The sequence below is a fragment of the Streptomyces sp. NPDC037083 genome, assembly GCF_055606485.1.
Genome location: NZ_JBVJSQ010000006.1, coordinates 449,330 through 506,433, shown reverse-complemented (window position 1 = coordinate 506,433; position 57,104 = coordinate 449,330). Strand labels below are relative to the sequence as shown.

Here is a 57,104-nt window from a genome sequence, read left to right as displayed (position 1 = left end):
CGTGAACAAGGGCGACACGGTCACGCGCGGGCAGAGCATCGTGCGATGGAACCCGAGCGCGGTGGAAGCCGCCGGCAAGTCTCCGGTGTGCCCGGTCGTCGCGTTGGAGGCCACGGCGGACTCTCTCGCCGACCTCCGGGAAGACGGCGACGTGAAGGCTGGGGACACTCTCTTTTCCTGGCAGTGATGCCTACGCCGTCCTAATCCGGCGGCACACAGGACAACCACCGCGGCGGCGGGACCCGCCGCACTATCGGAGACGGGTGAGATGGAGACAACGCTGCGAGGCGTCGGCGTGAGTCACGGTGTGGCGATCGGCGAGGTGCGGCACATGGGAACGGCGGTGCTCGAACCGCCTGCCAAGCAGATCCCGGCGCAGGACGCGGAGCGCGAACAGGGGCGTGCCCGCAAGGCCGTGGAGGCTGTGGCAGCCGACCTGATGGCGCGCGGCAATCTGGCGGGAGGTGAAGCCCAGGCGGTGCTCGAGGCCCAGGCCATGATGGCTCAGGACCCCGAGCTGATGGTCGACGTGGAACGGCGTATCGCCGTCGGCAGCACGGCCGAGCGTGCCGTGTACGACGCCTTCGCCGCCTACCGCGAGTTGCTGGCCGGAGCCGGCGAGTACCTGGCTGGTCGCGTGGCCGACCTCGACGATGTGCGGAACCGTATAGTCGCCCGGCTGCTGGGCGTCCCGATGCCGGGTGTCCCGGACAGCGACGAGCCGTACGTGCTGGTCGCCCGGGACCTGGCGCCCGCGGACACCGCACTGCTGGACCCGACGCTGGTGCTCGGCTTCGTGACCGAGGAGGGCGGGCCGACGAGTCACAGCGCGATCCTCGCCCGTGCTCTCGGTGTGCCGGCCGTGGTGGCGCTGCCCGGCGCCGGCGAGCTCGCGGAGGGAACGGTGATCGCCGTCGACGGCAGCACCGGCGACATCTTCGTCAACCCGAGCGACGAGAAGAAGGCGCAGCTCGAGGCGGCGGCCGCCGAGCGCAGGGCGGCACTGGCCGCCTCGACCGGGCCCGGCGCCACCGCTGACGGTCACAAGGTCCCGCTGCTGGCGAACGTGGGCGGACCGGCCGACGTGCCGGCCGCGCTCGAAGCCGGGGCGGAAGGTGTCGGGCTCTTCCGCACCGAGTTCCTCTTCCTGGACGACAGCAAGAACGCGCCGTCCGAGGAGAAGCAGGTCGAGGCCTACCGGCAGGTGCTCGAGGCGTTCCCCGAGGGGCGCGTCGTCGTGCGCGTGCTGGATGCGGGGGCGGACAAGCCTCTGGACTTCCTGACTCCGGCCGACGAGCCCAACCCGGCTCTGGGCGTGCGCGGGCTCCGGACGCTTCTGGACCACCCGGACGTCCTGCGGACCCAGTTGACGGCCCTTGCGCAGGCAGCCGAGGGACTGCCGGTCTACCTCGAGGTGATGGCCCCGATGGTGGCGGACCGCACCGACGCCAAGGCGTTCGCGGACGCGTGCCGTGAGGCGGGTCTGCGAGCGAAGTTCGGCGCGATGGTGGAGATTCCGTCGGCCGCTCTGCGGGCTCGTTCGATCCTGCAGGAGGTCGAGTTCCTGTCCCTGGGCACGAACGACCTCGCTCAGTACACGTTCGCCGCCGACCGGCAGGTGGGCGCGGTGTCCCGTCTGCAGGATCCGTGGCAGCCCGCTCTCCTGGACCTCGTCGCCCTGTCCGCCGAGGCGGCCAAGGCCGAGGGCAAGAGCTGCGGTGTGTGCGGCGAGGCCGCTGCCGATCCGCTGCTCGCGTGTGTGCTGGCGGGTCTGGGGGTCACCTCTCTTTCCATGGGGTCGGCATCGATTCCCTACGTGCGCAGCGCGCTGGCGAAGTACACGCTGGCTCAGTGCGAGCGGGCCGCGGCCGCCGCGCGTGCGACGGACAGTGCTGAGGAGGCGCGCAGCGCGGCGCAGGCCGTGCTGTCCGGCGAGTAGGAGGAGCCGGCCTGTGACGGGTCGGTGAGCAGGGGCGCTCCGCCATCGGGTGGAGCGCCCCTGGCGTAGGGGGGCGTCCTTTCGGTCAGTGGGTGTGGCCGGGCGTCCGTCCCTCTGGGCCGAGGTCCGGCGGGAAGCAGTAGTCGACGTTGGATTCGGGTGAGATGAGGTCGCCGGATTCGACGTCCGTGCAGTAGGCGTCGAAGACCTCACCGGCGGTCAGTGGTTCGAGGCCGTCACCGCGCAGGCGCCATCCGTAGATCTGGTCGGAGGCGTCCGGAGCGGTGGTGCGCATGACCAGGCCGCCCGGGGTCTGGGTGGCGAGCCCGAGGGCGAGGACCGTGGTGAACTCGAGTGCCTCGGCCTCGTCGATGTGTGGGGTGCCGTTGGCCTCGTCGTCCGCGTGCAGGACGGCGACGAGCGTTTCGGGTGTGCCCGTGACGCTGCAGACGAGATGCCGGTCGCCTGGTGGGGCCGTGTCGAGGATGCGGGCGACGAGGTCCGAAGCGCGGGCGAAGGCGGCCCGGCCGATGTCCTCGCCGCAGGTGGCGCAGCCGCCGAGGCGGGCGAGCAGCGTGGCCGCGTACTCCCAGGTCGCCTGTCGGACGGCTTCGTCGACGAGGACGGACAGGAGGTCGGCGAGGGGTTGGCCTTCGTAGGGGACGGCCGGGCCGGTGGTCGCGAGTTCCGCGGTGAAGCGGGTGCGGTTGGCGGGGACGTCGGCGTCGAGGCCCTTCGCCGCGCAGAATTCGGCGTATTCCAGCGGGTCGAAGAGGGTGACCGTGGTGTGGCTGCCCTGCAGGGCGCGTGTCCTCAGCAGGCCTTCGACCTGCTGGAGATAGGTGGCGTGGTCGTCGAACGTGAAGGTGCGGTAGCGCCGCATGGCACGGAAGTCGTGTTCGTCGGGGAGCACGCCGATGGTGCCCGCGATTTCGCGGCGCAGGACACGTCGCATCGTCTGGTGGTCGGTGTGTGCCATGTTCTCCCCCTGTGTGCACGGTCGATCAATGCTCACTCACAGTAATCGACGGCACTGACAGTGAGGGTTTCCGAGGTTGGTCGACGAGCCTGGCGGCAACGAAACCTGCAGGTCACGGGCTGAGGAAGCCGGACGGCCCGGTGCCTCGCGGGCGTGCCCGGCAAGGCGCCGGGGCACACCCCGGTGTCGAGGTGTGCCCCGGTACGGGGTGTGCTCAGGCTCGCTTGCGGGCGAGGGCCTCGTAGAAGTGCAGGAGGTCGAGGTTGTCGATGGAGCCGGGGTTGACGGCCTTTTCCAGCGGGGTGCCCTGGAGGAGACGCTTGACCGGGACCTCGATGCGTTTTCCGGTGAGGGTGTGCGGGACTCCGGGGACCTCGATGACCTCGTCGGGGACGTGGCGCGGTGAGAGCTGTTCGCGGATGGCCTGTGTGATGCGGCCGAGAAGTCCTTCGTCGAGGACGGCGCCAGGGGCGAGGTGCACGAAGAGCGGCATCCAGTAGCCGCCGTCGGGCTGCTCGATGCCGATGACCAGGGATTCCTTGATCTCGGGGATCCGCTCGACGACCTCGTAGATGTCGGCGGAGCCCATCCGCACGCCCTGGCGGTTGAGGGTCGAGTCGGAACGGCCGTGGATGACGACGGAGCCGCGTGAGGTGACGGTGGTCCAGTCGCCGTGACGCCATACGCCGGGGTAGGTGTCGAAGTAGCTGTCGTGGTAGCGGCTGCCGTCGGGATCGTTCCAGAAGCGGACCGGCATCGACGGCATCGGGTTGGTGACCACGAGCTCGCCGACCTCGTCGATCACCGAGTGGCCGGCGGGGTCCCAGGACTGCAGATCGGTGCCGAGGCCGGGCGCCTGGAGTTCGCCGGTGTACACCGGGAGGGTCGGGACGGCTCCGGCGAAGCACGAGCACACGTCCGTGCCGCCGCTGACGGAGGCGATCCACAGGTCGTCGCGGACCTCGTCGTGCAGCCAGCGGAAGCCGTCCGGCGGGAGGGGGGACCCCGTGGTGGCGACGCACTGGACCTTGGAGAGGTCGAAGTCGCGGGACGGGTGCACCTCCGCCTTGCGACAGGCCATGACGTACGCGGCCGAGGTGCCGTAGAGGGTGGCGCCGGTGCGTTCGGCGACCCGCCACTGCGCGCCGGTGTCGGGGTAGCCGGGGCTGCCGTCGTAGAGGACGATCGTCGTGCCGGTCAGGAGGCCGGAGACGAGGAAGTTCCACATCATCCAGCCGGTCGAGGTGTACCAGAAGAAGCGGTCCTCGGGGCCCAGGTCGCAGTGCAGGCCCAGCTGCTTGAGGTGTTCGACGAGGATGCCGCCCTGGGACTGGACGATGGCCTTCGGCAGGCCGGTCGTGCCCGAGGAGTAGAGCACCCAGAGCGGGTGGTCGAAGGGGACCTGTTCGAAGACGGGTTCCTCGTCCCCGGCCGTCAGGGCCGACCATTCCAGGGCGCCCTCCGGCGGCTCGGTGCCGAGGAGGGGGATGTGGACCACCGCGCGCAGGGTGGGCAGTGCGGCGCGCAGTTCGGCGACGACCTCGCGGCGATCATGCTCCTTGCCGCCGTAGCGGTAGCCGTCGACGGTGAACAGGACGACGGGTTCGACCTGCTGGAAGCGGTCGAGGACGCTGCGGGCGCCGAAGTCGGGGGCGCAGGAGGTCCAGACGCCGCCCACCGCGGCCGTGGCGAGGAGGGCCACGACGGCCTGCGGGATGTTCGGGAGGTATCCGCTGACCCGGTCGCCCGGGCGGACTCCCAGCGCGCGCAGCTCACCGGCCAGGGAGCCGACCTGACGGCGCAGCTCCGACCAGGTCACCGGGCTCGGTTCGTGGATCTCGTCGACGTACAGCAGGGCCGGTTCGTCCGGTCGGGTGGCGGCCGCGCGCAGGGCGTGCTCGGCGTAGTTCAGCGTCGCCCCGGGGAACCACTCGGCGCCGGGCATGGAGCGGTCGCCCAGCACGCGCGCGTAGGGCGTCGAGAAGCGGACGTCGAACCATTCCGTGACGGCTTTCCAGAACGTCTCCAGCTCGTCGACGGACCAGCGGTGAAGCGCCGGATAACCGCCTCCGGACGGGGCTCCGTGGTGCTCGGCCGCCCAGGTCTGGAATTTCGTGACCTGGGCCTGGGCCATTCGCTGCGGATCCGGCCGCCAGAGCGGCTCGGGGTTCACGGTCGGCATGAATCGGCTCCCGGACTGTGCGCGTCGTGTGCGTCGCCCGCGCACGCGCAGGGGTGGTGCGCGAGACGCGGCTGACACGGACGATGCCATGTGATCGACTTCTGCACCAGGGTGGGTCCCACACAGTCCGTGTCGTGAAGATGTGGTCCCGCCATGGGTGAACGGCAGTTGAACGACCCGCGCGCGGGCCGCGGTCAGTGACAGGGTGAGCAGCATGGACGGTCGTGACCTGGTGCGTTCGATGAAGGCGGTCGGCTCCGCGGGAGCCGCCCAGGGGTTGCGCACCGTCAAGGCCTCGTGGCGCAGGATGCGGGCCGACGCGTCGGGGCTGCCGGTGCGGGGCCCCGAGCGCGCCCGGGTGCCAGGTCTGGTGCAGGACGCGGAACCGGGTCCCGGCGGGGGGACGCTCCGCTTCAGCCGCTCGGAGCTGAGGATCCGGGTCGCCGTGAACGGGGCCGTGTTCTGGGGCTGGGACGGAACGGAGCCCGAGCCGTCGTACGCGCTGGCCGGCCCCTGTCCCGAACCGGACCCGCGGGCGGTGCTGGAGCCGGACAAGGACGGCGGCTGGCGGGTCGTGGCCGAGCGGGTGACGGTCGTGGTCTCACGGCACGGCGCCATCGAGGTGTGCACTCCGGGAGGGGTGGTACTGCGTCGTGACCTGCCGCCCCGGTGGTGGGAGCGGCAGGACGGCGGACCGGCGCGCTGGATGCAGCGTTCGGAGGTGGCGGCGGACGCGCGCTTCTTCGGTCTCGGCGGCCGGGCGTCCGGGCCGCGGCTGCGCGACGGGACGTACCGCCTGTGGAACACGGATCCCGCGCATGCGTCCGGTCGCGGGCACGATCTTCTCCACCTGACGATGCCGGTGCAGGTGGTGGTGGCGGATGCGGCCACGCACCTGGTGTTCCACGACACCTCGTGGGACGGCACGGTCGTGCTGCGGGAGGGCGAGGAGGGGGCAGGCTCGGGGCACGACCGGCCGGGGGCGTGCGAGGTGCGGATGGACGGCGGGCCGTTGCGCTGCTGGGTGATGGTGGGCACTCCCGCGCGCGTGCTCCTCGCCTGGGCGTCGCTCACGGGCGCGCCTGCGGTGCCGCCCGAGTGGGCCCTCGGCCACCATCACGCCCGCTCGCGCTTCGGCAGCGAGCAGGAGGTCCGCCGGATCGTGGCGGCCCATCACGAGCACGGACTGCCGCTGGACGCGGTCCATCTCGACGTCGACCACTCCGACGAGCACCAGGTCTTCACCGTCGACCCGGACCGCTTCCCGAAGCTGTCGGTGCTGGCCGAGGAGTTGCGACGGGACGGGATACGCCTGGTGTCGGTCGTGCACCCGGCGGTCAAGGCCGCGCCGGGCAACGTCGTGTACGACGGCGGGGTCGGCGAGGACGCGTTCGTGCGGGACGCGTCCGGGCGGCTCGTCGAGGGTGTGGGGCGGATCGGAGAGGCGGTGTTCCCGGACTTCACGCACGCGCGTGTGCGCCAGTGGTGGGGCCGTCTCTACGGCGAGCGGATCGAGGAGGGTTTCACCGGCTTCTGGCACGACATGGACGAACCGACGTCGTTCGCCGCGTTCGGGGAGTCGACGTTGCCGCGGTCGGCGCGGCACGCACTGGAGGGGCGCGGGGGCGATCATCGCGAGGCGCACAACGTCTACGGGCTGTGCATGGCCCAGGCGGCGTACGAGGGCTTGCGGCAGCTGGCTCCGGAGCAGCGTCCGTTCGTCGTCTCCCGGTCCGGCTGGGCGGGCCTGCAGCGTTACGGCGGCGTCCGGTCGGGGGACGTGGGCACGGGCTGGACGGGGCTGCGGGCGTCGTTGTCCGTGGTGATGGGCCTCGGGTTGTGCGGCGTGCCGTATTCGGGGCCGGACGTGGGCGGTTTCGACGGCGGCGCTTCGCCCGAGTTGTATGTGCGCCGGCTCCAGCTGGGGGCTCACCTGCCGCTGTTCCGTACGCACCCGGGCCTGCGGGCGGGCCACCGGGAGCCGTGGGAGTTCGGTCCCGAGGTGTTGGAGCACGCGCGCGTGGCGTTCGTCCGGCGTCGGCGGCTGTTGCCGTACTTCGTGACGCTGGCGCATCTGGCCGCACGGACGGGCGCGCCCTATGTGCGCCCGGTGTGGTGGGGGTCGCCCGGGAACCGGGCGTTGCGGGACTGTGAGGACGCCTTTCTGCTGGGTGACTGCCTGCTGGTGGCACCGGTGCTGGAGCCGGGCGCCGACCGGCGTGCGGTGCAGCTTCCGCGGGGGCGCTGGTACGACACGGCGACGGGCCGGGCGTACGACGGGCCGGGGCGGGTGGTCGTGGACGCCCCGTTGTCGCGGATTCCGGTGCTCGCGCGCGCGGGCGCCGTCCTGCCGGTGCGGGGAGACGACGGCCGGCTGGAGCTGGAGGCGTGGGCGCCGCTCCGCGGGCGGACGGGTGGCGGCCTGGTGGTGCGGGGTTCGGACGACGGCTGGGAGGAGCCGGAGATCGAGCGGTACGTCGCCCGTTGGGAGGGCCCACGGGTCGTCGTCGAACTGGAGGGGGAGGACGGCCTGCGGGCGCCGTCCCACCCGGTGCGCATACGCGGGCTGGGTGAGCGTCGGGCTCAGACGTAGCGGCCCTCGAAGAACGCCCGCACGGCGTGCGTGTGCAGCGGGAAGGCGAGTGCCTCAGGCCTGTGCAGGAGGTGCCAGCCCTCGGTCTCGTCCGTGGCGGCGGACTCCGGGAGTCGGTCCGCGGGTCGTTCGGGAAGGAGCCCGAACAGCAGCAGGTGACCGTCGGGCGAGCTCATGGCGTCGGCCAGCCGCACATCGCGGGACGCTGCCTCGATGCCGGTCTCCTCCTTGAGCTCGCGGACGACTGCCTGCCGCCAGTCCTCACGGTGGTCGATGAAACCGCCGGGCAGGGCGATGCCCCCGCGCGCGGGGTCGATGGTTCGGGTGATGACGACCAGGGCGGTGCCCTTGGTGTCGTACACGGGCTGGAGCGCGACGGCCACCGGCAGGGGGTTGCGGTAGGCGACCGTGGCGCAGACCTGACAGGTGCGGGGCCAGCCGGCGACGCCCTCCCCGTAGGGCGCTCCGCAGCTCGAACAGTGGGAGTCGCGCGCGGAGTTCGAATGGGGGTGCTGAGTTTCGGACACGCGGCGGAGCGTATCCGATCTTGGGGAGGGCGTTGCACGGAGGCGGCTCAGTGCCGTCCGACCAGGGACTTGGTGGAGACGGGGAAGTCGAAGTAGGTGTCCGGGTAGGGCTCGGGCCTGAAGGTGTAGTGCCACCATTCCTCGGCCAGGTTCACGAATCCGAGGTCCTCCAGGGTGGTTTTCAGGAGCAGTCGGTTGGTCCGCTGCGGCCCCTGGATGCGTGCGTCGAGGGTGTGGGCCAAGGTGTCGAAACAGTCGAAGCCGGTTCCCATGTCGACCGAGTTGTCGGGGAAGCGCTGTTGTCGCGGTGCGTGACAGGGCACGAGAGGTTCGCCGGGGACGTAGGGCCTGGTCGGCCTGGCCGGGAGCCTCACGAGGGTGAGGTCCATGGTCGAACCGCGGCTGTGCCCGGACCTCTCGGCGATGTAACCGTCGGTGAACAGGCGGGTCTTGTCGACGTTCGGGTAGAACTCGGCCTTCGTCGCCTGGTCGTTCAGGTCCTCGGCCCATCGGACGAAGTGGTTCACGGCGCGCTGGGGGCGGTAGCAGTCGTAGACCTTGAGGGTGTACCCCCGGCGCAACAGTGTCGTCTGGGCCGTGTGGAGGGCTTCCGCGGCGGGCCGGGTGAGGAGGCACGTCGGCTGCAGATATCCGTCGATGCGCTCGCCGACGAAGTTGTGCGGCGTGTAGTAGCGCATCTCCTGGAGGATCGTCGGGTCCACGGCCTTCAGCGACACGAAGTCCTCGGGAGCGCTGGGGCCGGTGTGGGCCTGTGCGGCGGCGGGGGTGGTGGTCGCGGTCAGCAGGGCCGTGAGCATGGCCACGGCGACGCGTACGGCGCCGGAGAGTCGTGTCATGTCTCCTCCCTGCCCATTTCCCCACCGCCGTGCCACACTCCTGACGAGTCGTCAGACAAGAGTGGGGAGGGGACCTTGTCGCGTGCACGTACACCCGTGGTCGCCGGATGGTTCACCGGGGAGGGGGACGGCTTCAGACTGCTCGGAACGCGGTGCTCGGCGTGCCGGGCGGTGTTCTTCCCTCGCGAGGACAGCCATTGCCGCAACCCGCACTGCCGGAGCGACGACCTGGAGGAGGTCCCGCTCTCGCGGCGCGGACGCGTCTGGTCCTACACGGACAGCCGATACCGGCCTCCGTCACCCTATGTGACCGACCCGGAACTTCCGTGGGAGCCGTACGCGTTGATCGCTGTGGAGCTGGAGTCCGAGCAGATCGTGGTGCTGGGACAGGCGGTTCCCGGCATCACCGTCGCCGACCTGGCGGTGGGCATGGAGGTGGAGGTCGTCCCCGGCGTACTCGACGAGGACGCGGAGACGACCTGGACGACCTGGCGATGGCGGCCGACGGGGGTGGCGTGATGACGGCAGAGGTGGCGGTGCTGGGCGCGGGGATGCATCCCTGGGGCAAGTGGGGGCGCGGCTTCGCCGAGTACGGGGTGAAGGCGGCGCGGGCAGCGCTCGCCGACGCGCGCGTGGACTGGCGGAACGTCGACTCGATCGTCGGCGCGGACACGGTGCGTGGCGGCTATCCGGGCTATGTGGCCGGGGCGACGTTCGCGAAGGCGCTGGGGTGGCAGGGCGCCCGGGTCACGAGCGTGTACGCGGCGTGCGCGTCCGGGGCGCAGGCGATCGACACGGCCCGGGCCCAGATCCTCGCGGGCCAGGCGGACGTGGTGCTCGTGGTGGGGGCCGACGCCGCCCCCAAGGGCTTCTTCCGCCCGGCGGGAGGGGACCGGCCGGACGACCCGGACTGGCTGCGCTTCCGCGTTCTCGGCGCGACCAATCCGACGTACTTCGGGCTGTACGCCCGCAGGCGCATGGCGGTGCACGGGGACACGCCGGAGGACTTCGCGCAGGTCAAGGTGAAGAACGCGGCCATGGGAGCGCTGAACCCTAACGCGCGCTACCGGAAGCCGGTCACTCCGGAGGAGGTCGCCGCCTCCCCGGTCGTCGCCGATCCGCTGCGACTGCTGGACATCTGCGCGACCTCGGACGGCGGCGCGGCGCTGGTGCTGTCCAGCATGGAGTACGCCCGTCGGCACGGGGCGACAGACCCGGTGCGGATCAGGGCCGTGTCCACCGTGACGCCCCGCTACCCCAACCCGGTGCTCGACCTGCCGGACATCGCGACCGACTCGGCGGTGGGGGTCGAGCCGGCCGGTGAACCCTTCCGGGCCTCGATCGCCAGGGCCGCTTACGAGGAGGCGGGCGTCGGCCCCGAGGACCTGTCCCTCGCCGAGGTCTACGACCTGTCCACCGCTCTGGAACTGCAGTGGTACGAGGACCTGGGCCTGTGCGGCGAGGGCGAGGCCGCCAAGCTGCTGCGCGAGCGCGCGACCGCGCCGGGCGGTCGTATACCGGTGAACACGAGCGGAGGGCTGGCCTCCTTCGGGGAAGCCGTGCCGGCCCAGGCCATCGCCCAGGTCTGCGAGGTCACCTGGCAGTTGCGGGGGCAGGCGGGCGACCGGCAGATCGCGGATGCGCGCGTGGCCGTCACGGCGAACCAGGGGCTGTTCGGCCATGGTTCGGCGGTGGTGGCGGTGCGGTGACGGAGATCCGGATGTGGTGAGACGCACCAGCGGCCGGGGTCCGGGGCGTCCCCGCCGCGGGCGCGAGGCCAAAGGCCGGGCCGTACGCCGACGGTGTCGCCGCCTCCTGCCCGGTCCTCCCCTCCCCCAACCGTTCGCGTCGGGCTCCTTGACGCTCCCTCAGCACCGGTGAACACTTCCCGGTGTCAGCCGACATCGCCGTACATTCTCGGCGTATCCAGGCACGCGTCACGTGGGCTTCCCGACGGAAAGCCCGCTCCCTCAGGGGCGATTCGGCTACGACGGCACGCTCGTCACGGACGCCGGGCAGGGCGCGGGACCTCCCTGCCCCGGCCGAAGCAGCCACGGGAACCGCACCCTGCACGGAGCACCGGGGTCGATCCGCCCCGGGTCGGCCCAAGGAGCCGCCATGAGCAACGGAGACATTTTCGTCGGCGAGGTCATCGGCACCGCGATACTCATCCTGTTCGGCGCGGGCGTCTGCGCCGCTGTCACCCTCAGATACTCCAAGGCCCGCGCATCGGGGTGGGTCGTGATCGCCTTCGGGTGGGGGTTCGGTGTGCTGGCGGGCGCGTACACGGCCGCGCCCCTGTCGGGGGGCCACCTGAACCCGGCCGTGACCCTCGGCATCGCCGTCGACACCGGCGAGTGGGGCAAGGTGTGGGTGTACCTGCTGGGACAGATGGTCGGGGCCATGCTCGGGGCCGTCCTCGCGTACCTGGTGTACCTCGCCCAGTTCCACGCGAACGTCCGGCAGACGGGCACCACCGAGGGCACGGCCGACGAGCCGACACCGACCCTGGGCGTCTTCGCCACCATTCCCGAGATACGCAACCCGGTCGCCAACCTGATCACCGAAGTCATCGCGACGATCGCCCTCGTCCTCCCGGTCCTCGCCTTCGGGCTGACCAGAGGGCTCGGTGAGTCCGGAACCACGGTGCTGATCGTGTCCCTGCTCGTGGTCGGCATCGGTCTGTCCCTGGGCGGGCCCACCGGGTACGCCATCAACCCCGCGCGCGACCTCGGCCCCCGCATCGTGCACACCTTCCTGCCCATCCCGAACAAGGGCACCTCCGACTGGGGTTACGCCTGGATCCCGGTCGCCGGCCCACTGGTCGGCGGAGTGATCGCGGGTCTCCTCTACAACGCAGCCTTCTGAACCCAGCCCAAGGGGTAGCCATGACGGACAACGCCGAGAAGTACGTCGCCGCAATCGACCAGGGCACCACCTCCAGCCGCTGCATCGTCTTCGACCACAGCGGCGCGATCGTCGCCGTCGACCAGCGTGAACACCGGCAGATCTTCCCCAAGCCCGGCTGGGTGGAGCACGACGCCACCGAGATCTGGTCCAAGGTGCAGGCGGTGGTCGCCGGGGCGATCGCCAAGGCCGGGCTGCGCGCCGACCAGATCAGCGCCCTCGGCATCACCAACCAGCGTGAGACGACCGTGTTGTGGGACCGCGCCACGGGCAAGCCGGTGCACAACGCGATCGTGTGGCAGGACACACGCACGGCGGCCCTGTGCAACCGACTGGGGGGTGCCGACGGACAGGACCGTTTCCGCGAGCAGACCGGCCTGCCGCTGGCCAGCTACTTCTCCGGGCCCAAGGCGGCCTGGCTGCTGGACAACGTGCCGGGGCTCCGGGCGCGCGCCGAGCGCGGTGAGATCGCCTTCGGAACCATCGACTCCTGGCTCATTTGGAACCTGACCGGCGGCCCCGACGGCGGCCGGCACGTCACCGACGTCACCAACGCCGGTCGCACCATGCTGATGAACCTCGATTCCCTCCAGTGGGACGCCTCCATCCTGACCGCGATGGACGTGCCCGAGGCCGTCCTGCCGGAGATCAGGTCCTCCGCCGAGGTGTACGGCACGGCGGTGGGCCAACTGGACGGCGTGCCGGTCGCCTCGGCGCTGGGCGACCAGCAGGCGGCGGTGTTCGGACAGGCCTGCTACGACGTGGGCACGGCCAAGAACACGTACGGGACGGGCAGTTTCCTGCTGCTCAACACCGGCAACCGGCCGGTGCCGTCCAAGAACGGCCTGCTGACGACGATGGGCTACAAGATCGGCGGTGAGGCGCCCGTCTACTGCCTGGAGGGTTCGATCGCCATAACGGGTGCGCTCGTCCAGTGGTTCCGGGACCAACTCGGCATCATCCGTACGGCCGACGAGATCGAGACCCTGGCCGCGAGCGTCGACGACAACGGCGGCGCGTACATCGTGCCCGCGTTCTCGGGGCTGTTCGCACCGTACTGGCGCTCGGACGCGCGCGGCGTCGTCACGGGACTCACCCGCTACGTCACCAAGGCGCACCTCGCACGGGCCGTGCTCGAGGCCACCAGCTGGCAGACGCGCGAGGTCGTGGACGCCATGTTCCAGGACTCCGGGGTGCGGATCACGACCCTGAAGGTGGACGGCGGCATGACCAAGAACAACCTGCTCATGCAGCATCAGGCGGACGTCCTCGACGTACCCGTGATCCGCCCCCGGGTCTCCGAGACGACCTGTCTGGGAGCCGCCTACGCGGCGGGGCTGGCCACGGGCGTGTGGAACGACCTCGACGAGCTCAAGGCGCACTGGCAGAAGGACGCCGAGTGGGTCCCGGCGATGGAGACGTCGGTGCGCGACCGCGAGTACCGCAACTGGCGCAAGGCCGTGGAGAAGAGCTTCGGTTGGCTGGAGGACGGCGACGGGTAGTACGCGCGCGTGCACCCCTGTGAGCCACGGCCCGTACCCCGGTCGGCGGGTGTACGGGCCGTGCCGGCCCCGGGCGCGTCTCAGGTGGTGACGGTCTGACGGCGCTCGGTGCCGAAGTCCATCGCGTGCTGGACGACGCCGACCAGGACGTCGCGCACCGACCTCCGGTCGCGGGCGTCGCACAGCATCACCGGCACGTCGTCGTCGAGGTCGAGGGCTCCGCGCACGTCCTCCTCGGGGTAGAGCGCGGCTCCCTCGAAGCAGTTGACGGCGATCAGGAACGGTATGGAGCGCCGCTCGAAGTAATCGACGGCGGCGAAGCAGTCCTCCAGGCGGCGGGTGTCGGCGAGCACGACGGCGCCGAGCGCGCCCTCGGACAGCTCGTCCCACATGAACCAGAAGCGCTCCTGGCCGGGTGTCCCGAACAGGTAGAGCACCAGGTCCTCGCGCAGGGTGATGCGGCCGAAGTCCATGGCGACGGTGGTGGTGTGCTTGCCTTCGACGCCGGTGGTGTCGTCGACCGGACGGCCGGCCTCGGTGAGGTACTCCTCGGTACGCAGCGGCCTGATCTCGCTGACGGCGCCGACGAGGGTCGTCTTGCCCACGCCGAAGCCGCCGGCCACCAGGATCTTGAGCGTGACGGGCTCGACCGGGGGCTTGCCGCGCTCAGAACGCCCGAAGATCATCGATCTCTTCTCCTGCTTGATGGCTTGACTGGGGGGTGTGGGGCGGAGGTCCGTAGCCTCCGCCGCCGGGGGTCTCGATGACGAGTACGTCGCCGGGAGCGACGTCCACGGAGTCGCTGCCGGCCAGGCGGACCACGGTGCCGTCGGCGCGTTCCACGCGGTTGGCGCCGAGGGCGCCCGGGGCGCCGCCCGCCAGGCCGTAAGGAGGGACCCGGCGGTGCTGGGACAGGGTGGAGACGGTCATCGGCTCGCGGAACCGGATGCGACGGATCGCGCCGTCCCCGCCGCGCCACCGTCCCGCTCCGCCGCTTGCGGGCCGTACGGCGAACTCGTCGAGTTGCACGGGCAGCCGCCACTCCAGGACCTCGGGGTCGGTCAGCCGGGAGTTCGTCATATGGGTCTGGACGACGCTCGCGCCGGGGAATCCGTCACCCGCGCCGGAACCGGACGCGACGGTTTCGTAGTACTGGTGGCGTTCGTTGCCGAACGTGACGTTGTTCATGGTGCCGGAGCCCTCGGCCTGGACGCCGAGGGCGGCGTAGAGGGCGCCGGTGATCGCCTGGGAGGTCTCGACGTTGCCGGCGACGACGGCGGCGGGCGGCTCGGGCGCGAGCAGGGAGCCACGCGGCACGACGATCCGCAACGGGCGCAGACAGCCGTCGTTCAACGGGATGTCGTCGGCGACCAGGGTGCGGAAGACGTACAGGACGGCCGCGTTGACGACGGACAAGGGGGCGTTGAAGTTGGTCGGCAGCTGCGGTGACGTGCCGGTGAAGTCGACGGTCGCGGAGCGGGTCGCGCGGTCCACGCGCACGCGTACCCGGATGATCGCGCCCGAGTCGGTCTCGTAGGAGTACTCGCCGTCGTCCAGGGCGTCGATGACGCGGCGCACGGCTTCCTCCGCGTTGTCCTGCACGTGGCCCATGTAGGCCTGTACGACGTCGAGGCCGAAGTCCTCGATCATGCGGGCCACTTCGTCGACGCCTTTCCGATTGGCGGCGATCTGGGCGCGCAGGTCGGCGAGGTTGGTCCTCGGGTTGCGCGAGGGGTGGGGAGCGTCGGTGAGGAGACGGAGGGTCTCCTCCTCGCGGAAGCGGCCGTTCTCGGCCAGCAGCCAGTTGTCGAAGAGGACTCCCTCCTCCTCGATGGTGCGGCTGCCGGCCGGCATGGAGCCGGGTGCGATGCCGCCGATCTCGGCGTGGTGGCCGCGTGAGGCGACGTAGAACAGGAGCTTCGGGTCACTCTCCGTGACACTGCCGCTGTCGTTCATACCGGTGTCGAACACCGGGGTGATCACGGTGACGTCCGGCAGGTGGGTGCCGCCGTGATAGGGGTCGTTGACCGCGTAGGTGTCGCCGGGCCGCATCGAGGAGCCGCGGCGGCGGATGACCTCCTTGACGCTCGTGCCCATCGATCCCAGGTGGACGGGGATGTGGGGCGCGTTGGCCACCAGGTTTCCGTGGGGGTCGAAGAGGGCGCAGGAGAAGTCGAGGCGCTCCTTGATGTTGACGGACTGGGCCGTCGACTCCAGGCGGGCGCCCATCTGTTCGGCGATGGACATGAAGAGGTTGTTGAAGACCTCGAGGAGAACCGGGTCGGCTTCCGTCACGAGATCGGAACTCTGCGTGACCGCCGCGCGTTCCATGACCAGATGCCCGTCGTGGGTCGCGCCGGCCTTCCAGCCGGAGTCGACGACGGTCGTCGCGCCGGCCTCGGTGATGATCGCGGGGCCGGTGATCGTGTCGCCGGGAGGGAGGTTCTCCCGGCGGTGCAGGGGAACGTCGTGCCAGACGCCGCCGGTGTGGAGGCGGACGGTCTCGGGCGCGGCGGTACGGCCTTCGTACGGGGCGAGGGCCGACAGGTCAGGGGGTTCGGTGATGCCGGTGGCTTCGACGGAGAGCGCCTCGACGACGATCGGGCGGTCGAGCGTGAAGGAGTACGTGGCGCGATGACGTTCTTCGAAGGTGCGGCGCATCGCGGTGGGGTCGGTGAGCTCGACGGTGAGGGCGGTGTCGGTTCCGTCGTAGCGGAGCTGGGCGCGACGCACGACGCGGACATGGTGATCGGGGACGTCCTCGGCGCGGAGTTCGTCGCGGGCGGCCGCCTCGAGATCGTCGGCCGTCTTGAGGATCGCGGGCAGCGAGGCGGCTTCCAGGGGCGCTTCCACGGACTGTTCGCGCATGGCGGTCGTGTCGGCGAGCCCGATGCCGAGCGCCGACAGCACCCCGGCCATGGGCGGGACGAGGACGGTACGGATGCCGAGCGAGTCGGCGACCATGCACGCGTGCTGGCCGCCCGCGCCACCGAAGGTGGTGAGGGCGTAGCGGGTGACGTCGTGGCCCTTCTGGACGGAGATCCGTTTCACCGCGTTGGCGATGTTGGCGACGGCGATCTGCAGAAAACCCTCGGCGACCTGCTCGGGTGTGCGGTCGTCGCCGGTCTGCTCGCGGATCTCGCGGGCGAGGGCGCTGAAGCGGTCCGCCACGAGCGCCGCGTCGAGGGGCTCGTCGCCGCCGGGGCCGAACACCGCCGGAAAGTGGGCCGGTTGGATACGGCCGAGCATCACGTTGGCGTCGGTGACGGCGAGCGGGCCACCACCGCGGTAGCAGGCCGGCCCGGGCTCGGCGCCGGCCGAGTCGGGGCCCACGCGGTAGCGGGAGCCGTCGAAACGGAGAACGGAGCCACCGCCCGCCGCGACGGTGTGGATGTCCAGCATCGGAGCACGCAGTCGCACGCCCGCGATCTGTGTGGAGAAGACCCGCTCGTATTCGCCCGCGAAGTGGGAGACGTCGGTGGAGGTGCCGCCCATGTCGAAGCCGATGACGCGGTCGAAGCCCGCGAGCTGGGACATCCGGGCCATGCCGACGATGCCTCCGGCGGGCCCGGACAGGATGGCGTCCTTGCCGCGGAACTGGCTCGCTTCGGCAAGCCCGCCGTTGGACTGCATGAACATCAGCCGCACGCCTCGCAGCTCGTCGGCGACATGGCGCACGTAGCGGCGCAGGACGGGCGACAGGTAGGCGTCGACGACGGCGGTGTCCCCGCGCGGGACGAGTTTCATGAGCGGGCTGACCTCGCTGGACAGCGAGATCTGCGGGAACCCCGTGCGGGCGGCCAACTGCCCGACGGCCTGTTCGTGTGCCGGGTGCAGGTGGCTGTGCATGCAGACGACGGCGACGGCTCTGATCCCGTCGTCGTAGGCCTCACGCAGGGGACCTGCGAGAGCGTCCAGGTCGGGGGCGCGCAGGACCGTCCCGTCGGCACGGATCCGCTCGTCGACCTCCAGGACCCGCTCGTACAGCAGCTCCGGGAGTTCGATGCGGCGGGCGAAGATGTGGGGGCGGTTCTGGTAGGCGATGCGCAGCGCGTCACGGAAGCCACGGGTGATGACGAGAACGGTGCGCTCGCCCCGGCGTTCCAGCAGGGCGTTGGTGGCGACCGTGGTGCCCATGCGGACCGCCTCCACGGGCTCCTGCCCGCCCGCCAGGAGGGCCCGGACGCCGGCGACCGCCGCGTCGGCGTACCGGGCCGGGTTCTCCGACAGGAGTTTGTGCGTCAGGAGCCGGCCGTCCGGGCGGCGCGCGACGATGTCCGTGAAGGTGCCGCCCCGGTCCACCCAGAACTGCCAGCCGGTCACGTCTTCACCCCGCTTCCGCGCTGCTCACAGCGCTCGGAGGCCGTTGATCACGTCGCGCAGAATACTCTCGTCGGGCAGTTCGGCCGGGGGGACCGGCCGGTTCACATGGACGAATTCCGCGTCCACGAGGTCTCCGACGAGGACGCGGACCACTCCGATGGGCAGGTTGAGTTCGGCGGCGAGTTCGGCGACCGACTGCGGCGCCTCCCGGCACAGCAGCACGATGTCCACGTGCTCCGGGGACAGCGAGGGGTCCGCTTCCGCGTCCTCGGCATGAGGCTCCGCGACGACGAGCGCGATCAGATCGAGGCGATGCTGGACAGCACTGGTGGTGCGGCCGCGCGTCATGGCGTACGGACGGACGACCGGCCCGGCCTCGTCGTCGAACCAGTGACTGCTTCCCTGACCGTCTGTGCTCATGCCATCCCACTACCCGCCCGAGGGCAGATCGGTGCGCGGAGCGGTTCCCAGATGCACGCCGACCCGCTTGACCAGGAGCGTCATCTCGTACGCCACGAGCCCCACGTCCGAGTCGGCGTCCGAGAGGACGGCGAGGCAGCTGCCGTCACCGGCGGCCGTGACGAACAGGAAGGCGTCGTCGAGTTCGACGACGGTCTGGCGGACGCTGCCGGCCTCGAAGTGGCGGCCGACGCCCTTGGCGAGGCTGTGGAACCCGGAGGCGACGGCGGCGAGGTGCTCGCCGTCCTCGCGGGTCAGGTCCCTCGACACCCCCGTCGGCAGACCGTCGCCGGAAAGGACGACGGCCTTGCGGATGCTGGCGACACGATCGACGAGTTCGTCGAGGAGCCAGTTCAGCTCGCCGTTGTTGCCGGTGTGGCCGGTCGCCTTCGGTGCGGTCATCGACCGTCCCCCTTTGTCGTTCCTTGTGGTGCTGTGCCGCTGTGGGCGTCGTCGCCCGCGGCGTTCTCTACGCGGCCGCGCTGCCAGCCTCGCTGGAGCGAGGCCATGCGGCTGCGTACCTCGTCGGCGTCCCGGTCCGCGGGGTCGGCGCGGTTGTCGGGACGCTCGGCCGGGCCCTGCCTCAGCTGGGGGGCCAGGTTCGCCTGTCGCACGCGCCGTGGCAGCGCCCCCGCGCCGGAGCCGGAGTCATGAGCCGCGGCGCCTCGACCGCGGGCATCGCTCCTCGGGGCGCCGCCCCGGACACCGCCCTCGGTCCCGGCGGGTGCCGCGGCGGCGCGCTCGGCCGGGTCGTCGGGGCCGACGGACGGGGCCGGGGCCTGCCGTGTGCGGCGTGGAAGAACGGGGGCCTCGGACGGCTCCTGCGCACCGCGACCGGCGTGTTCCTGCAGCGCGGAGCGCTCGGCGCCGCCGCCGTGGGGAATCTGTGCCGTCGCGCCACGACGGCGGGACGGCAGAGGCGCCGGCTTGTCGTCGTCCATGCGGCGGGGGCCGGGCCTGGCCGGGGGTTGCGTGTCCGTCTCCGTGCGCGGAAGCCGCTGTTCCGGGACCGGACGGCCGTGCGAGCTGACCAGCTTGGGCGTCCGGCGTCCGGGCAGCAGCGGGACGGGCGGCGCGGCGGGGGTGTCGGTGACGGATCCGTCGGGTTCGCCGGGACCGGCCGGGCCGCCGGGCATCCTGCGGTGCTGGTCGACGGCGTCTACGCGCGGCTCGTCCTCGCTGCGGGTGAGGGAGCGACGGGGGCGGAAGAGACCGTCCTGGTCGTCGTCCTCGGCCAGAGGGACCCGGAAGCCTCCGAGTGCGTCCAGGTCGACCGGGGCCTCCAGCTCGATCGGTCCGTCGAGCAGCGAGGCGGGCACTCCGGGGAGCTGCGCCGAGGCCGGAGAGAGCGCGGACCTGCGCGTCTCCGCAAGCCCGGCCTCCTTCGGCGGCCGGGGACGGTCGAGCCGGAAACCGATGCCGTTGGTGTCGGGGACGTCGTCGGTCAGCAGCGCGTCGGGGATGAAGACGACAGCGGTCGTCCCTCCGTACGGCGAGGGCTGCAGGGAGACGCGGACGTTCTGGCGCTGGGCGAGCCGGCTGACCACGAACAACCCGAGGCGGTCGGTGTCGGACAGCTCGAATTCCGGCGTCTCGGCGAGCCGGAGGTTGGCCTCCAGGAGGGCTTCGGGCGCCATGCCGAGACCACGGTCGTGGATTTCCAGCGTGAAGCCGTTGGCCACCCGGTCGCCGTACACCTGGACGGCGGTGTGCGGCGGGGAGAACACCGTGGCGTTCTCCAGGAGTTCGGCCACCAGGTGGGTGAGGTCGGCGACGGCCGGGCCGGTCGCGGCCAGGCGGGGCAGGCGGCGGACCTCGATGCGTTCGTAGTCCTCGACCTCGGCGACCGCGGCGCGCACGATGTCCATGAGCTGGACGGGCTTGCGCCACTGCCGGGAGGGGGCGGCGCCGGAGAGGATCACCAGCCCCTCGGCGTGCCGGCGCATGCGGGTGGTGAGGTGGTCGAGGCGGAAGAGGTCGGCGAGCTCTTCGGTGTCCTCGGTGCGGCGTTCCATCGTGTCGAGCAGGGTGAGCTGCTTGTGCAGCAGGACCTGGCTGCGGCGGGCGAGGTTGACGAAGACCTCGGAGACGCCGGAGCGCAGTTCGGCCTGCTTGACGGCCGCCTCGACGGCGGCGCGCTGGAGGGTGTTGAGGGCCTGGCCCACCTCACCCAGCTCGTTCTTGTCGTACTCCAGGCGCGGCACTTCGGTCTCGACGTCGACCTGTTCGCCCGCGGACAGCCGGCGCATCACGCTGGGCAGGCGCACGCCGGAGGCCTCGTGGGCCTCCAGCCTGAGCTGGCGCAGGTCGCGGATGAGGCCGCGGCCGATGCGCACGGACAACACGAGGGAGACGAGCAGGGCGACCAGCCCGAAGACGCCTGCGACGACGGCCTTGACGATGACCTCCATCGCCACCGGGCCGACGCGGTCCTGATAGCGGTCGTTGGCCTGCTCGTCCAGGGTGCCGAGCTCGTCGAGGACGTTCCCGGCGGCGGTGTCCCAGCTCTTGGCGCTGACCCCGCGGGGCGGGTCTCCCGGCGTGGCGCCGGCGACGGCCTGTTCGACGGTCCGCAGCGGGGCGGTGGTGGCGTTCTTCCAGAAGCTCTCGTAGCGCTCGCGCTCCGCGGCGGGCAGCTGGACGAGACTGATGTCGTAGACCGCCTCGCGCTGCGCCTCCAGGTCGGAGACACCGCGGATCTCCGCACGGCTGAGCCGGCCCACGACCAGGGCGGAGCCGAGCAGCGCGTCCTCCTGGGAGAGCAGCTCACGGGCGCGGGCGACGCTGACGAGGGCCCGGTACTGCTTGTCCATCTCCACGCTGTCGACCACGTCCAGCTTGGCCAGCAGGGAGTAACAGGGGCCGATCAGCTGGGTGTAGAGGTCGAGGGCCTGGGCTCGGCCGACGGTTCCCTCCTCGACGCTGCGGCGCAGCGAGTCGAGGCCGTCGAAGGCGTCGAGTATCGCGGTCAGACCCTCACTGTCGTCCTGGTCCAGGACGTCGCGTACGTCGGGGTCCTTGGCGTTGCTGCGGATCTCGGCCAGAGCCTGGTCGGTCGCCGTCCGGGTGCGACGCAGGGCGGACAGCGCCTCCGAGGCCCGAGGGTCGGCGAGGTAGACGAGGGTCTGTCGGCGTTCCTGCTGGACGACGCGGACGGTGTCCTCGATGGGGTAGCCGACGTTTTCGACGAGCGAGGAGACGGTGAACAGGCGGCTCGCCTCGCGTCCCGTGAGCACCGTGGCGAATCCCCACAGGGCGGTCAGGGACACCAGCGGCACGAGAAGCAGCGCCACGATCTTCCGGCGGATCGATTTCCCGCGAAAGCGCATGGCCTCCCCCTGCTCGAACCCCCACCGGCAGGGGGCACACATGTGCGTCAACAAACGGCGCGAGCCTACTACCGACGCGCAGGTAACTCGAAGAGCCGTCCGGAAGATGAACTTCCGTACCGAGGGCGAGACATGGTGCGTTGTCCGGGCATTGTGGGAGATTGCCTCCCCGAATCCGATCGATCAGGCCCGGCTGGATTCGGTTGGCCCCGCTCAGGAGTTGGCCAGAATTTTTCGCAACTTGGGAATCTTCAGGGCACGTCACGCGTCCTACTCATTGGGAATTGGGGGCGGAATCGGCCACACGAGCCGTAGGCCGCACCTGGGCGGCGTAAAACAGCGCAAGCCGGGCAGCCACTGGGGAGCCGGGTCTTCGATCCGGAGGCGAGCGGACTGCTGGCGGTGGGGAGTGACACGGTGATGGGCACGGCGGAGCGGCGTGAGGCGGCAGCGGGCGGTACGGCGCTGCGGGACCCCGAGGCACCGGATCGCGACATTCCGGCGAACGGGCACGTGACAGCGGCGGGGTACGGCGGTACGGCCCACGGGTACGAGTCGCCGGAGCGCAAGGTCCCGGCGGCGAGAGGCGCGGACGCGGCGGACCAGGGCGTTCGGCCGACCGGTGGGGCGGACATGGGCGGTGCGTCCACCGCAGGACAGGCACGGACGGGCTACCGGCAGTTGTGGGTGGAGGAACCCGCGCGTCGGCGCCGGATGCCCGACCCGGTGCGCACGGCGGCCGTACGCGCGGTGCTCGTCATCGCCGTGACGCTGATTCAGGCCATGGTCGCCTTCCTGTGCACCCTGGCCGGGTCCTGGCTGGCCTTCCCCATGGTGATCAGCAGTGTGGTGAGCACGGTGCTGGCCACCTGGGGCGCGCTGGACGTCTGGGTGACCCGGCAGGTGTGGAACCAGCGCAACGGCGTGGTGTCGACGCCGAGCAGCACGGCGCGTTCACTGCGCCGCGAGCGGCGCCGGGCGCAGCGGCAGGCCCGGGTCGCCCAGCGCGCGCAGGAACGGATACGCAGGCAGGGCGGCGCGGGACGGCTGTCCCACTCCTGAGGCCGGTCGCAGGCGGGCGGGGCGGAGAGCGGCCGGAGCCGACGCGGGCTTCACCGTGCCGCCCCGTGCCGGGACGACCGGACGGGGGGGCCGATCACCTAGCCCGGCGTGGGCGGTTGGGATGCGGCGGCTCGACCGCGGCGCCCACAGGGCGCCCACAGTCCGTACTCCCCACCTCATTCTCACCTGCGCCCGTCGCGCGCCCCCCGGGGCCACGGAGGTCGCCACGGGGGGGCCGAGGACAGCCTGATCAACTGGCGTTCGGCGCGGGGCGTTTGAACATCCGTGTCGCCGTGATCTCGCTGTGCACCTGCGTCCCCTCGCCTTCCGCGGCGGGAGCCTGCTGGGGCAGCCCCGGCCGGAGGTGTTCCTCGACCCTGATGTACTTCAGGCCCGCCCGGAGGTCGGCGTCGTTGCGCAGACGGATGACCAGGGGGAACTCCGCCAGCGCCGTCGTGTCGAACAGGCCGGTGGTGTAGAGGAGCTGCACGCCGAGGGCGTCCGAGACCGCGCGCTGGAGCTCCAGCAGATAGGTGGCGTTGGCGCGGCCGATGGGGTTGTCGAGGAACAGCGTTCCGGCGTGACGGTGCTTGTCCCGGCCCCGGTCGTTGCTCCTGAGCGCGGCCATCGTGCAGTACAGCGCGATGGCCGCGGTGAGCAGCTGGCCGCCGGAGAACACATCGCCCATCTGACCGACGGGGACGCGTTCGGCGCGCAGCACGGCGTCCGGCTTGAGGATCTCGACGGCGACGCCCTTGGGCTGGAGGGCCGCGCCGACCCCGCGCAGCAGCAGCGACATGCCGTCGCGTCGCAGGTCGGAGTTCTTCTTGACGGCCGCCCTCGTCGCCTCGTCGATGACGTCGCCGAGCCGTTCGGTAAGAGTGGCCTGATCGGGCTCCTCGAAGCGGATGCGCAGGAACTCCTGGCCGGACCACTCACCGAGCCCCTCGGGCAGGCGGGAGAGGCGCTGCGCCGAGCGCAGGGTGGCGAGCGCGGACTCGACGAGCCCCCTGAGCCGGTCCACGATCGAGTCCCGGTTGCGCTCCAGTTGCTCCAACTCGTCGGTCAGGACACGCAGTCGGGGGGCGAAGGCGTCCGCCCACTTCTTCGCGTGCTCCGGCAGCGCGGAGGCGGGCAGCTCACGGATCTGCTGCCGCGCGGGAGTGCGGACCTGCTCGTAGCGCGTGGAGTTGGCGTGCCGCACGAGGACGTCACTGGCCTCGCGGACGGCGGACTCGGCGGCGGACAGGTCGGCGGCGCAGCCGCGCAGGGAGCGGCGGGCCTCGGCGGCCGACTGCCGGGCCTCCTCCAGGGTGCCGGGGTAGGGCTCGGGCTCCTCCTGCTCCTCCTCCGGGGTGTGCTCGCGCAGCAGGTCGCGGAGCATGGCGGCGATCTCGTCGAAACCGCCGGCCGCGTCCTCGGCGGCCCGGTGGGCGGCCAGGAGTTCGGCGTGGGCCTCGCGGGACTGGTTCAACGCCTCGGTGCGGGAGGCGAGTTCCGCGGTCGCGGTGCGCAGCAGCGCCTGTGCGTGCTCGGCGTCGCGCGGCTGGAGCTCCTCGGACAGCTCGGTGTGGGCCTCGCCGTCCTCGGGTGCGTGTCGCTCCGCCTCGCCGCGCAGACGTCCGAGCTGTTCGCTCGCGGTGGACATGCGGGTCTCCAGCAGCTGGACCAGCTCGTCCGCGCGGGCGGCGGCGGCCTGCCGGGACGGCCCGTCGGAGCCGTCGGGCGACTGCAGCAGCAGCTCGGCGCGCGTTCGGACCTTGTTGCTGAGCCGGTCCAGCTCGGTGCGGGCCGCGCTCTCGTCGCTCTCCGCGCGGGCCTGCTCGGCCCGCAGGTCGGCGCCGACGCCGACCTTCTCGTACAGCTGGGAGGCCGCCCGGTAGGCCTCGCGAAGGGCCGGAAGGGACGCCGTGGCGGCGTCCGTGCCGTCCTGCGGAACGTCGTCCGGGGCGCCCGCGATCTCGGCGCGTTCGGCGCGCAGCGCCCGCGCGGTGCGGCGGGCGTCGTCGGCGGCGCGCTGTGCGCCCCGGCGGTCCTCGTCGGCGGCGCGGGCGCGCTCCAGGCAGGCCTGGGCGCGGGCCTCCGACTCGGCCGCCTCGTCGGCGAGTTCACGCACCTTGACCTGCCAGCCGGCGCGCTCGCGCAGCCGGAAGGCGAGGCCGGCCAGGGCGTCGGCGGCGCGCCGGGCCTTCTGCGCGGCCTCCTGGCGCTCGTCGCGCACCTGGGCCGCTTCGGCGGCGGTCTCGTCGGCCTCCGCGCGCACGGTCCGCGCCTCGGCCAGCTCGGCCTCGGACTCCTCGGCGAAGGCGCGCGCCTCCCCGGCGGCCTGCGCCAGCTCGGTGAGCCGCCCGGCCGGACAGCCGGTGCGCCAGGAGGCGAGCCGTGCCGCGAGTTCCCGGTCCTTGCCGAGCCTGGCCGCGAGCCGGCGGATGTCCTCGTCCCGCTCGGTTGCCCGCGCGCGCAGCGTCTGCCGTTCCTCGTCGGCGGCGTGTTCGTCGTGCATGGCCGGGTTCGGCGGGACGAGGAAGACGTCGCCGCTGTCGGCGTCGCCCGGCGGGGTCGGTGCGAGCAGGGCGGCGGCGGTGCCGACGGCCACGGCCGAACGCGGCAGCAGCGCGGCTTCACCGAGCGCTTCACGCGCGCGTGCGTGCGAGTGGGGGTCGGTGATGATCACGCCGTCGACGAGCTCGGGCCGGGCGGCGAGCACCCGTGCGTGGTCGGCCGGGTCGACGGCCTGCGCGAGGTAGCGCCAGCCGGGCAGTGCGGGGATTCCGTTCTCGCCGAGGAACTCGACGGTGGCCAGCACGTCCGGGCCGGGCGGCAGGAGTCCCCCGTCGCCGAGCGCGCCGAGGATGCGCGAGTCGTCGGCGGCCGCGGTCCGCAGCTCGAAGAGCTGCCGTTCGGCGGAGGAGACGGCGTCGTCGAGGAGTTCGCGCAGTTCGTCGGCGCAGCGGTCCAGGTCCTCGGGGCTCAGCAGGGGACCGTGGTCCGCCTCGCCGTCCTGCCGCGGCTGGGGGATCTGGCGCCGCACACGGCCGCCGGTGAGCCCGAGCAGTTCCGCGAGCCGTTCCTCCCCGGCCAGGGCCTCCGCGAGCCGTCGCTCGGCCTCGTAGGACCGCTGTGCGGCCGTGGCCGCGTCGGCGGCACGGGCCGCGGTGAGTTCGGCGCGGGACTCGGCCGAGGCCGCCTCGCGTGCGTGCTCGCCGGCTCTGCGCGAGGCTTCGCGGGCGGTGTCCCAGGCGGCGACGGCCGTCTTCTCGGCGTCGCTGGCGGCGAGCGCGGCGCGCGCGGGATCGGCGTCGGGCGAGCTGTCGTCGAGCCAGCCCGCGCGTACGGCCTCGGCGGTCTCCTGCTCGACCTCGGCGAGGCGCTGGCGGAGGTGCCCGACCTCGCTGCGGGCGCGCTGGGCGTCGGTGGCGGCGGACGTGGCGTCCCGGTGGGCCGACTCGCCGACCTCCTGGAGGGCGGCCGAACGCTCCTCCTCCTCGTTGGCGAGGTTCTCGGCGCTCTCGGCGGCCGCGTGCAGGGCCCGTACGAGGTCCACGGCGGCCCGGGCGCGAGCGGCGAGGGCCGGGGCGGCGTCTCGCTCGGCCTCCTGGATCGCGGCGGACACCCGCGCGACGCGGTCGGCGGCGGCACGATGGCGCAGCACCGCTTCGGCGGCCTGCCATGCGGAGTGCAGGGTGCGGGCGTCGGCGAGTTCGCGCTTCTGGGCGGCGGCCGACTTCTCCGCGGCCGCGAGTGCCAACGAGGCGTGTCGGAAGGCGAGTTCGGCGGCGATCAGCGCACTGCGCTCCCGCGCGCCCTCGGAGTGGGTGACGGCGTAGGCGGCGGCCGTGACCCGCTGGGCGAGATCGCCGGCCCGCAGCTTCTCCCGCACCCCCCGCGCGGACAGCCGCCGGGCCAGCGCGCGGGTGCGCCGCTCGGCCCCGGCGTGGACGTCGCGCGCGCGTGCCCGCGCCTCGGCGGCCTCGACGATCCGGCCCAGCAGGTCCGCGGACCCGGCGGTGAAGTCCCGTTCCGCGATGAGCTCGGCGCGTCGGCCGAGCTTGTTGCCGAAGCCGCTGACCAGGTCGGCGAGCCCGTCGGTGTCCCGTGTGTCGGTCACGGCGCGCAGCAGCAGGTCGGTGAAGTCGGAGTCCTTCTTGACCGCGAAGAGGCCGGCGGCCTCGCCCTCGTCGGCGTTCATCTCCCGCTGGTAGCGGAAGAGTTCGGGGTCGAGACCCAGTTCGCCGAGGTGTTCGATCCACCGGTCGTGGATCTCCTCCCAGTGCACTTCCAGGTGCGGATACGCCTTCCCCGCCTCGGTGATGGCGTCCCGGAACCCCTTCATGGTGCGTCGGCGGCCCCGGGCGCCGGAGACGCCCTCGACCGGCGGGCGCACGGCGGTGGACTCGGCGACGGGCAGGTTGTCCAGGCTCAGCCCGGGTCCCGGCCGGAAGGAGTACCACGCTTCGGCGAACTTGCGGGGGTCGTTGGAGACCTGCCGCCCGCGCCACTCGCTCGCCTTGCCGACGACCACGCACTCGCCCGTGAGCACGTGCTGCCACTCCAGCGCCACGTGTCCGCAGTCGTCGGCGAGCAGGAACTTGCGCAGCACGCCGGAGCTGGCCCCGCCGAGGGTGTTGCGGTGCCCGGGCAGCATCACCGAGAAGATCAGTTTGAGCAGGACGGACTTGCCGCCGCCGTTCTCCAGGAAGAGCACGCCGGCGGGCGCGGGGCGGCGCGGCGGGCCTACGGGCTCCTCCTCGAAGAACTCCGCCTGCGTGGGGGCGGGGTCGGGCACGACGTCGCCGACGCCCCGCAGGTCAAGCACGGTGTCGGCGTAGCGCGCACCGGCAGGACCGATGGAGTAGAGGCGGACCCGGGACAGCTCGTACATGGCGGACTCTCGTAAGTCTTCGGCAGATCGGGGGGCGAGGAGCGCTGGGGGCTCGTGGAGGCGCTGGGCCGCTAGGAGTGGAACGGAAGGCCCGCGTCGGCCACCAGCTCCAGGTCGTCGCTCTCCTCGGCGGGCAGCAGGGTGGGCGTGCCGTCGGTGACCGGGACGACGCCCAGCTCCAGCAGTTCGGCCATGGCGGCGCTGCCGGCCATGTCGCGCACCTGGAGCTGGTAGCGGGCGGTCGTGCGGTAGGTGCCGCCGTTGTCGTCGCCGGTCCGCTGCAGGAATCCGGAGTCGGTGAGGAACGCGACGGCCTTGCCGACGATGCCGGTCGTCGAACCGGCGAGTCTGCGCGCGTCCTTGGTGGCGCCGGTGGAGCTGCGTCTGGCCCAGATCCGCCAGGCGGCCTCCAGGCCGGGCGCGTCGGTCGCGGGGTCGGTGTTCACGCCCTGCTCCTCCGCCCGTTCCTCCAGCCGTCGGCAGGCCTGGCGGACGAAGGCGTCGACTCCGTTGACGCTGACCCGCCCGATGTACCCGTCGTCGGCCAGGTCCTCGGGCCGCGGGAACGCCATCGCGGCGACGGCGAGGTGGGCGAGGCCGTGCAGGAAGCGGTCGCCGCCGTCGGCGGAGGCGCGGCGTGCGTAGTCGCCCATGCGCACGGCGAACACCGAGTCCTCGGCGGCGGTCACGGCCATTCCCGCGCGCGGGGACACCTCCAGCACGATCAGTCCGAGCCCGGCGGCGACGGCGTCGGCGAGCCGGGCGAACGCGGAGTCCTCCCGGTAGCGCCTCAGCAGCTCCGCGTACTCCTGGTCGCGCGCGGGCTGCAGTTTGGGCTGCAGCCCGAAGGCGACGAGCCGCGCCGCGTCGGCGGCGTCGGCGGGGGTGACGGCGGCGGAGGCCGGTGGGGCGGCGGCCTCCGGTTCACTCCGGTCGACGTGCTCGGTCACGGCTTCGGCTCCTTGCTGTTCTCGTGCGGGTTCGTTCGGTTCCCGGCCCGGCTCATGCCGCCTCCGTGCGGTCCGCCGCCATCCCCGCGGCGTCCAGCAGGGCCGTGCCGACGATGAGATCGGCCCCGCCGAACTCCGGATCGTCCAGCTCGGTCCCGTCGTCCACGGCGAACAGCAGCTTCTCCTCGCCCTGGCGGTAGGCGGTGCCGACGGCCGGGCTGGCCGCGTGCACGGCCAGCAGGGCCACCAGGTAGGGCAGATCGGGGTCGGCGCGACGAGCCTCGGCCAGCAGCCCCGACAGCCGTCGCGGCGCGTCAGCCGGCAGGTCGAGCAGTTCCATCGCCGCGGCCAGCTGCTCTTCGCTGAACCGGCTGTCGTCCGGCGTGGCGATGAGGTCCGGCTCCGGCATCTCCGCGCCCAGGTGCTCCCGCTCCAGGGGCGGTGTCAGCAGCAGGTCGACGAGATCGCCCACCCGCACGGACACCGGGGTGCGCAGCCCGGTGCCGTGGGCGAAGAACGCGTCGGTGACCCGGACCGCCTGCTGCAGCGGCAACGGGAGGACGGGGGCGAGGAGGTGTCCGTAGAGGTCGATGCCCGAGGACGTCATGGGGGTGGCGAAGGCCTGCCGGTCCTGCTCGGCGCGGAACAGCGGGCCGGCCTCCAGCAGGCGGGACTGCAGCTGCGTGTGCCGGCGGATGCAGTCCTTGACGATGTCGACGAGCTCGGCGGCCCGGCGCTTGTTCTCGGCGTCCTCGATCTCGTCGCGGGCCTTGCGGATGTTGGTGAGGATCGCGTTCTCGTGGCGGTACCGGTCGGCGACGTGGTCGAGGGCCTCGGCGATCATGTCGGGCACCGCGTTGAGCCAGTCCACCGCGCGCACGTTGCGCCGGGTCGCCTCCAGCGCGCGGCGCAGCGTCTCCGAGTACTGCACGGTCCGGTAGCGGGCCTGTTCGGCGGCCAGCTGGGCGTCGGCGAGGCGGCCCCGGCGGATGAGCACCTCGAGCTTGACCTCGGCGGCGATCTGCGCGCTGGTGACGTCGGTGTCGAGGGCGCCGACGAGGACGTTGACGGCTTCGTCGGTCGTGCGGAGGTAGACCGCTCCGCCGTAGCCGGGCACCTCCTCGATCAGCTTGAAGTCGTAGTCGCGGCGCACGTACGTGCCGTCCGGCGCGAACATGCCGTACGCGGCGCGGAAGCCGCGGTCGACGCTGCCGACGTTGATCAGGTTCTCCAGGACCCAGCGGGCCACCCGCTCGTGCTCGGCGACGGGCCGCCGGGGAGCCTGTGCGGCGATGCGCGGCAGCAGCCGGGCCACTATCTGGTCGTGGTCGGCGCCGGTGTCGAAGTCCATGTTGAGCGTGACGAGGTCGATGGCGGCGAGGGCGATCTCCGCCATGCCGTAGACCGAGTACTCACCGGCCAGGTTGGCCTTGCGCGCGTCGAGGTCGTGGATCGGCGCGGTGCAGGCGAGCGCGCGCAGCCGCCGCGCCAGCCCCTCGTCGGCGGCCGGACCCTGAGCGGGGCGCGGCCCCGCGCTGAGCTGGGGCGGAACACGGTCCGTCGAAGCAGGCGAAGTCACGGTGCACAGACTAGGTCCTCGGTCTGACATCGACCCAAACGACGCAGAAGCGACCGCCGTCACAGAGGCGCGAGAGCCCTCAGTCGCCGACGACCGGTTCGGCGCTCACCCGCCGCCGGTAGACCTCGACCACCCGCTCCAGCGAGTCGGCCAGGTACACCTCGAGCAGTTTCTCCGCCCCTTCCCGGTCGCCGGCCTGCAGGGCCTGCAGGATCTGGCGGTTGCGCTGGAGGTACGGCTCGTGCAGCCGGCGCGGCTCGTCCACCAGGTGGAAGGCCAGCCGCAGCTCGGCGAAGACGCTGCGCATCAGCTCGTCGGTGCGTGCGCTTCCGGCCAGGGCCACCAGCTCCCGGTGGAAGTGGAAGTTGGCCGTGCCCAGTTCTTTCCAGTCGTTCTCGACGGCCGCCACCTGTCCTTCCGTGACGCTCGCCCGCAGGCCGTCCAGCGCGTACGGAGGCTCCCCGAGACCTCGCACGACGGCGCACTCGACGAGCGCGCGCGTGCGGTAGATGTCCTCGACGTCCTCCACGGTCAGGACCCTGACGAACACGCCCCGGTTCAACTGGTGGACGAGCAGGCGCTCGTGGGTGAGCAGGCGGAACGCCTCGCGCAGCGTGTTGCGCGAGACCCCGAGGGCTCCGCCGATGCTGTCCTCCGAAAGCCGGGTCCCGGGCGGGAAGTAGCCCTCGGCGATACGGCTCCGGAGGATGTCCGAAACCCGTTCCGCCGTGCTCGTCCGGCCCAGAAGGGCGCGGTCGTCCGCCAGTCCCGCCAGCTGCTCTGCCATGCCCGGAATTGAACCGCAGACCCGAGAACGAGACAACAGGGGTATTGAAGAATCGTTCAACGATCCTCTACCTTCCTTTCCACGGCACCGCCCCGCCCCCACCGCGGCGACCCGCCTCCCGCACGGCACTGCTCCTCCCAGCACCCTTCGTCCTCCCTCAGCGAGGTGCCCCATGAGCACTCCCCTCCCACCGCAGGCCACGGCCGCCGACGACGCCCACCGCCCGACGGGCGAACACGCCCCCGACGACGGCGCGCTGGCCTGGCTGCGCGCCCTCGGCCCGCGCGGCCGCCGCGCCTTCGCCGGCGCGTTCGGCGGCTACGCCCTCGACTCCTACGACTACTTCACCCTGCCGCTGAGCATGGTCGCGCTGGCCGCGTACTTCGGGCTGGACAGCGGCCAGACCGGCCTGTTCACCACCGTCACCCTGGTCGCCTCCGCGATCGGCGGCGCCGGCGCGGGCGTCCTGGCCGACCGGATCGGCCGGGTCAGGGCCCTGATGATCACGGTGATCACGTACGCGGTGTTCACCGTCGCCTGCGGCTTCGCGCCCAGCTACGAGACGCTGCTGGTCTTCCGGTCCCTGCAGGGTCTCGGGTTCGGCGGCGAGTGGGCGGTCGGCGCGATCCTGGTCGCCGAGTACGCGAGCGCCAGGCACCGGGGCCGCACCCTCGGCGCGATCCAGAGTTCCTGGGCCGTCGGCTGGGGTCTCGCGGCGCTCGCCTACACGCTGGTCTTCTCGTTCTTCGGCGACGACGTGGCCTGGCGGATCATGTTCTGGACGGGCGCGCTGCCCGCCCTGCTCGTCGTGTGGATGCGGCGCCGGGTGCAGGACGCGCCGGAGGCGACGGCCGCACGGGAGCGGAGCACCGAGAAGGGCTCGTTCCCCGCGATCTTCAAGGGCCCGCTGCTGCGGACGACGCTCTTCGCGGGCCTGCTCTCCACCGGTGTGCAGGGCGGCTACTACACCCTGGCGACCTGGGTGCCGACGTACCTGAAGTCGGAGCGCGGCCTGTCGGTGGTGGGCACCGGCGGCTATCTGACCTTCCTGATCTCGGGGGCGTTCCTCGGCTACCTGACCGGCGGGTACCTCACCGACCGCCTGGGCCGGCGCCGCAACATCTGGCTGTTCGCCCTGCTGTCGGCGGTGTGCATCCTGGCGTACGCGAACATCCCGAGCGGCGCGGACACCCTGCTGCTCGTGCTGGGCTTCCCGCTCGGGTTCTGCATGTCGGCGATCTTCAGCGGCTTCGGGTCGTATCTGAGCGAGCTGTATCCGACGGCCCTGCGCGGCACGGGGCAGGGCTTCACGTACAACACCGGCCGCGCCGTGGGCGCCGTCTTCCCCACCACGGTCGGTTTCCTGGCCGACAGCTGGGGTGTGGGCGGCGCGCTGGTCTTCGGCGCCATCGGCTACGCCATCGCCGCCCTGGCGCTGCTGGGGCTTCCTGAGACGCGCGGGAAGGAACTGGTGTGAACCGTCCGATTCTCACGCAGGACCGTCGTGAGCCCCTCACCGAGGACCGTCCCGTCACGCTAGTCGAGCGGCACGCGCACGCGTGGAGCCCCGCGACCGCCCGGGCCCGCTTCCGGGACGGCCTGGCGGGCCCCACGGCCGGCGTCGCCGCGGGCCACACGCAGGTCAACCTGATCTCGGTACCCGCGGACTGGGCGTACGACATGCTGCTGTTCTGTCAGCGCAACCCGAAACCCTGTCCCGTCCTCGACGTCACGGACGCCGGCTCCTGGACGACCGTGCTGGCCGAGGGCGCGGACCTGCGCACCGATCTGCCGCGCTACCGGGTGTGGGCCGACGGGGAGTTGGTGGACGAACCGACGGACGTGCGCGGCTACTGGCGCGAGGACCTGGTGTCGTTCCTGATCGGCTGCAGCTTCACCTTCGAGTGGGCGCTGTCCGGGGCGGGCGTCCCGATCCGCCACCTCGAACAGGGGCGCAACGTCCCGATGTACGTGACGAACCGTCAGTGCCGTCCGGCGGGACGGCTGCACGGGCCGATGGTGGTGTCGATGCGTCCGGTCCCGCCGCAGCACCTGGCGGCCGCGATCCGGGAGAGCAGCCTGCTCCCGGCGGTGCACGGCAGCCCCGTACACTGCGGCGATCCGTCGGGACTGGGCATCGCCGACCTCGGACGGCCCGACTTCGGCGAGCCGGTGGAGGCCGAGCCGGACGACATCCCGGTGTTCTGGGCCTGCGGCGTCACCCCGCAGGCCGCGGTGACGGCCTCGCGCCCGCCGTTCGCCCTCACCCACGCCCCGGGCCGGATGTTCCTCACCGACGCCCGCGACGAGCAGTACCGCGTGGCCTGAGAAGGAGAAACGAAGGAACCATGACCGCGACGACCGCGATCGATCTGAACGCCGACCTCGGCGAGGGCTTCGGCCGCTGGCAGCTGACGGACGACGAGCAACTGCTGTCCGTCGTCACCAGCGCCAACGTGGCCTGCGGCTTCCACGCCGGGGACGCGGCCACCATGCGGCGGGTGTGCGAGCTGGCGGCCGAGCGGGGCGTGACGATCGGCGCGCAGGTCTCCTACCGGGACCTGGCGGGCTTCGGCCGGCGCTCGATGGACGTCCCGCCCGCCGAGCTGGCCGCCGAGGTGGCGTACCAGATCGGCGCACTGGAGGTGTTCGCCCGGGCGGCGGGCGCGCGCGTGGCGTACGTGAAGCCGCACGGCGCGCTCTACAACCGGGTCGTGCTCGACGAGGAGCAGGCCGGCGCGGTGGTCGACGGAGTGCTCCTCGCGGACGCCGCGCTCCCCGTGCTGGGGCTGCCCGGCTCGCGCCTGCTGGAACTGGCCCGCGAGGCGGGACTGCCGGCCGTCCCGGAGGCCTTCGCGGACCGCGCGTACACCGAGCGGGGCACGCTGGTGCCGCGTGGGCAGGACGGGGCCGTGGTCAGCGACCCGGACGCCGTCGTGGAACGGTCGGTGAGCCTGGCCCGCCTCGGCCGGGTCGATTCCCACGCGGGGGCGTCCATCGAGGTGCGCGCGCGGTCCCTGTGCCTGCACGGCGACACACCGGGCGCGGTGGAGCTGGCCCGCCGGGTGCGCCGCCGGCTGGAGGAGTCGGGCGTACGGGTGGAGGCCTTCGCATGAGCATGCGTGTTCTGCCCGTCGGCGACGACGCCCTCCTCGTCGAGGTGGCGTCCGGCGCTCAGGCCGAGGCCCTGCACGCGGAGCTGCTGCGCCGCCGCGCGGCAGGCCTGCTCGGCGCCCGCGAGATCGTCCCGGCGGCCCGCACGGTCCTCCTGGACGGCCTGACCGACCCCGGGCGGGTGGCGTCCGAGCTCGCCGCCGCGGACGTTCCGCCCGCGCCCGCGCGCGAGCACGAGGTCGTGGAGATCCCGACCCGCTACGACGGCCCCGACCTGCCCGATGTCGCCGCCCACTGGGGCGTCCCGGAGCAGGAGGTGGCCCGCATCCACGCGTCCGTCGAGTTCCGGGTCGCCTTCTGCGGGTTCGCGCCCGGCTTCGGCTATCTGACGGGCCTGCCCGCGCTCTACGACGTCCCGCGCAGGGCCACTCCGCGTACCGCCGTGCCGGCCGGTTCGGTGGCTCTGGCGGGGCCGTACACCGGCGTGTACCCGCGCTCCTCACCGGGCGGCTGGCAGCTGATCGGCAGTACGGACGCGGTGTTGTGGGACCACGCGCGCGTGCCGGCCGCGCTGCTGTCGCCCGGCACGCGCGTGCGGTTCGTCCCGTCGGGGACGGCGGGAACGGCATGAGCGACCGCGCGCTCTTCGTCGTCCGCGCCGGGGCGCTCACCACCGTGCAGGACCGGGGCCGTCCCGGACACGCTCATCTCGGGGTGCCCCGTTCCGGCGCGCTCGACGGGCCCGCGGCGGCCCTCGTCAACCGGCTGGTGGGCAACTCCCCCGACGCGGCCGTCCTGGAGACCACCCTCAACGGCTGCTCCCTCAGGCCGCGTTCGGACGTGACGATGGCCGTAGGGGGCGCGCCCTGCCGGGTCACGTCGGACGGGCGGCCGGTCGCCTGGGGCGCTCCCGTACGGGTGCCCGCCGGGGCGGTGTTCGACGTGGGACCGGCCCTCTCCGGGGTGCGCGCCTATGTCGCCGCGGCCGGTGGCATCGCCGTGGAACCGGTCCTCGGCAGCCGCTCCACGGACCTCCTCTCGGGCCTCGGCCCCGCGCCGCTCGCCGACGGCACGGTCCTGCCACTGGGGCGCGAACCGGCCCCGCACGCGCGCGTGGACGTCGGCCCCCAGCCCGCGCCTCCGGTCGAGCTCGTCCTGCGCGTGACGCCCGGCCCGCGCGCGGACTGGTTCACCCCGGAGGCGATCCGCGCGTTCACGTCGACGACGTTCCGTGTGTCCTCGGCGAGCAACCGCATCGGGCTGCGCACCGAGGGGCCCGCCCTGCGACGTGCTCAAGAGGGCGAACTGCCGAGCGAGGGCATGGTCCTGGGCGCCGTACAGGTACCGCCCGCCGGACGGCCGGTGGTCTTCCTGGCCGACCACCCGACCACCGGGGGCTACCCCGTGATCGGGGTCGTCCGCGCGAGCGACCTCCCGGCCGCCGCCCAGGCCGTGCCGGGGACGCCGGTCCGCTTCGTGGCCGTACGCCGACGGTGACCGTCGGCGTCCTCGGAGCCGGCCGGCACGGCCCCGGTTCGCCCGGCCCGGCCTGCCGTCCCCCGGACCGTGACGCAGCCGCAGGATCCCTGACACACCCGCAGGTCGTGACGCACCCGCAGGTCGTGACGCAGCCACTGGATCTCGGCGCACCCGCAGGTCGTGGCACACCCGCGGCCGACGGCACGAGCGGGCCGGGCCCGCCGGACTCCTGGGCCCGGCCCCGCGCCGCCGCCCTGCCGCGTCTCGATCGTCCGGGGTGAGCTAGGCGGCGTCCGGCCGACGCTCCGTCAAGGACAGCGCGGCGAGGGCGGCGGACACCGCCGCGGAGGCGCGCAGGTCGAGCCGGGCGCTCGTCCCCCGCGCGCGGTGACGCATCTCGTCGGCCGCCAGGGTGAGCAGTTGGGGCAGCAGATCAGTGCATCTGCGGGCCACCCACCCGGTACCCGCCGTCGCCAGCCACCACAGGCTCGCCGACGTCGTGGGCGCCGGGAACTCCGGCTCGGGCGAAGGCGCGGGCCCGGTCGCGATTCCTGCCTGCGCCAGCAACGCATGGAAACGCACGGCCAGTTGACGATGCCCCCGTTCGCCGGGGTGGAGCCGGTCCGCGCTCCACATCGCCCGGTCCGTCAGCCAGGCGCCCTCCGAGGCGTGCAGATGGACGGCGCCGTGACGCTCGGACAACGCGTGGACGACGGCGTTGACCGCGCGCTGCCGCCGGGCCAGCGGTCGGGCGAGGGCTCCTGGCAGCCCGAGCGCCCCGCCCGGGTCGGGCAGGCACGCGGTGAGCAGGACCGCGCCCTGCTCGGCGAAGGCACCGTAGACCGCGTCGAGCCGGGCGGCCACGGCATGGATGTCGAAGGTGCAGCGCAGGGTGTCGTTGACGCCGACGAGGACGGAGACGACGTCGGGCCGCAGCGCCAGGCCGGCCGGGAGCTGACGTTCCAGCACGTCCCGCGTCTGCGCCCCGCTGACCGCGAGGTTGGTGAACTCCACGCCGGCCACGCCGTTCCCGGCCCCGGCGGCCCCCTCGGCCGTCAGGGCCACCCCCGGCTCGTCGATCTCACCGGTCCGGCCGGGCGTACCCGGCTCACCGGCCAGACCGTCGGCCAGCAGAGCCGCCCACCCGCGCCATCCCTCGCCCGCGGGGTCCCCCACGCCCTCGGTGAGCGAGTCCCCGAGGGCGACGAAGCGGACGGGTCTCATCCCAGGCCTCCGGGCACGAAGGGACGGACGGCAGCGGTGGCCGTCACCGGAGCCGGGGCGGGAGCCGCTGCCGGGGCGGCCGGGCCCTGGGCGTCGCCGGGCGACGGCGCCGTCGCGTCGTGCGCCGCGAGGAACGCCTCGACCGCCGTCGCCCAGCCGAAGCACTCCGCACGCGCGCGTGCCGCCTCCCGGCGGGCCGCCACGGGACGCTCCAGCAGGTGTTCCACGGCGTCCGCGAACGCCTCCCCCCGGTCGGCCGCGGTGGCGCCCGCGGACCCGATCACCTCAGGGAGCGCCGACGAGGCGCTCGCGACCACGGGGGTCCCGCAGGCCATCGCCTCCAGGGCGGCGAGCCCGAACGTCTCGGCGGGCCCCGGTGCCAGGCACACGTCGGCGGAGGCCTGGAGCGCGCCCAGCTCGCCGCGGTCGGAGACGTGCCCGAGGAAGGTCACCGGCAGCCCGCGCTCGCGCGCCCGCTGCTCCAGCCGCGGCCGCAGCGGGCCGTCCCCGGCGACGACGAGCACCGCCCGCACACCGCGTCGCAGCAGCGCCTCCAGCGCGTCGAGCGCCGTTCCGGGCCGCTTCTCCACGGAGAGGCGGGTGCACATCACCAGCAGCGTCTGGTCCACGCGCGCGTGGACGGCCCGCAGCCCGGCGTCCCGCAGGGCGGGGTGCCGTTCGACGAGGTCGACGCCCAACGGCGCCCGCACCACGTTGCGGGCCCCGATCCGCACGAACTCCCGCTCGGCGAACTCGGTGGTGCACACCACGCGCGCGTACGTGTGGGCCGTGCGCAGGTTGAGGGCGTCGGCGGCGCGCCGGGCCGCACCCTGCGGCACGCCCCAGGTGCGCAGGACGCCGTCGGCGGTCTCGTGGGAGACCATCACGGCGGGGATCCGGGCCCGCCGCGACCACTTGCCGGTCCAGCGCAGCGTCGTGCGGTCGCAGACCTCCAGGCGGTCGGGGGCGAGGTCCTCCAGCAGGCGGGCGACACGCCGCTTGTCGACGAGGACGCGGTAGCCGCCGGTGCCGGGCAGCAGCGGCCCGGGCAGGGTGATCACCCTGCCCTGTTCGGTCTCGCGGTCGTCGGCCCGCTCGCCGGGCACGATCAGGACGGACTCGTGACCGGCCGCGCGATAGCCCTTGCCGAGCTCGCGCAGCGCCGTGCGCAGCCCGCCCGAGGCGGGGGCCACGAAGTTGGCGAGGCGCACGATCCGCAGCGGTCGGGCCGACGTCCGTCCGGCGCTGCCGAAACCACGCGAACGACCGGTGCCGCTCGGGCCGCCGTCACCCGGGCCGGCACCCTTCAGGCCGGCACCGCTCGGGCCGCCGGCACTCGGACCGGCACCGCTCACACCGGCACCGCTCACACCGCCGGTGTTCGGGCCGCTCATGCCGCCACCACCAGGCGACGCGCGGCGAGCACGTCCTCGTAGTGGCCGATGAGCCGGTCCCCGACGGCGGCCCAGGTGCGCCCCTCGACCGTGTCCCGCCCGGCGGCGCCGTAGGCGGCCCGCCGTGCGGAGTCGGCGGCCAGCGAGGCGACCGCGTCCCGGACGGCCGTGGCGTCGCGCGGCGGGACGAGCAGACCGGTCCGCCCGTGGGCGACGAGGTCCAGGGGGCCGCCCGCGGCGGGCGCGACCACGGGCACACCGCTCGCCATGGCCTCCTGCACGGTCTGGCAGAACGTCTCGAACGGGCCGGTGTGCACGAACACGTCCAGTGAGGCGAAGATCCGGGCGAGGTCGTCACCGGTGCGTTTGCCCAGGAAGACAGCGCCGGGCAGGGCCTCCTCCAGGCCGGGCCGGCTCGGCCCGTCGCCCACCACCACGACGCGCACGCCGGGCAGCCCGCAGGCGCCGGACAGGAGCTCGACCTGCTTCTCGGGGGCGAGCCGGCCGACGTAGCCGACGATCAGCTCGCCGTTCGGGGCGAGGGCGCGGCGCAGCGCCCGGTCGCGGCGGTCGGGGCGGAAACGCTCGGTGTCCACGCCCCGCGGCCACAGTTTCACCCGGGGCACGCCGTGCGTGTCCAGGTCGTGCAGGGCCGCGCTGGAGGGGGCGAGGGTGAGGTCGGCGGCGGCGTGGACGGACCGTATCCGGCGCCAGGCCGCGGCCTCGCCTGCGCCCATGTAGGTGCGCGCGTATCCGCCCAGGTCGGTCTGGTAGACGGCGACGGCGGGGATGCCGAGCCGGGCGGCGGCGGACATGCCCCGGACGCCGAGGATGAAGGGGCTGGCCAGGTGGACCACGTCGGCACGGTGCTCGGCGATGGCCGCGGCGACGCGTCGGCTGGGGAGGGCGACGCGGACCTGGGGGTAGCCGGGGAGCGGGAGGGAGGGGACGCGGACGACGGGGCAGGGCGCTTCGGCGTCCGGCCCGGCCCCGGCAGCGGTGGCCGGGGCGACGACGACGGGGGCGTGACCGCGATCGACGAGGTGTCGGGCGGTCTGGTAGGCGCAATGGGCCACGCCGTTCACGTCGGGGGGAAAGGATTCGGTCACGATGACGACACGCATACCCGTGTTGTCGCCGTCCTGGACGTGGTCGCGTCAAAGTGGATCTTTCCGAACGACGAACGTCCCATGAGCGTTGCGCTGCGCCGCCGGTACGCACCTGACGCGCACCGCGCAGGTCAGGCCCTGTCCATGACCGCCGGCCCCGCCGGCCACTCGCTGTTCACCCGTCGGGCGGGCCGCCGCCGGGATCTCCTCGTGCGGCGGCCGGGTCCGAGGTCACATCGCCGACGCCGCGTCCGGGCCGATCCGGCTCCGTACGGCCGTCTGCACCTCCGCCTCCTCGGCCGGGTCGGCGGCGAGCCGGCGCAGCCGCTCCACCACCCGGGCGTCGCCGGTCTCGGCGTGCCGGGCGGCGATCTCGCGGGTGCCCTCCTCGCAGTCCCACAGGCACTCGACGGCGAAGCCGGTGGCGAAGGAGGGATCGGTGGCGGCGAGCGCGCGGGCGCAGCGCCCGCGCAGATGGGACGAGGCCGTCTCGCGGTAGATGTGGCGCAGCACGGGCGCCGCGCAGACGATGCCGAGCCGTCCGGCGCCGTCGACCAGGGTCCACAGACCGGGCGCGTCGCAGCCCTCGCCGCGCACGGCCTCGCGCAGGGCGCCGAGGACCAGGTCGCTGTCCCGGCCTGCGCCCCGGCAGGCGAGCATGCGGCCGGCGGCGGCGCCCAGGGCGTCGGGCCGGTGGACCCAGCCGCGGGCCCGGTCGACGGCGGCGACGCTGCGCATGCGCTCGAAGGCGTCGACGGCGGCCTCCATGACGGCCGTGGAGCCGGCGGCGACGGCCTGTTCGATCAGGACGAGAGCGTCGGGATCGTTGCAGTCGGCCAGGTAGCGCAGGGCGGTGCAGCGGGCCCCGTCGGAGCCGTCCTTGGCCGCCTGCACGATCTCGGGGCGGTCCTCCGGCCCTGCCACGGCGGAGAGGCAGCGGGCGGCGGGGACGTGGAGCGCGGCTCCGCGTTCGACGCCCTGCTGGGCCCACTCGAACACGGCCTGAACGCTCCAGCCGGGGCGGGGTCCGCTGGGACTCATCTGGCGTTGCCAGCGGTCGAAACAGCCGGCCTCCTGAGCGGCACGCACGCGTGTGGAGACGTACTCGCGGGGATCCTCCGCCCACAGCCGCCAGGGCCGTGGCTCGAAGGCGTCCCTCACGACGGCGGCCAGTTCGGCCTCGCCCGCGGCGTCGGTGGGGAACCGCGCGAGCACCGGCGCGGCCAGGGCGCGCAGGCCGGCGTCGTCGTCGCGCAGGGCGAGCTCGTCCAGGGCCCAGGCCCAGTTGGCTCCCGAGGCGGCGTACCTGCGCAGCAGTTCGAGGGCGTCGAGCCTGCCGTAGGAGGCGAGATGGCCCAGCACGGCGAGGGCGAGGCCCGTGCGTGACTCCTCGGTGTCGAAGACGTCCTCGACGTCGAAGAGGTGGGCCTCGATCTCGTCCAGCCCGCCGTTCAGGTCGAGGTAGAGACGGGCGTAGTAAAGGGAGCGGTTCTCCACCTGCCAGTCGTGGCGGGGATCCCGCAGCACACAGTGGTTCAGCGCCGCGAGCGCCTCGGCGCGCGGTGCGGTGAGCGCGTGCAGCGTGCCGTCGCCGCGGCCCCTCTGGAGCAGGCCGAGCAGCGTACCGCTGGGCGCTATGACCGGATCGAACATGGGAAACAGCCTCACATCAAGCGTCGACGCAACCGGGGACGTGCACTACCTGGCCGCGTGACAACACGTCGGGGCGCCCGCCGTTTCCTGCTTGCTGTAGACCATCTTCCTCTGCCTCTCGTCGGTGGCCCATGCGGACCGCATCACGGCCCGCGCGGTGCGGCAACACCTGCCCTGCCATCGCGTCCGTGAATCACGACGTCATGATGACCCGGCTGTTCTACCTGCCGCGACCGAAATTTCCGGCGGCCTTGTACCGCCTCCCCCGTGGTCGTCGATTTACCTGGTCAGGAACTTCTTTTGACCTGCTCAGGACCGTCGGCTCAGTGTGCGCCGAACAGGTCCAGCAGCTCCGCCCTGCCGAACATGCGGGCCGTGTCGGCGGCCGACGGCGTGCCCTGGGAAGGGTCGGCGCCGGCCTCCAGCAGGACCTTGATGACATCCGTCTCACCCTTGAAGACGGCTCCGGCGAGCGGGGTCTGGCCCCGGTCGTTGATCCGGTCGGCCTCGGCGCCGCGGGCCAGCAGGGCCCGGACCGCGTCGGCGTGGCCGTGGTACGCGGCGAGCATCACGAGCGAGTCGCCGCGGTCGTTGGTGAGGTTGGCCGGAACGCCCGCGTCGACGTACGCCACGAGTTCCTCGGTCTGTCCCCGGCGTGCCAGATCGAAGATCTTGGTCGCCAGCTCCACGACCTCGGGGTCAAGGGCTTCGGTCATCGGCCGGACCGCCTCTCGCTACAGCCGTTCAGGTGAATCGCCAGCGTACTGGCTCGCCGGGTACATGGCCGGTCCCGTCGGCGGCAAAGATCGCCTACGACCCCGTTCGACGTAATTCTCCTGCTCGGGCAGCCCGCCGTACCTTCCGCCGGCCGGGGGAAATCGGCCGCTTTTCACCCAGTTGCACCTTTTATCGTATGGATACATCCTGTGAGCCTGGAAGTACTCATGGTGACTGTCCCCCGCGAACCAGGAGAAACCAAAATGATCCTGTCCATGTCAGGCGTCGTCCTGCTCGGCATCATCGTCTTCCTCTTCTTCCGCAAGGACGGGCTCAAGGCGTCCCACGCCGTGGTCTCGGCCCTGTTCGGGTTCTACATGGCCAGCACGGCCATCGCCCCGAGCATCAAGGCCGGCGGCGAGAGCCTGGCCAGCCTTCTCGGCGGCATCAAGTTCTGACGCCGCACGTCCCGTCCGTACGCACCTCCAGGAGACAGCAGTGGTCCGGCGCCCCCTCCCCCGCATCCTGAGCACAGGCAGCGCGCAGATCGCCCGAAGCCGGGAGCTGGCCCGGACGGCAGCCGACAGCGCCACCGATGTCCTCCATCCACTGATCACGATCACCCGCGGACTGCGCCGGCTGGCCTCGGCCGGGCGGCGCAGGTGGGCCGAGACCCCCCGGGACAAGCGCGGTCCGCTGCTGTTCCTGGCGGCCTCGGTGATCCTGGTCGTCGTGCTCGTGCCGTACGGCCCGCTGCTCGCCGTCGTCACCCTGATGGCGGCGGCGGCCTGGCAGGGCAGGGACCGCACCCCACCGGTTCCCGAAGGCCCTGACGAATCGCAGATCCAGCGACTCCAGGTGCTGTACGAGGCCCTGGTCCCGCACTTCTCGGCGGCGGAAGACCCGTCTCCCCTGTACGCCCACGGCGGCGACTGGGAGACGGCCTTCCCCACGCAGGAGTTCGACGACTCGGGCCGCGTCAGCCACCTCGTGATCCACTATCCGGCGTACTTCCCGGACGGCGAGGCGGCATCGCGCGCTCGGATCGAACAACTGATCGCCGCGAAGTCCGGCCGCGGCCGCGAGTACCTCTTCGTCTGGGACGAGGAGGGCAACGAGCTCACGGTCAGCGTCCTCGCCCCCCTGCCCACCGACATCTCGGCCCAGCGCTTCGTCACCGCCCCCGGCGAGACGGTCCTGGGCTTCACGGATCCCTCCCGGGTCCAGCGCACCCTCCCCCTCGCCTACGGCGAGGGCCGGCGCGACGTCCCACCGGTCGTCTGGCGCACCGGCATCCGCTCCACCGAGCCGCACCTGCTGGCGGTCGGCCAGCCCGGCAGCGGCACATCGACCCTCCTGCGGTCCATCGCCCTCCAGGCCCTCCAGCACGGTGACGTACTGATCGTCGAGGGCGGCGGGACCGGCGAGTACGCCTGCCTGGCCGGCCGGGACGGCGTCCTGGGCGTCGAGATCGGGCTCGACGGGGCGCTGGCCGCGCTGGAGTGGGCCGCTGGCGAGACGGAACGCCGGCTCATCGCGGCCAACCGTGCCCGCCAGGCCGGGGACCCCGCCCCGGAGGACACCAAGCGTCCGCTGTGGATCCTCCTGGACCGTCCCACCGCCTTCACCCACCTGGCTCAGGCCGGCGGCCACAAGGACCCGCAGTCCCTCCTCCAGGTCCCCCTGCGGCACGGCCGCGCGGCCGCCGTCACGGTGGTCGTGGCCGAGCAGTTCGACGCCCTGGACTCCCTGAGCGACGCGGTGCACCAGCACACCCGGGCGCGGGTCACGCTCGGGGCGGCGTCGGCCGGACAGCTGGAGGCCGTGCTCGGCGCGCCCCCGCACACCACCCCCGTCGACCAGGTCCCCCCGGGGCGCGGATACGCCCGGCTCGGCGCTGGTCAGGTCCACCGCCTCCAGGTCCCGGCGACCCCGGACCCGTACGACGACGCGACGACGGGCGCCCACCGGCAGGCGGTCCTGGACCTGCTGCCACCGCGCTCCACACCGGCCGACACCGAGACGCTGCCGGAACCGGTCGGGGACGCCGTCGCGAAGGTCGTGATCACGAAGCCCACGACCGTGACGCCGGCGGTCCCGCAGACGACGGTCCCCGAGACCCCGGTAGCGGAGACAGCCGTGGCCGAAGCGGCGGCAGCGGAGTAGCCATCGAGCGCGGACGGCTGACGACGGGACCGCCCACCGGAACACGCGGCTCGCCGCCCCGCCCGCGCCACGAACGCACGCAGGACCTCACCACCGGCACAAGCCACCCGACCTGGCCGCAGCCGACAGCCGACAGCCGACACAACGACGCCAGGCCAGGGACCCGTCGCCGCCGCTCCCGCAGGCCAACGCCCATGCCCATGCCTACGCCTACGCCTACGCCTACGCCTACGCCACGAACGTGCGAGGGCTCTCGCCGCCCGCCGTCCCCCCGCTCTCCACGATCCGCGCGGCGGCCGCCAGTCGTGCCGCCGCCTCCTCCGCCACCGCGCCCCCCACGGTGAACGGCAGCCGCACGTATCCCTCGAAGGCGCCGTCGACTCCGAACCGGGGGCCGGAGGGCACCCGCAGGCCCACGCGCTCCCCCGCCTCGGCCAGCCGGGACCCGGAGAGCCCGCCGGCGCGCACCCACAGGGTCAGTCCGCCCTCGGGCACGGCGAACTCCCAGGTCGGCAGCTCCCGCCGCACCGCCGCGACCAGGTCGTCCCGGTTTCCCCGGGCCTGGAGGCGCCGCAGCTCGACGGCCTGCTCCCAGCCGCCCGTGCTGAACAGCCAGTTCACCGCCAGCTGCTCCAGCACGGGCGTGCCGAGGTCGGCGTAGGCGCGGGCCGCCACCAGGCTGCGGATGACGTCCGGAGCCGCGCGCACCCAGCCGATGCGCATCCCGGCCCAGAAGGCCTTGCTCGCCGAGCCGACCGTGATCACCGTCGAGCCCGCGGGATCGAAGCCGCACACGGGCCGCGGCATCTCCACGTCGTCGAGCCACAGTTCGCTCATGGTCTCGTCGGCGACCAGCACGGTCCCGGCCGAGCGTGCCGCCTCCACGAGTCGGCGGCGCTGGTCCTCGTCGGCGAGCGCTCCGGTCGGGTTGTGGAAGTCGGCGACGACGTAAGCGATGCGCGGCGCCGCGTCGCGCAGGACCTGACGCCAGCGGTCCATGTCCCAGCCGGCCAGCCCGTCGGCCATCGCGACGGGCACGAGCCGGGCACCCGCCTCCCGCATCAGCTGCAGGATGTTGGCGTAGGAGGGCGACTCGACGGCGATGCGCTCGCCGCGTCCGCCGAAGAGGTGGCAGATGGCGTCGATGGCGCCCATGGCGCCGGTCGTGACCATGATCTGCTCGGGCATGGTCGGGATCCCGCGCGCGGTGTACCGCTCGGCGATCATCGCGCGCAGTGCCGGCAGGCCCGCCGGATAGTCGCCGTGCGTGTGGGCGTACGGGGGCAGCTCCTCCAGCGCGCCCTGCACGGCGCGGGTGAGCCAGGGCTCGGGCGCGGGCAGCGCCGCGCAGCCCAGGTCGATCATGGACCCGAGCGTCTCGGGCGGCAGTGGCTCCAGACCGCGCGCCGGAACCGGGTTGCCCGCCGGCACGGCCGTCCAGCTGCCCGCGCCGCGCCGGGACTCCAGGAAGCCCTCCGCGCGCAGCGCCTCGTAGGCGGCGGCGACGGTCGTACGGCTCACGGAGAGGGAGAGGGCCAGTTCCCTCTCGGCGGGCAGACGGGCGGCGACGGGAACCCGGCCTTCGAGCACCAGCAGCCGGATGCCGTCGGCGAGCGCGCGGTAGGCCGGCGGACGGCGGGTGCCAGGTCCCGCGGGGCGGTCCTGCTGGGACTTGAGCAGCCTGGCGAGCTGCGCGGCCCCCACCGCAGAGGTCCACTGCGCCATGGATATCAGTCCACCTTCCCCGAATTGGCCATGGATGGCGTTCGCTTTCAAGCCACAGAGTGTCACGGGTCAGGCCACTGCCACCACCAGGGGGACCCCTTGTCCGAGCCACCGCAGGAATCGCCCTCCCCCGAACCGGCCGTCCAGGAGACTCCCTCGCAGCAACCCCGCTCGCAGGCAGCCCCCTCGCAGCAACCCCCCGCGCAGGAGTCCCCCTTGCAGGAAGCCCGCTCGAGGGATGCGAGCGGCCGTCTCCTCCGCAGGCTGGTCCAGCTGTACGCCGGCCTCGCCCTCTACGGCGCCAGCTCGGCTCTCCTGGTGCAGGCGGGTCTGGGCCTGGAGCCCTGGAACGTGCTGCACCAGGGTCTCGCCGAGCTGACCGGACGGTCGATCGGCGTCGTGTCCATCGCCGTGGGGGCCGCGGTGCTGCTGCTGTGGATCCCGCTGCGCCAGCGGCCGGGCCTCGGCACGGTCTCCAACGTCTTCGTCGTCGGCCTCGCGATGGACGGCACCCTGGCGTGCGTCCCGGAGGCCCGGACCCTGCCCGCACAGGTGCTCCTGCTGGCGGCCGGGCTCGTCCTCAACGGCGCGGCCACCGGCCTCTACATCGCGGCCGGCTTCGGGCCGGGACCGCGCGACGGACTGATGACCGGTCTGCACCGGCGCACCGGGCGTTCGATCCGCCTGATGCGGACGACGGTGGAGGCGGCGGTCGTGGTGACCGGGTTCGCCCTCGGCGGCACCATCGGCGTCGGCACGCTGCTGTACGCGGTGACGATCGGGCCGCTCGCCCAGCTCTTCCTGCGGGTGTTCGCCGTTTCGGCGGCATCCGGCGGCAGCACGGTCGTTGCCACCGGGACACCGCGGGGAGCGATACTGCGTCCGTGACCAGCCTCATACGCCACCCCTACCTCGACCATCCGGGACCCATCCCGTTCGCCCACCGCGGTGGAGCCGCGGACGGTCTGGAGAACACCGCGGCGCAGTTCCGGCGAGCGGTCGAGGCGGGCTACCGGTACATCGAGACCGATGTGCACGCCACGCGGGACGGCAAGCTCGTCGCCTTCCACGACACGACGCTGGACCGGGTGACGGACGGCACGGGCCGCATGGCCGACCTCCTCTGGTCGGACGTGCGGCACGCGCGCGTGGGCGGAAAGGAACCGGTGCCGCTCTTCGAGGAGCTCCTGGAGACCTTCCCCGAGGTGCGGTGGAACGTCGACCTCAAGGCGGAGCCCGCCCTGCACCCCCTGCTCAACCTGATCGCCCGCGCGAACGCGTGGGACCGCGTCTGCGTCGGCTCGTTCTCGGAGGCCCGTGTCGTGCGCGCCCAGCGGCTGGCCGGTCCACGCCTGGCGACCTCGTACGGCACCCGGGGCGTGCTCAACCTGCGGCTCAGGTCCTGGGGCGTGCCCGCGACGCTGCGCCGCTCGGCGATCGCCGCCCAGGTGCCCGAGGCCCAGTCGGGCATCCAGGTCGTGGACCGGCGCTTCGTCCGCACCGCCCACGCGCGCGGGCTGCAGGTCCACGTGTGGACGGTCAACGACGCGGATCGGATGCACCGGCTCCTGGACCTGGGGGTCGATGGCATCATGACCGATCACATCGACGCGTTGCGCAAGGTCATGGAGGACCGGGGCGTCTGGGCCTGAGCCCCGGCCCACCCCCGCACGCGGTTTCTGCACCGGGAAGCGAGGGCGCGGGTGGGAATCGACACCGTGCGGACGCAGGCGTCCGACGAGGCCGCCGGGCGGCGGCGCGAACAGCGCGGCTGGTACTTCTACGACTGGGCCTGCTCCGTCTACTCGACGAGCGTGCTCACCGTGTTCCTCGGCCCGTACCTGACCTCGGTCGCCAAGGAGGCCGCGGACGCCGCCGGGTACGTGCATCCGCTGGGCATCCCCGTCCGGGCGGGATCCTTCTTCCCGTACACGGTGTCCCTGTCGGTGATCGTGGCCGTTCTGGTGATGCCCCTGGTGGGCGCGGCCGCCGACCGCACCGGCCGCAAGAAGCCGCTGCTGGGCGCGGCCGCCTACGTGGGCGCCGCGGCGACGACCGCCATGTTCTTCCTGGGCGGCGACCGCTATCTGCTGGGCGGCGCCCTGCTGATCGTGGCGAACGCGGCCCAGTCGGTGGCGATGATGCTCTACAACTCGTATCTGCCGCAGATCGCCCCGCCCGAGGAACGCGACGCGGTCTCCTCCCGGGGGTGGGCCTTCGGCTATGCGGCCGGTTCGCTGGTCCTGGTCGTCAACCTGGTCCTCTACCTGGCCCACGACTCCTTCGGCGTCTCCGAGTCGATGGCGGTCCGCATCTGCCTGGCCTCGGCCGGCCTGTGGTGGGGCGGCTTCACGCTGATCCCCCTGCTGCGGCTGCGCGACCGGCCGGCCGCCGTACGGGAGGAGCCGACGGCTCCGGGACTGCGCCAGCTGGCCGCGACGGTCCGCGACATGCGCCGCCATCCGCTGACCCTGGCCTTCCTCCTGGCGTACCTCGTCTACAACGACGGCATCCAGACGGTGATCTCCCAGGCCTCCGTCTACGGCTCGGAGGAGCTCGGCCTCGGCCAGTCCACGCTGATCGGCGCCGTCCTGCTGGTGCAGGTGCTCGCGGTGGCGGGCGCGCTGGGGATGGGGCGTCTGGCCCGGAGGTACGGCGCACAGCGGACGATCCTCGGCTCGCTGGTGGCCTGGACCCTCACCCTGGGCGCCGGCTACTTCCTGCCGGCCGGGGCGCCGGTGGGCTTCTTCCTGCTCGCGGCCGCCATCGGACTGGTCCTCGGCGGCAGCCAGGCCCTCTCCCGCTCCCTGTTCTCCCACCTCGTCCCGCCCGGCAAGGAGGCCGAGTACTTCTCGGCCTACGAGATGAGCGACCGCGGCATGAGCTGGCTCGGCCCGCTGATGTTCGGCATCACCTACCAGCTGACGGGCAGCTACCGTGACGCGATCGTCTCGCTGGTGGCCTTCTTCGTCATCGGGTTCCTGCTGCTCGCGCGGGTCCCCGTGCGGCGTGCGATCGGCGACGCGGGGAACCCGGTGCCCGAGAGGATTTAGCGCTCAAGGCGAAAGGGCGGTAGTGTACGCGTTTGGCCTGCCAGGCGTACCGTTACTGCGCGTCAAAGATGCCGAAACGCTGGGTGACATCTCCTTTCAGATGTGACAAACCGGGCGCCGGTGGGTACTGCACTGGTTGACAAGGCTGCGGCTACGACGGCGACCCATGACCCGGAACGGGAATCGGAACGGGAATCTTTACCGCCGACCGGACGTTGACCGGATGACGACGACAGCGACACCTGTCCTGTGGGCGACAAGCCCGGGAGGCACGATTCATGAGTGAGCGAGCTCTTCGCGGCACGCGCCTCGTGGTGACCAGCTACGAGACGGACCGCGGCATCGACCTGGCCCCGCGCCAGGCCGTGGAGTACGCATGCGAGAAGGGGCACCGCTTTGAGATGCCCTTCTCGGTCGAGGCGGAGATTCCGCCGGAGTGGGAGTGCAAGGTCTGCGGAGCCCCTGCACTCCTCGTGGACGGCGACGGCCCTGAGGAGAAGAAGGCCAAGCCCGCGCGTACGCACTGGGACATGCTGATGGAACGGCGGACCCGCGAGGAACTGGAAGAGGTCCTCGAGGAGCGTTTGGCCGTCCTGCGGTCCGGGGCCATGAACCTCGCGGTTCATCCCCGCGACAGCCGCAAGTCCGCGTAGCCCTGCGGGGCTGAGGCCGGCTGTACACACGCACGCCAATGACCGCGGGCGCCGTACGTGACATGCGTACGGCGCCCGCGGTCGTCGTGCTGCTCCTAGGACGCCCCTGGCACGCTGCTCCTAGGACGCCCCTGGCACGAGGGACCGACCCGCGCGAGTGACCGGCCCGCGAGCGACCGACCGACCCGCGTGAATCGCTCGCGGACGTGTGCAGGTCGCCTCACGGCGCACGTCGCCGCCCCGTGCACACGTAAGGGCCCGGGGCCGAGCCCCGGGCCCTTCGGCGTGCCGTGCGGTGGGTCAGCGCTCGTCCCTGATGACCTCGCCGACGACCTCGCCCGGCACCACCTTGCCGTCCGGGCGGTGGATGCGGGCCTGCTGGAACGCGTCCCCCAGGGTGCCCGGGCCGGCCAGGCGCAGCTTGCGCTCAGCGTAGGCGCCCACGGCCTTCTGGACCGGCGGGAGCAGCAGGAGCAGACCGAGCGCGTCGGAGGCCAGGCCCGGGATCATCAGCAGGAGGCCGCCGAGCATCATCAGGCCGTTGCCGCCCCGGCTGGGAGCCGTGCCCCGCTGCAGCGCCTCGTTGAGGTTCTGGAAGGCCCGCCGGCCCGCGCGCTTGATGACCACCGCGCCCAGCAGGAACCCGGCGAGCAGCAGCAGGAAGACCGTGAAGCCGCCGGCCGCGCCCGCGACCAGGGTGAGCAGCCAGATCTCCAGCACCAGCCACACGGCGAGACCCAGGGGCAGGAACGTCCGCAGCCGGGAACGGCGGGGCCGGGTGGGGCGGGGCCGGGCGTCGGTCGGGTACGCGGGGGTCGGAGCGCCAGTCGTCATGCTTCCAGTGTGCCCGGACCCGGCTCAGAGCGGCATAAGGGGACGATCAGCCGTCACTGTGGGAGCGGGTGGGCGGCTGGGGCCGCTCGGGCTGGTCGGCGGTCCGGCCGGTGATCTTGCCGACCCGCTCCCCCACGCCCCAGGCCGTGACCCGCCACAGCGCCTCGACGAGGATGTCGCGGCTCATCTTGGAGTCGCCGTGCTCACGCTCGACGAAGGTGATGGGGACTTCCACCACGTGGAACCCGGCCTTGACGGCGCGGCGGGCGAGGTCGACCTGGAAGCAGTAGCCCTGCGAGGCGACCTCGTCGAGGCCGAGGCCCTCCAGGGTCTCGCGGCGGAAGGCGCGGTAGCCGCCGGTGATGTCGCGCAGCGGGAGGTCGAGGGCGAGGCGCGAGTAGAGGCTGCCGCCGCGCGAGATGACCTCGCGCGACTTGGGCCAGTTCACGACCCGGCCGCCCGGCACCCAGCGGGAGCCCAGGACCAGGTCCGCGCCCTTGAGCGCGGTGAGCAGGCGCGGCAGTTCCTCGGGCTGGTGGGAGCCGTCGGCGTCCATCTCGATCAGCACGCCGTACCCGTGGTCCAGGCCCCAGCGGAAGCCCGCGAGGTAGGCCGCGCCGAGGCCCTCCTTGCCCTTGCGGTGCAGCACCTGGACGTGATCGTCCCCGGCGGCCAGTTCGTCGGCGAGCTTGCCGGTGCCGTCGGGGCTGTTGTCGTCGGCCACGAGGACGTGGGCGTCGGGGACAGCCTTGCGCACCCGGCCGACGATGCTCTTGATGTTCTCCGCCTCGTTGTAGGTCGGAATGATCACCAAGGCCGTGCCGAGCGGACCGAACTGCCTCCCCCGGTCCTGTGCCGCGCGGGTCCCGTCGCCGTCGTTCACTGCTGCCCCTTCAAGTCCGTACGCAGGGGACCACCATAGTGGCCGCCGCCTGCGATGACGTGACAGGACGTTCGAATGGTGGTGTCGAATCGACATCGGCGGGGTAGCAATGTGCTTTTGGGCTCGTCTGTACGCCTCTGCCCCGCGGGGTCGCGGACGAGCCCTGCGGATGGGGGCCCGGCGCTCTTCGGGCCGGCCCGGGACCCGCTGGCTGCGGGTCGACCGAAAGCCGTTGTCTACTGAGCGCCCGGGCCCCACCCGGGTCACACCTCCCCGACCGGCCGGAACGTTCCCTCGCTGCGGCGCGGGCGCTGAGCCTGGCTGCCAGTGGCGGTGCGCCGGCGTGGCACACCGTCCCTGACCCAGCGGCGCCGCGGCGAGTGCGCGGAGGTTCCCCGGCGGGGCGTCCGGTGGTGGACTCCGCCGAACCTACCGGCCCCCCGCAGTCGGCTGTCAACAGCCGTTCGACCTGCGGGTCTTCCGCCAATGCGCAGGTCAGCGGGGAGGAGGCGCAGGTCGCACGACGACGGGCGGACGGGTGATCTTCCCCGCACCGCCCCGGGAGATCACTCGCTCGGCCGCACGAACACGGTCCGGCCGCCGACCACGGTCCGCAGGCACACCGGGAGGTCGGCTCCGGGGGTCAGATCGGGCAGTCCGGGCGTGCCGGACCGGGGGTCGGTGGACCAGCGGGCGACCCGGTCGTCAGGGGCCTGGACGACCAGTTCGTCCGTTCGCCAGACCGCGTAGTCGGCGGGTGCGCCCGGCACCAGGACGCCCGCGTCGTCCCGGCCGACCGCCCGCCAGCCGCCGCGCGTGTGGGCGGTGAACGCGGCCCGTACCGAGACGCGGTGCTCGGGGGTGCGGTGGAAGGCGGCGGCGCGGACCGTGCCCCACGGGTCGAGGGGGGTGACCGGGCTGTCGGAGCCGAAGGCGAGCGGGACGCCGGCCCGCAGCAGGGCCGCGAACGGGTTCAGGGTGAGGGCCCGCTCGGCGCCCAGGCGCTGGGCGTACATGCCCTCCGCGCCGCCCCACAGGGCGTCGAAGGCGGGCTGGACGGAGGCGGTGAGGCCGAGTTCGGCGAAGGCGGCGATCGTCTCGGGCGTGAGCATCTCGGCGTGCTCGACACGATGGCGGGCGGCGCGGATCCTGGCGAGGCCCAGCTTCTCCGCGGCGGCGCGCACGCCGTCGACCACGGCGGTCACGGCGGCGTCGCCGATGGCGTGGAACCCCGCCTGGAGGCCCACCTCGGTGCAGGCCACCACGTGCGCGGCGACCTCGTCGGCTCCCAGGTAGCCGGTGCCGGTGTGGTCGGCGTCGGTGTACGGGGCGTGCAGACAGGCGGTGTGGGAGCCGAGGGCGCCGTCGACGAACAGATCCCCGGCGGCGCCCAGCGCGCCGAGCTCCCGCGCCTTGCCGGCGTCCTGCTCCGCCCAGTAGCCGACGACCCGGGGACCGTTCTCCTCGGCGGCGAGCCGCAGCAGGTCCGTGAAGTCGTCCTCGGAGGAGATCTCCGGGCCCGCGCACTCGTGGACGGAGCCGATGCCGAGGGAGGCGGCGCGCGCGAGGGCGGCCCGCTGGGCCTCGGTGCGCTGCGCCGGCGTCACGGCTGCGAACGCCGCGGCGCGGACGGCGTGGTGGGCGTCGCGGGTGAGCGGTCCGTCCATGTGGCCGGGCATGGCCCGCAGCCCGGGCGTGAGCCCGAGGAGGGCGGTGGTGGCCACGGCCGAGTGGACGTCGATCCGGCTGAGGTAGAGCGGCCGGCCGCCCGTGGCCGCGTCCAGCTCGTCCCGCCGGGGCGGGCGCCCCTCCGGCCAGCGGGAGGCGTCCCAGCCGTGCCCGAGCAGCACCTTGTCCTGCGGACGGGCCGCCGCGAAGTCCCGCACCAGGGCGAGGGCGGCGGCCAGGGAGGGGGCGTCGGACAGGTCGAGTCCGGTCAGCGCGAGGCCGGTCGACGTGGTGTGCACATGGGCGTCGGTGAACGCCGGGGTGACCAGGGCGCCGTCCAGGTCGACGATCTCGTCGACACCGTCCGCGAAGGCGTCGGCGGCGCCCTCGGAGCCGACCCAGGCGACCTGGCCGCGCTCGACCACCATCGCGGTCGCGAACGGATCGGCGGGGCTGTGGACCTCTCCTCGGCGGAGCAGGACGGTGTTCGGCTGGGGGGCGTGCTCACTCATGGGGAACAGTCTCGCGCCTCGGCGTCGGCCGCCCGGCACGGGGACCCCTCAGATCCGCGGCGGCCGGGCCTCGTACGGGGTGGACAGCACGACCGTCGTGCGGGTCGAGACCCCCGCGAGCGCCCGCAGGCGGCTCAGGAGCTCCTCCAGCTCGTGCGGGGTGGCCACGCGGACCTTGAGGATGTAGTTCTCGTCGCCGGCCACACTGTGGCAGGCCTCGATCTCGGGCACGTCCGCCAGCCGCTCGGCGATGTCGTCGGGGGCGCTGGGGTCGAACGGTTTCACCGAGATGAAGGCGGTCAGGGGCAGCCCGACGGCCTCGGAGTCGACGACGGCCGCGTACCCGCGGATGACGCCGCGCTGTTCCAGTCTGCGCACCCTCTGGTGCACGGCCGACGTGGACAGGCCCGTGGCCTTGCCCAGATCGGTGTAACTCATCCGCCCGTCCTTGACGAGCAGCTGCACGATTTGTCGGTCCAGCTCCTCCATGACGCAAGAACCTACAGTGCGTGTGATCTCCTCGTATACCTATGCAGCCCAGGTCATACCCGGTTCGTGATGTGAGGGAGCCCGGGTGGCGGCGGGCACCTGCAAGCGGCATGTGACGAATGCCACAGCGGTCGTCAAGTCTTCGTTGCGCCCTCGTGATTACCGCCGAGACCGGCAGGGAAGTGCTTGCTGTGGTCGAGGCCGCAGTCCCGTCGCGGCCCAGCCCGAGGGGGAGAATCCCATGCAGAGTCCCAAGCGCCCAGGTCGCACCGCGCCCAAGCGGCTCCATTCGGTCGTCGAGCCCGAGCCGGAGGGCGTCGAACCCTTCGACGCAGACGGCTTCGACGCCGATGACGCCGACCACTTCGACGCGTACGACACCTTCGAGATGTACCGGGTCATCTGCCCGGACTGCGCACAGCCCATCGCACTGCTGGCGGACGAGGAGGTCCTGCCGGAGCACGCGCTGTGCGCCTCGCCGTGGAACCCGTTCGGCCTCACGGTCTGCGCCGGGACGGGACGCGCGGCGTCCGAGGCCCGCCCCGCGGACGAGTCCGTGGAGCCCCAGGAGCAGGACACCGCGCTGCTGCTGACGCTCCCTCAGGGGCTGGACTGGCGCACGCAGCCCTTCTCGCACGTCGGCGGCCCGGGTTCGCGCCCGATGCGCGTGCCGGTGATGCGCCGCGCCGCCGCCTGAGCGCGATCCCCGCGCCCGGCACTCCGGCCCGAGCCCAGTAGCTGCCCTGCACCACGGCGCGCAGACTGCCGTGGTGCAGGATCAGTGCGTCCGGATCGTCGAGAGGGCGGCCTCTCTCCGCCCCACCACCGCCCGCCCTGGAGCGGAGCTTTGACGATGAGTCAGGCGTCGGAGGCGCGAACGGTCACGGCGGCCCGTCCCGACGCCGGGACACTCCCCGAACTCACGCTCTAGGGCGGCGGTCGGTGACCTGTCCCGCGGCTTCGCGTTGCCCTGGTATGACCCCCACCTATTCGGTTGCACCCGGGCGTCACCGCCAGCTCTTCGTTCCGTCGCGCCCGGAACCCGCCGGCGCAGGATCGGTTCCGCTGGCTCCGCCGCCGGCCCAGGACCCGCCCATCTACCGCGATCTGCTGCGCATCTGGGCCGACCGGGGCCGCACCCTGCCGGGACGCCATGACCCGGAGTGGGTGCGGCTGGCGGCCCCGCAGGTGCGGCCGGGCCAGTTCAGCGGCTCTCCGGACCCAGCAGGTGACGTGCGATGACCATCCGCTGGATCTGATTGGTGCCCTCGACGATCTGCAGGACCTTGGCCTCGCGCAGGTAGCGCTCGACAGGGAAGTCGGCGGTGTATCCGTACCCGCCGAGGACCTGGACGGCGTCGGTGGTGACCTGCATGGCGGCGTCCGTGCAGTGGAGTTTGGCCATGGCCGCGTACGGGGCGAAGGACCGGCCGGCGTCCCGCAGCCGCGCGGCCGCCAGGTACAGGGCCCGGCCCGCCTCGATCCGGGTCGCCATGTCGGCGAGCAGGAACCGCAGCCCCTGGAAGTCGGCGATCGGCCGCCCGAACTGCCGTCGCTGCCTCGCGTAGGCGACGGCCTCCTCGAGGGCCGCCCGGGCGAGGCCGACCGCACAGGCGGCGATGCCGAGCCGCCCGGAGTCCAGCGCGGCCAGGGCGATCGCGAAGCCCTCGCCCTCGTTCCCGATGCGTCGCGCGTCGGGGACCCGTACGCCGTCGAAGTGGATCTGGGCGGTGGGCGAGCCCCGCAGCCCCATCTTCCGCTCCGGGGCGGCGGCGTTCAGGCCCGGCGCGTCACCGGGCACCAGGAACGCCGTGATCCCCCGCGCGCCCTCGCCGCCGGTGCGGGCCATGACGGTGTAGAAGTCGGCGATCCCGCCGTGCGTGATCCAGGCCTTGTCGCCGGTGATCACCCACTCGTCGCCCTCGCGGACCGCCCTGGTCCGCAGCGACGCCGCGTCCGAACCGGAGGACGGCTCGGACAGGCAGTACGCGCCGAGCAGCCCGCCGCCGAGCACGGCGGGCAGGTGGTCGGCCCGCTGCCGCTCGGTGCCGTGGGCGGCGAGCGCGTAGGTGGCCAGGGTGTGCACGCTGACGCCGAGCCCGACGGTGAGCCGGGCGGCGGCGAGCTCTTCGAGGACCTGGAGGTAGACCTCGTAGGGCTGGTCGCCGCCGCCGTACGCGGAGTCGTACGGCAGGCCCAGCAGCCCCGATGCGGACAGGAGGGTGAACAGGTCGCGCGGGAACCGTCCGGCCGCCTCCTCCTCGGCCGCGGCCGGTGCGATCTCACGGCGCGCGATGTCACGGACCAGCGTCATGAGTTCCCGGGCCTCTGCCGTGGGCAGCGGCCGGTCCACCGGGGGCGGCGGGCGGTCGGGCATGGCGGCGTCCTCCTCCCTGGCCGGCGGCGGCTTCGCGCTGCGAGTATGCCCGCGGGAGGCCGTCGTCGCACGTGCGGCGGCGACCCGTGGAGTCCACGAGTCCCACTGCCGTCGCGACGACGAGGGAGTACGGGACCAGGCGGCGGCCGGGCGGCGCGCCGAGACGGGGCGTAGCGGGACGGGGGACGCGGCGGCCCTCCGTGTGACCACGGCGTCGTCCGGCCGGCGGTCTCCGATTCGGGGCGGAGGTCAGACCTCGCGGCGGGCCGGCTTCGGGGCCGGGAAGGCGGGATCGAGCTCCTCGATGGCGCGCATGCAGCCGCCCAGCGTCTTCACCAGCAGGTCGCCCATGACCTCGCGGGAGAGCTCGGGGCGGGCGATCCACTCCAGGGTGGCGCCCTCCACGCTGCACACCCAGGAGACCAGGGCCATCCGGGGCAGCGGCGGGATGTCGCTGCGGCCGTACGCGCCCTCGGCGAGGGTCGCCACGATCGCCGCGCGCACCCCGTCGCGGATGGAGTGCACCTCGGTGTCGAAGCCGACGCCGCCGCTGACGATCGTGCGGTAGGCCGCCTGGTTGTGCTCGGCGTAGCGCAGATAGCTGTCGATGGTGCGGTGGACCCGGTCCACCTGGGGCAGTTCGAGTCCGCTCGCCGCGAAGGTGACGAGGTCGGCGACGGAGTCCTGGATGATGGCCAGGTAGTAGCCGCGCTTGGACTGGAAGTAGTAGTAGATCAGCCCCTTGGCCACGTGCGCCTGCCGGGCGATGTCGTCCATCGAGAGCGCGTCGTAGGACGTGTCGGCGAACAACTTCCGTCCGATGGAGATGAGTTCGGCGCGACGCGCCAGTGAGCGCTCCGTGCCGCGCGCGCGGGGACGCACGACTTCACGCTGTTCACTGATATTCAATTTCCGACCCTGGTCTCGGGCTGTCGGCGGGACTTCCGCAGTATGTCAGGTCAACCGTGCGTCAGCTCACGCCCGTCACAGCAGGCCGAGCTGGGTGACCAGCATCGCGACGACCGCGACGAGGACCCAGCCCATGACATGCTCGAGGATCTTCGGGCCGTCGGTGTCGGGGCCCCCGGTGCGGGCGCGGGCGGCGGTGGCTGTCTGTGCGGTCATGGCGTCTCGCTGAGGTCGGACGTACGGGTGGACCCCCCATCGATCCGTCCACCCTGCCACTCATCGGAGCTT

46 protein-coding genes (1 of these 46 cut by a window edge) are annotated in these 57,104 nt (G+C 72.8%); 20 read left to right on the top strand and 26 right to left on the bottom strand.

The annotated features are described in order from the left end of the window. Together ACZ7DE_RS19700 and ptsP are read left to right on the top strand one after the other, a co-directional pair. Window positions 1–187, top strand: the end of a protein-coding gene (locus ACZ7DE_RS19700) for a PTS sugar transporter subunit IIA (protein WP_470762804.1). It extends 263 nt beyond the left edge of the window; 187 of the gene's 450 nt are visible here — the last part of the coding sequence; the start codon falls outside the window, past its left edge; its stop codon occupies window positions 185–187. Between the two features lie 81 nt (window positions 188–268). Continuing rightward, on the top strand, window positions 269–1,939 hold the full coding sequence (gene ptsP / locus ACZ7DE_RS19695; protein ID WP_470762802.1) for a phosphoenolpyruvate--protein phosphotransferase: 1,671 nt from the start codon (window positions 269–271) through the stop codon (window positions 1,937–1,939). Between the two features lie 85 nt (window positions 1,940–2,024). Here ptsP and ACZ7DE_RS19690 read toward each other — a convergent pair whose 3' ends face one another. Together ACZ7DE_RS19690 and ACZ7DE_RS19685 are read right to left on the bottom strand one after the other, a co-directional pair. Further along, window positions 2,025–2,918, bottom strand: coding sequence for a hypothetical protein (locus ACZ7DE_RS19690; protein WP_470762800.1), 894 nt, complete (start codon window positions 2,916–2,918; stop codon window positions 2,025–2,027). Between the two features lie 214 nt (window positions 2,919–3,132). Continuing rightward, window positions 3,133–5,100 carry an acetoacetate--CoA ligase gene (locus tag ACZ7DE_RS19685; RefSeq protein WP_470762798.1) on the bottom strand — a complete coding sequence of 656 codons (1,968 nt, stop codon included), beginning with the start codon at window positions 5,098–5,100 and terminating at the stop codon, window positions 3,133–3,135. Window positions 5,101–5,314: 214 nt separating this feature from the next. On the opposite strand from ACZ7DE_RS19685, the gene ACZ7DE_RS19680 reads away from it, so the two are divergent. Further along, window positions 5,315–7,693: a glycoside hydrolase family 31 protein gene (locus tag ACZ7DE_RS19680; protein WP_470762796.1), complete on the top strand. Its 2,379-nt coding sequence runs from the start codon at window positions 5,315–5,317 to the stop codon at window positions 7,691–7,693. Here the strand turns inward: ACZ7DE_RS19680 and ACZ7DE_RS19675 are convergent. Beyond that, window positions 7,684–8,220, bottom strand: a complete 537-nt coding sequence (locus tag ACZ7DE_RS19675) for an NUDIX domain-containing protein (protein WP_470762794.1) — start codon at window positions 8,218–8,220, stop codon at window positions 7,684–7,686. The two genes, ACZ7DE_RS19680 and ACZ7DE_RS19675, sit on opposite strands and share 10 nt — an antisense overlap. Before the next feature lie 47 nt (window positions 8,221–8,267). Continuing rightward, window positions 8,268–9,077 carry a M15 family metallopeptidase gene (locus ACZ7DE_RS19670; protein WP_470762792.1) on the bottom strand — a complete coding sequence of 270 codons (810 nt, stop codon included), beginning with the start codon at window positions 9,075–9,077 and terminating at the stop codon, window positions 8,268–8,270. Between the two features lie 96 nt (window positions 9,078–9,173). On the opposite strand from ACZ7DE_RS19670, the gene ACZ7DE_RS19665 reads away from it, so the two are divergent. From ACZ7DE_RS19665 to glpK, 4 genes are all read left to right on the top strand, one after another. Next, a complete protein-coding gene (locus ACZ7DE_RS19665) occupies window positions 9,174–9,596 on the top strand; it encodes a Zn-ribbon domain-containing OB-fold protein (RefSeq protein WP_470762860.1) in 423 nt (140 codons plus the stop codon). Further along, window positions 9,596–10,786 (top strand): lipid-transfer protein, encoded by a 1,191-nt coding sequence (locus tag ACZ7DE_RS19660; RefSeq protein ID WP_470762791.1) that lies wholly within the window; start codon window positions 9,596–9,598, stop codon window positions 10,784–10,786. Before ACZ7DE_RS19665 ends, ACZ7DE_RS19660 begins: the two co-directional genes overlap by 1 nt. Window positions 10,787–11,195: 409 nt before the next feature. Continuing rightward, entirely contained in the window at window positions 11,196–11,945 is a 750-nt protein-coding gene (locus ACZ7DE_RS19655) for an MIP/aquaporin family protein (protein WP_470762789.1), read from the top strand. 20 nt (window positions 11,946–11,965) lie between these two features. Next, window positions 11,966–13,486: a glycerol kinase GlpK gene (glpK, locus tag ACZ7DE_RS19650; protein WP_470762787.1), complete on the top strand. Its 1,521-nt coding sequence runs from the start codon at window positions 11,966–11,968 to the stop codon at window positions 13,484–13,486. An 80-nt stretch (window positions 13,487–13,566) separates the two neighbouring features. Here glpK and ACZ7DE_RS19645 read toward each other — a convergent pair whose 3' ends face one another. From ACZ7DE_RS19645 to ACZ7DE_RS19625, 5 genes are read right to left on the bottom strand one after another with little or no spacing between them, the layout of a single operon-like run. After that, window positions 13,567–14,172, bottom strand: a complete 606-nt coding sequence (locus ACZ7DE_RS19645) for a GTP-binding protein (RefSeq protein WP_470762785.1) — start codon at window positions 14,170–14,172, stop codon at window positions 13,567–13,569. Continuing rightward, entirely contained in the window at window positions 14,153–17,809 is a 3,657-nt protein-coding gene (locus ACZ7DE_RS19640; RefSeq protein WP_470762783.1) for a hydantoinase B/oxoprolinase family protein, read from the bottom strand. The genes ACZ7DE_RS19645 and ACZ7DE_RS19640 overlap by 20 nt, the downstream gene beginning before the upstream one ends. Window positions 17,810–17,833: 24 nt before the next feature. Next, the gene (locus ACZ7DE_RS19635; protein ID WP_470762780.1) at window positions 17,834–18,229 is read right to left on the bottom strand and encodes a DUF742 domain-containing protein; all 396 of its coding nucleotides are present in this window, start codon (window positions 18,227–18,229) and stop codon (window positions 17,834–17,836) included. Window positions 18,230–18,238: 9 nt separating this feature from the next. Then, window positions 18,239–18,670: a roadblock/LC7 domain-containing protein gene (locus ACZ7DE_RS19630; RefSeq protein ID WP_470762778.1), complete on the bottom strand. Its 432-nt coding sequence runs from the start codon at window positions 18,668–18,670 to the stop codon at window positions 18,239–18,241. Then, on the bottom strand, window positions 18,667–21,597 hold the full coding sequence (locus ACZ7DE_RS19625) for a nitrate- and nitrite sensing domain-containing protein (RefSeq protein WP_470762776.1): 2,931 nt from the start codon (window positions 21,595–21,597) through the stop codon (window positions 18,667–18,669). Before ACZ7DE_RS19625 ends, ACZ7DE_RS19630 begins: the two co-directional genes overlap by 4 nt. A gap of 420 nt (window positions 21,598–22,017) precedes the next feature. Here ACZ7DE_RS19625 and ACZ7DE_RS19620 point away from each other — a divergent pair, with 420 nt between their 5' ends. Next, window positions 22,018–22,659, top strand: coding sequence for a hypothetical protein (locus ACZ7DE_RS19620; protein WP_470762858.1), 642 nt, complete (start codon window positions 22,018–22,020; stop codon window positions 22,657–22,659). Window positions 22,660–22,909: 250 nt separating this feature from the next. Here ACZ7DE_RS19620 and ACZ7DE_RS19615 read toward each other — a convergent pair whose 3' ends face one another. The 4 genes from ACZ7DE_RS19615 to ACZ7DE_RS19600 all read right to left on the bottom strand — a co-directional run bounded on the left by ACZ7DE_RS19615 (window position 22,910) and on the right by ACZ7DE_RS19600 (window position 30,857). Further along, a complete protein-coding gene (locus ACZ7DE_RS19615) occupies window positions 22,910–27,541 on the bottom strand; it encodes a hypothetical protein (protein WP_470762774.1) in 4,632 nt (1,543 codons plus the stop codon). A gap of 71 nt (window positions 27,542–27,612) precedes the next feature. Next, a complete protein-coding gene (locus ACZ7DE_RS19610) occupies window positions 27,613–28,491 on the bottom strand; it encodes a hypothetical protein (protein WP_470762772.1) in 879 nt (292 codons plus the stop codon). Between the two features lie 52 nt (window positions 28,492–28,543). Then, window positions 28,544–30,070: a hypothetical protein gene (locus ACZ7DE_RS19605; protein ID WP_470762770.1), complete on the bottom strand. Its 1,527-nt coding sequence runs from the start codon at window positions 30,068–30,070 to the stop codon at window positions 28,544–28,546. Window positions 30,071–30,149: 79 nt separating this feature from the next. Further along, on the bottom strand, window positions 30,150–30,857 hold the full coding sequence (locus ACZ7DE_RS19600) for a GntR family transcriptional regulator (RefSeq protein WP_470762768.1): 708 nt from the start codon (window positions 30,855–30,857) through the stop codon (window positions 30,150–30,152). Between the two features lie 172 nt (window positions 30,858–31,029). On the opposite strand from ACZ7DE_RS19600, the gene ACZ7DE_RS19595 reads away from it, so the two are divergent. From ACZ7DE_RS19595 to ACZ7DE_RS19575, 5 genes are read left to right on the top strand one after another with little or no spacing between them, the layout of a single operon-like run. Next, on the top strand, window positions 31,030–32,334 hold the full coding sequence (locus ACZ7DE_RS19595) for an MFS transporter (protein ID WP_470762766.1): 1,305 nt from the start codon (window positions 31,030–31,032) through the stop codon (window positions 32,332–32,334). Then, the gene (locus tag ACZ7DE_RS19590) at window positions 32,331–33,185 is read left to right on the top strand and encodes a putative hydro-lyase (RefSeq protein WP_470762764.1); all 855 of its coding nucleotides are present in this window, start codon (window positions 32,331–32,333) and stop codon (window positions 33,183–33,185) included. The genes ACZ7DE_RS19595 and ACZ7DE_RS19590 overlap by 4 nt, the downstream gene beginning before the upstream one ends. Window positions 33,186–33,205: 20 nt before the next feature. Then, the gene (locus ACZ7DE_RS19585; protein ID WP_470762762.1) at window positions 33,206–33,973 is read left to right on the top strand and encodes a LamB/YcsF family protein; all 768 of its coding nucleotides are present in this window, start codon (window positions 33,206–33,208) and stop codon (window positions 33,971–33,973) included. A 2-nt stretch (window positions 33,974–33,975) separates the two neighbouring features. Next, a complete protein-coding gene (locus tag ACZ7DE_RS19580; protein WP_470762856.1) occupies window positions 33,976–34,602 on the top strand; it encodes a 5-oxoprolinase subunit B family protein in 627 nt (208 codons plus the stop codon). Then, entirely contained in the window at window positions 34,599–35,468 is an 870-nt protein-coding gene (locus ACZ7DE_RS19575) for a 5-oxoprolinase subunit C family protein (protein WP_470762760.1), read from the top strand. The genes ACZ7DE_RS19580 and ACZ7DE_RS19575 overlap by 4 nt, the downstream gene beginning before the upstream one ends. Window positions 35,469–35,732: 264 nt before the next feature. Here ACZ7DE_RS19575 and ACZ7DE_RS19570 read toward each other — a convergent pair whose 3' ends face one another. The 5 genes from ACZ7DE_RS19570 to ACZ7DE_RS19550 all read right to left on the bottom strand — a co-directional run bounded on the left by ACZ7DE_RS19570 (window position 35,733) and on the right by ACZ7DE_RS19550 (window position 41,546). After that, window positions 35,733–36,674 carry an SGNH/GDSL hydrolase family protein gene (locus ACZ7DE_RS19570; RefSeq protein ID WP_470762758.1) on the bottom strand — a complete coding sequence of 314 codons (942 nt, stop codon included), beginning with the start codon at window positions 36,672–36,674 and terminating at the stop codon, window positions 35,733–35,735. Then, window positions 36,671–37,885, bottom strand: coding sequence for a glycosyltransferase (locus ACZ7DE_RS19565; protein ID WP_470762756.1), 1,215 nt, complete (start codon window positions 37,883–37,885; stop codon window positions 36,671–36,673). Before ACZ7DE_RS19565 ends, ACZ7DE_RS19570 begins: the two co-directional genes overlap by 4 nt. Window positions 37,886–38,064: 179 nt before the next feature. Further along, window positions 38,065–39,192, bottom strand: a complete 1,128-nt coding sequence (locus ACZ7DE_RS19560) for a glycosyltransferase family 4 protein (RefSeq protein WP_470762754.1) — start codon at window positions 39,190–39,192, stop codon at window positions 38,065–38,067. A gap of 216 nt (window positions 39,193–39,408) precedes the next feature. Continuing rightward, window positions 39,409–40,830 carry a HEAT repeat domain-containing protein gene (locus tag ACZ7DE_RS19555; RefSeq protein ID WP_470762752.1) on the bottom strand — a complete coding sequence of 474 codons (1,422 nt, stop codon included), beginning with the start codon at window positions 40,828–40,830 and terminating at the stop codon, window positions 39,409–39,411. A 323-nt stretch (window positions 40,831–41,153) separates the two neighbouring features. After that, a complete protein-coding gene (locus ACZ7DE_RS19550; RefSeq protein ID WP_470762750.1) occupies window positions 41,154–41,546 on the bottom strand; it encodes an ankyrin repeat domain-containing protein in 393 nt (130 codons plus the stop codon). Between the two features lie 264 nt (window positions 41,547–41,810). Between ACZ7DE_RS19550 and ACZ7DE_RS19545 the strand changes: the two genes are divergently transcribed. Continuing rightward, window positions 41,811–42,005, top strand: a complete 195-nt coding sequence (locus ACZ7DE_RS19545; protein WP_020128927.1) for a hypothetical protein — start codon at window positions 41,811–41,813, stop codon at window positions 42,003–42,005. Between the two features lie 40 nt (window positions 42,006–42,045). Next, complete coding sequence (locus tag ACZ7DE_RS19540; RefSeq protein ID WP_470762748.1) at window positions 42,046–43,713, top strand: P-loop NTPase family protein; 1,668 nt, start codon at window positions 42,046–42,048, stop codon at window positions 43,711–43,713. Between the two features lie 228 nt (window positions 43,714–43,941). On the opposite strand, the gene ACZ7DE_RS19535 is transcribed toward ACZ7DE_RS19540, so the two are convergent. Next, complete coding sequence (locus ACZ7DE_RS19535) at window positions 43,942–45,438, bottom strand: SCO1417 family PLP biosynthesis transcription factor (protein ID WP_470762746.1); 1,497 nt, start codon at window positions 45,436–45,438, stop codon at window positions 43,942–43,944. 216 nt (window positions 45,439–45,654) lie between these two features. Between ACZ7DE_RS19535 and yczE the strand changes: the two genes are divergently transcribed. The 4 genes from yczE (at window position 45,655) to ACZ7DE_RS19515 (ending at window position 49,144) form a co-directional block, all read left to right on the top strand. Further along, window positions 45,655–46,326, top strand: coding sequence for a membrane protein YczE (gene yczE / locus ACZ7DE_RS19530; protein ID WP_470762744.1), 672 nt, complete (start codon window positions 45,655–45,657; stop codon window positions 46,324–46,326). Then, entirely contained in the window at window positions 46,323–47,090 is a 768-nt protein-coding gene (locus ACZ7DE_RS19525; protein ID WP_470762742.1) for a glycerophosphodiester phosphodiesterase, read from the top strand. The genes yczE and ACZ7DE_RS19525 overlap by 4 nt, the downstream gene beginning before the upstream one ends. Window positions 47,091–47,141: 51 nt before the next feature. Beyond that, a complete protein-coding gene (locus tag ACZ7DE_RS19520) occupies window positions 47,142–48,491 on the top strand; it encodes an MFS transporter (protein ID WP_470762740.1) in 1,350 nt (449 codons plus the stop codon). Window positions 48,492–48,769: 278 nt separating this feature from the next. Then, window positions 48,770–49,144, top strand: a complete 375-nt coding sequence (locus tag ACZ7DE_RS19515; protein WP_020128921.1) for an RNA polymerase-binding protein RbpA — start codon at window positions 48,770–48,772, stop codon at window positions 49,142–49,144. Window positions 49,145–49,444: 300 nt separating this feature from the next. Here ACZ7DE_RS19515 and fxsA read toward each other — a convergent pair whose 3' ends face one another. The 4 genes from fxsA to ACZ7DE_RS19495 form a co-directional block, all read right to left on the bottom strand. Further along, window positions 49,445–49,978: an FxsA family membrane protein gene (gene fxsA, locus ACZ7DE_RS19510; protein ID WP_470762737.1), complete on the bottom strand. Its 534-nt coding sequence runs from the start codon at window positions 49,976–49,978 to the stop codon at window positions 49,445–49,447. A gap of 46 nt (window positions 49,979–50,024) precedes the next feature. Beyond that, on the bottom strand, window positions 50,025–50,861 hold the full coding sequence (locus tag ACZ7DE_RS19505) for a polyprenol monophosphomannose synthase (RefSeq protein WP_470762735.1): 837 nt from the start codon (window positions 50,859–50,861) through the stop codon (window positions 50,025–50,027). A gap of 566 nt (window positions 50,862–51,427) precedes the next feature. Beyond that, window positions 51,428–53,041: an amidohydrolase gene (locus ACZ7DE_RS19500; RefSeq protein WP_470762733.1), complete on the bottom strand. Its 1,614-nt coding sequence runs from the start codon at window positions 53,039–53,041 to the stop codon at window positions 51,428–51,430. A gap of 48 nt (window positions 53,042–53,089) precedes the next feature. Continuing rightward, a complete protein-coding gene (locus ACZ7DE_RS19495) occupies window positions 53,090–53,530 on the bottom strand; it encodes an Lrp/AsnC family transcriptional regulator (protein ID WP_470762731.1) in 441 nt (146 codons plus the stop codon). 241 nt (window positions 53,531–53,771) lie between these two features. On the opposite strand from ACZ7DE_RS19495, the gene ACZ7DE_RS19490 reads away from it, so the two are divergent. Further along, window positions 53,772–54,227, top strand: coding sequence for a hypothetical protein (locus ACZ7DE_RS19490; protein WP_470762729.1), 456 nt, complete (start codon window positions 53,772–53,774; stop codon window positions 54,225–54,227). 507 nt (window positions 54,228–54,734) lie between these two features. Here the strand turns inward: ACZ7DE_RS19490 and ACZ7DE_RS19485 are convergent. The 3 genes from ACZ7DE_RS19485 to ACZ7DE_RS19475 all read right to left on the bottom strand — a co-directional run bounded on the left by ACZ7DE_RS19485 (window position 54,735) and on the right by ACZ7DE_RS19475 (window position 57,032). After that, the gene (locus ACZ7DE_RS19485) at window positions 54,735–55,907 is read right to left on the bottom strand and encodes an acyl-CoA dehydrogenase family protein (protein ID WP_470762727.1); all 1,173 of its coding nucleotides are present in this window, start codon (window positions 55,905–55,907) and stop codon (window positions 54,735–54,737) included. Window positions 55,908–56,156: 249 nt separating this feature from the next. Continuing rightward, complete coding sequence (locus ACZ7DE_RS19480) at window positions 56,157–56,816, bottom strand: TetR/AcrR family transcriptional regulator (RefSeq protein WP_470762725.1); 660 nt, start codon at window positions 56,814–56,816, stop codon at window positions 56,157–56,159. Between the two features lie 75 nt (window positions 56,817–56,891). Beyond that, window positions 56,892–57,032 (bottom strand): SCO1431 family membrane protein, encoded by a 141-nt coding sequence (locus ACZ7DE_RS19475; RefSeq protein WP_399470309.1) that lies wholly within the window; start codon window positions 57,030–57,032, stop codon window positions 56,892–56,894. Window positions 57,033–57,104 lie beyond the last annotated feature (72 nt).

What these genes read in the sequence shown, in the direction of transcription:
- ptsP (WP_470762802.1), top strand. Translation starts at nt 269, where the DNA reads ATGGAGACAACGCTGCGAGGCGTCGGCGTGAGTCACGGTGTGGCGATC.
- ACZ7DE_RS19690 (WP_470762800.1), bottom strand. Translation starts at nt 2,918, where the DNA reads ATGGCACACACCGACCACCAGACGATGCGACGTGTCCTGCGCCGCGAA.
- ACZ7DE_RS19685 (WP_470762798.1), bottom strand. Translation starts at nt 5,100, where the DNA reads ATGCCGACCGTGAACCCCGAGCCGCTCTGGCGGCCGGATCCGCAGCGA.
- ACZ7DE_RS19680 (WP_470762796.1), top strand. Translation starts at nt 5,315, where the DNA reads ATGGACGGTCGTGACCTGGTGCGTTCGATGAAGGCGGTCGGCTCCGCG.
- ACZ7DE_RS19670 (WP_470762792.1), bottom strand. Translation starts at nt 9,077, where the DNA reads ATGACACGACTCTCCGGCGCCGTACGCGTCGCCGTGGCCATGCTCACG.
- ACZ7DE_RS19660 (WP_470762791.1), top strand. Translation starts at nt 9,596, where the DNA reads ATGACGGCAGAGGTGGCGGTGCTGGGCGCGGGGATGCATCCCTGGGGC.
- ACZ7DE_RS19655 (WP_470762789.1), top strand. Translation starts at nt 11,196, where the DNA reads ATGAGCAACGGAGACATTTTCGTCGGCGAGGTCATCGGCACCGCGATA.
- glpK (WP_470762787.1), top strand. Translation starts at nt 11,966, where the DNA reads ATGACGGACAACGCCGAGAAGTACGTCGCCGCAATCGACCAGGGCACC.
- ACZ7DE_RS19645 (WP_470762785.1), bottom strand. Translation starts at nt 14,172, where the DNA reads ATGATCTTCGGGCGTTCTGAGCGCGGCAAGCCCCCGGTCGAGCCCGTC.
- ACZ7DE_RS19635 (WP_470762780.1), bottom strand. Translation starts at nt 18,229, where the DNA reads ATGAGCACAGACGGTCAGGGAAGCAGTCACTGGTTCGACGACGAGGCC.
- ACZ7DE_RS19630 (WP_470762778.1), bottom strand. Translation starts at nt 18,670, where the DNA reads ATGACCGCACCGAAGGCGACCGGCCACACCGGCAACAACGGCGAGCTG.
- ACZ7DE_RS19625 (WP_470762776.1), bottom strand. Translation starts at nt 21,597, where the DNA reads ATGCGCTTTCGCGGGAAATCGATCCGCCGGAAGATCGTGGCGCTGCTT.
- ACZ7DE_RS19620 (WP_470762858.1), top strand. Translation starts at nt 22,018, where the DNA reads ATGGGCACGGCGGAGCGGCGTGAGGCGGCAGCGGGCGGTACGGCGCTG.
- ACZ7DE_RS19615 (WP_470762774.1), bottom strand. Translation starts at nt 27,541, where the DNA reads ATGTACGAGCTGTCCCGGGTCCGCCTCTACTCCATCGGTCCTGCCGGT.
- ACZ7DE_RS19600 (WP_470762768.1), bottom strand. Translation starts at nt 30,857, where the DNA reads ATGGCAGAGCAGCTGGCGGGACTGGCGGACGACCGCGCCCTTCTGGGC.
- ACZ7DE_RS19595 (WP_470762766.1), top strand. Translation starts at nt 31,030, where the DNA reads ATGAGCACTCCCCTCCCACCGCAGGCCACGGCCGCCGACGACGCCCAC.
- ACZ7DE_RS19585 (WP_470762762.1), top strand. Translation starts at nt 33,206, where the DNA reads ATGACCGCGACGACCGCGATCGATCTGAACGCCGACCTCGGCGAGGGC.
- ACZ7DE_RS19580 (WP_470762856.1), top strand. Translation starts at nt 33,976, where the DNA reads ATGCGTGTTCTGCCCGTCGGCGACGACGCCCTCCTCGTCGAGGTGGCG.
- ACZ7DE_RS19575 (WP_470762760.1), top strand. Translation starts at nt 34,599, where the DNA reads ATGAGCGACCGCGCGCTCTTCGTCGTCCGCGCCGGGGCGCTCACCACC.
- ACZ7DE_RS19570 (WP_470762758.1), bottom strand. Translation starts at nt 36,674, where the DNA reads ATGAGACCCGTCCGCTTCGTCGCCCTCGGGGACTCGCTCACCGAGGGC.
- ACZ7DE_RS19560 (WP_470762754.1), bottom strand. Translation starts at nt 39,192, where the DNA reads ATGCGTGTCGTCATCGTGACCGAATCCTTTCCCCCCGACGTGAACGGC.
- ACZ7DE_RS19555 (WP_470762752.1), bottom strand. Translation starts at nt 40,830, where the DNA reads ATGTTCGATCCGGTCATAGCGCCCAGCGGTACGCTGCTCGGCCTGCTC.
- ACZ7DE_RS19550 (WP_470762750.1), bottom strand. Translation starts at nt 41,546, where the DNA reads ATGACCGAAGCCCTTGACCCCGAGGTCGTGGAGCTGGCGACCAAGATC.
- ACZ7DE_RS19545 (WP_020128927.1), top strand. Translation starts at nt 41,811, where the DNA reads ATGATCCTGTCCATGTCAGGCGTCGTCCTGCTCGGCATCATCGTCTTC.
- ACZ7DE_RS19535 (WP_470762746.1), bottom strand. Translation starts at nt 45,438, where the DNA reads ATGGCGCAGTGGACCTCTGCGGTGGGGGCCGCGCAGCTCGCCAGGCTG.
- ACZ7DE_RS19515 (WP_020128921.1), top strand. Translation starts at nt 48,770, where the DNA reads ATGAGTGAGCGAGCTCTTCGCGGCACGCGCCTCGTGGTGACCAGCTAC.
- fxsA (WP_470762737.1), bottom strand. Translation starts at nt 49,978, where the DNA reads ATGACGACTGGCGCTCCGACCCCCGCGTACCCGACCGACGCCCGGCCC.
- ACZ7DE_RS19500 (WP_470762733.1), bottom strand. Translation starts at nt 53,041, where the DNA reads ATGAGTGAGCACGCCCCCCAGCCGAACACCGTCCTGCTCCGCCGAGGA.
- ACZ7DE_RS19495 (WP_470762731.1), bottom strand. Translation starts at nt 53,530, where the DNA reads ATGGAGGAGCTGGACCGACAAATCGTGCAGCTGCTCGTCAAGGACGGG.
- ACZ7DE_RS19490 (WP_470762729.1), top strand. Translation starts at nt 53,772, where the DNA reads ATGCAGAGTCCCAAGCGCCCAGGTCGCACCGCGCCCAAGCGGCTCCAT.
- ACZ7DE_RS19485 (WP_470762727.1), bottom strand. Translation starts at nt 55,907, where the DNA reads ATGCCCGACCGCCCGCCGCCCCCGGTGGACCGGCCGCTGCCCACGGCA.
- ACZ7DE_RS19475 (WP_399470309.1), bottom strand. Translation starts at nt 57,032, where the DNA reads ATGACCGCACAGACAGCCACCGCCGCCCGCGCCCGCACCGGGGGCCCC.